This is a genomic window from Rhizobium sp. TH2 (assembly GCF_024707525.1).
GTDB lineage: Bacteria > Pseudomonadota > Alphaproteobacteria > Rhizobiales > Rhizobiaceae > Rhizobium_E.
The window spans coordinates 4007849-4065519 of the sequence record NZ_CP062231.1 but is presented as its reverse complement, the minus strand read 5'-3'; the positions used below and the strand labels follow the sequence as shown (position 1 = coordinate 4065519).

The window sequence follows — 57671 nt, the reverse complement described above, 5'->3', positions numbered from 1 at the left end:
TGCTGCCCGTCACACGCGCGGTGCCATCGGCATCGAGCGCAACCTTGATCGGCTCGCCCATCAAGGCTGTCTCGCGACCCTCGCTATCGAGTTGGGCGAAAATCCCGACGGGATACCATTCGTCGCGCATTGCACCCTCGGTCATGACACGATCCCTTTCGCTTCGATCCGCTCCGCCATGCGCCGAAGGCTCTCGACGGCCCGCGAGGCGGCGATACGCTCCGGGGCTGTGCAGCCCTCAGGCACGAGCACATGAATCAACGTCTCGCCGTCTTCCTGAGGAACGGGCAGCAGCCGTATTGGCGTCGTACCGGGCATCTCCCAGGAGACGCCGTCTTCGGCAGCCTTCGCGCCGGCGGCGGCAAGTGCTGCACGTCCGGCATGGACCAGCAGGGAACGAAGGGGGACGAAACCTTCAAACAGCGGTGGCCCCGCAGGAGGCTCTCCGTTGGCAACCCAGACAATCCCGCCTGCCTCGTCGGTCGCGTGCGTCACGGCGCGAATCGTATCCGGCGGCACGAGACCGGGATGGGCGGGGATGCGTACGCAGTTGCCGGCCTGCGAATAGCTCCAGCCGTGATAGATGCATGAAAGCTGCTCGCCGCGCACGAAACCGTGGGAAAGGCGCATGCCGCGATGAGGACAGCGATCCGCCGATGCCGCGACGCGCCCTGATTGGCTTCGCCAAAGGGCAATGGAACCGGCGGGAATCCGTGCCGGCATGGCAGTTCCCGGCGGCAAATCCTGGGCAAGGGCGACTGGCACCCAGGTGTCCGTCTTGTCGGACAGCATGACCTTACTTTCCGTACTTTACTCAATATTCGCCGAGCTTTGAGGCGTCAGCGGAAGAAGATGGCGGAATGCTCGACCCAGCGACGTTTGCATAATAATTTCGCATTTGCAACATTGATTAAATCGAGTGCAATCAATGGCGAGCGCACGCAAAACTAGCTGGATTCCCGATCGGCCGGCGCGCGGTCGATGGTCTCGACCCAGACCTCGATAGGTCCGAGCGAGCACCCCATTTCCATCATATCGATCAGTTCCACCGAACCGGAAAGCTCGAGTTCTATGCGGTCCGAACTCGTGTGCGCGATCTTCTGCACAAGGCCGAGCTTGGCGGCATGGCGGTTGATCCACGGCACGAAGGACGCAGGCGCGAGGTCGCCGCGAATGGTCATCCGCTCGTCGAAATGGTTTTGACGTCGCTCCGTCATCAAGGCCTCGCGCTTGCTGTTATCCCCAGCATAGCGACTGAATTCCTTGACGGAAGGGGCAATTGACGGGTGATTGCGGTTTTCTGGCAATTGCCGGGATGGGCCGTGTTCTTCTAACCCAACTCCGAAACAACCCACTATCCGTTCAGACGCCGGCCATCCGAACCGAACAACCTGACATTCTCAACCTCCGGGCTGATCCATATGACCTCGTCGGGCTCCAGCGTGGTGCGCGCCCTGGTGACGACGACGATCGTATGGTCGCCGGCGGATAAAACAATCTGGGTTTCCGAACCGAGCGGCTCGATAACGACCACCTTAGCAGGAAAGCCCGTTCCGGGTTCGGTGATGGTGACATATTCGGGCCGGATGCCGAATATCACTTCGGAATCTTTGGATGCGGCGAACGCCCGAGGCAACGGCAGCACTACATCCGGGCTCAACCGGAACACGGCGGATCCGGCAGCATTTTCGATCCTGCCCTTGAGAAGGTTCATCGAGGGCGAGCCGATGAACTCGGCGACGAACACGCTTTGCGGATTGTCGTAGAGATCGAGCGGCCGGCCGATCTGCTCGATATTGCCAGCATTCATGACGACGATGCGGTCGGCCATGGTCATCGCCTCGACCTGGTCATGGGTGACATAGACCGTGGTCGTGGCGAGCCGCCGGTGCAGGCTCTTGATCTCGGCACGCATCGCGACGCGGAGCTTGGCATCGAGATTGCTGAGCGGCTCGTCGAACAGGAACACCTTCGGATCGCGAACGATCGAGCGGCCCATGGCGACACGCTGGCGCTGGCCGCCCGAGAGCTGGCGCGGATAGCGGTCTAGCAAAGGCGTGAGGCCTAGGATCTGAGCGGCTTCGGCGACTCGGCGCTCTTTCTCGGCTTTCGGCGCGCCGGCGAGGGTCATCGAGAATGCCATGTTCTCGGCAACCGTCATGTGCGGATAGAGCGCGTAGCTCTGGAACACCATGGAGATGTCGCGCTCCTTGGGCGGAAGGTTGTTGACCACCCGTCCGCCGATGCTGATCGTACCATCGGTGATGTTTTCGAGCCCCGCGATCATCCGCAGCAGCGTCGATTTTCCACAGCCGGATGGACCGACGAGAACCACGAATTCGCCATCCGCGATATCGACCGAGACGCCGTGCAGCACCTCGATGGCGCCATAGGCCTTGCGGGCCTTGTCGATGGTAACGTTCGCCATCAGACCGCTCCGATCCGGATTTCGTTCGACGACAGCGCGCCTTCATGCACCAGCAGTCCCACGCCGCCATCGGCGAAGGCGTCGCGGCTGTCATCCTCAACTGAGAGCGATGTGCCATTGGCCTTGAAGGAAATGCGGTTACCCTTGGCGGAAACCTTCATCGAGATCGGCGTTTCGAACTCGGTGGCAAAGTCGGTTTCGGCCAACACCTGTGTGTCCTCGTCGCGGACGCGGACGATCTGCATCTTGCCGTCGCGGGTCACGCGGGCGCCGTAGAAGCGGCGCAGGCCCTGGGCACGGACGGCCATGCCGCCGTAATTGCCGAGATGCATCATCACGTCTCCCGATGCCTCGTAATCTGTCCATTGGCGGGTGCCGTGGATGATGATGCCTTCGCCACGGTTTTGCGCGATCCGGAACGCCTGCGGGAAGCGCTTGGAAAAGAAGCTCGCGCCATTGACCCAGGACATGCGCCAGAAATCGCAATCCCCGGTGGGGCGGCGAAGTGTCAGCTCAGGCCCGCCATCCCAGCGGAGATAGTCGATCAACAGCCGGCCATCGGCGCGCTTGCCGCTGCCGGTGATGGCGATGCCGATCTCGGCGATCGGCTGGCCGCCGGTGTCGGGCAGCCGCCATTCGAGGACCGTCTCATGGCCGGCGGCGATGCTGACGATCTCGCCGTCGATATCGGTGAGCTGGTCGCGCTCGTTATAGACCCGGATGCGCAGGCGGACGTCAACCGAGCCCTTGTTGCCGCCATCGGCCCTGACGCGGGCTTTGACCACCTGGCCGGGATAGACCAGCGGCGTCGCCATCAGGTCATAGGTGCGCATGTCGAGCATCTCGCGCGGCGAGAATGTCGGCGTGGTGGCGGATGCGACCTGTCCGGGGCCGAGCGCCTCGTAATCGATCACCAGCGCCCGGCTGCCTTCGAATTCGGCATTGCCGATGCGCACCGTCTTGCTGGCGTCGATCGCCGGCTGCGGCCGGAAACCCTGCTGGCTGCCCGGCAGGGAGAAATGGAACTGCGCGCCGCTCTTCGGGGCATCGAGTGCCTGGCCGCCCGAGAGTTCAAGCCCGAGATTGGTGAGGAAATAGGCCTGCTTCACGGCATCGTTGATCGAGTTGCCGCCATCGGCCGAGGAGATCAGCATGCGGTCGGCGATCGGGCCGCGCCAGTCGGGGCCTTCCTCTAGTCCTTCAAGGCCGTTCATGATGCCGAGCAGGCAGCCGACATTGCCGGCATTGCAGTCGGTGTCCCAGCCCGACGTATTGACGATCATCTGCGCCTTCTGGAAATCATGCGGCGCATAGAGGACCGACATGATCATCAGAGCGTGATTGGGCACGACATGGCAATTGCCGGGATATTTGTCATAGCCGTAATTGTCCTGGATCTTCTGGCGCGTATCGCGCCAATCGGGATGGGCCTTGTGCCAGGCGCGGACGTCGGCGATCAGCCTGGCGATCAGGCTGTCCCGCGGAATCTGGGCAAGGCCGGTCTCGAGCAGGTGCTCGATATCGGCTGATCCGAACGCTTCGGCTTCCATCGCGGCCCACAACATGGCGGCATAAACGGATTCGCCGTCGTGGCTGACCTTGCCGGCCTGTTCGGCGAGCCTGGCCGCCAGTTCCGGCTGATTCGGCGCGACCATCGCCCAACCGTCGATGAAGATCTGCGCGCCGATCTGCTCCGCGACGGCCTGACCATTGGTGGCGATCGAACCTGATGCAGGCGCGGGGACGCCCTTCTTGAGATTGAGCCAGGCGGTGTGTTCGGTGGAATTGCCGTTGCCGCCCCACCAGAGAATGGCGCGATCCTCGACGATATAATTGAGCCAGGCCTTGCCGATTTCCTCCGCCGACAGATCCTTCTTGATGCCGTAGTCCTCGAGTGCCCGGACGAAGGTGAACGTGCCGGCGACGTCGTCGTCGGTGACGACGAGCGGCTGGTTCAGGCGCTCATGCACGTAATATTCGATCGGCCCAAGCTCCTCCATGATCTTCTGGTAGGTCCAGCCTTCGAACGGACGGCCGAGATAGACGCCGACAAGCTTGCCGAGAACGCCGGCATAGACGCGTTCGAGATAGTCGTTGGGAAGTTGCATCACATTCTCCATCAAAATATTCAAATCGTTCAGGTCTTGATTGCTATCGGGCTCAGCCCTTGACGGCGCCGCCGGCCATGCCCTCGATGAAACGTCGCTGCATGAAGACGAAAAGCGCGACTACGGGCAGCACGATGATCAGGGCTGCCGCCATGATCTCACCCCAGTCCGAGCTGTACTGACCGGACAACAGGAAGAAGGCGATGACGGCCGTGGTATTTTCCTGCTTCTGCAGGAAGGTCGTGGCGATCAGGAACTCGTTCCAGGAATTGAGCCCGATGATCAGCGCCACGGTGAGGATGCCGGGCGAGACGATCGGCAACATGACCCGCCAGAACACCTGCCACGAGGTCGCGCCATCGACGATCGCGGCCTCCTCGAGTTCCTTGGGAACGGCGATGAAATAGGTTCGCATCAGCATCACCGCGAAGGGGCTGAAGATCGCCGAATAGATCAGCGCCACGCCGAAGATGTTGTTGATCATGCCGAGCTTGGCAAAGCCGAAATAGAGCGGGAAGATATAGAGCTGGATCGGCGCCGTCGTGGTCGCCAACAGGTAGAAGGTGAGGATTTTCCAGGACTCGATCTTCTTGCGGGCAATGACATAGGCGGTCAGCGAAGACGTGCTGCAGACGATGACGATCGTCGTCCCGCTCACCAGCAGCGAGTTGATGAAGGTCCGTGAAAACTTCGCGTGTTTCCAGGCATTGGCGAAATTCTCCCAGCGGATCGTTTCGGGCAGGCCGAGCGGATTTTGCACGATTTGCGCCGCCGGCTTCAGGGAATTGAGCACAAGCAGTACGATCGGAAACAGCGCTATGAAGGCGAAGATCGAGAGCATCGCATAGGCGACGAAGAGCGTGGCACGGCTTTCGACGAGTCTCATTGTTCGCCCTCCTTCGTCTGGATGCGGACATAGAAGAAAGTGCCGACAAGGCCGAACAGGCTGATCACCAGCGCTGCCGCGGCCGCGCGCCCGACATTGAGATCATAGAAGGCGTTGCGATAGGCGAGCGTCGAAAGCAATTCGCTGGAAAGGGCGGGTCCGCCCTGTGTCAGGATGTAGACGAAATCGAAGGCGAGGAACGACCAGATCACGGTCATGATCATGAGAAGCATGATCGTCGGGCGAATGGCCGGCAGCATGACATAGCGCATCATCTGGACATAGGTGGCGCCCTCGATGCGGGCCGCCTCGATCTGCTCCTGCGGCACCTGTCTGAGTGCTGCGAAGAAGATGACGCAGAGGAAACCCCACCAATGCCAGAGGTCGACCGTGGCAACGCCGAACAGCGCCATTGATGGCTGGCTCAGCGGGTTGGTAATCGGAATCCCATACTGTTTCAGAAGACCGAAAACGCCGGTTACGGGACTATAGATCATGCCCTGCCAGACGCGTGCCGTGATGACTGTCGCGATCACCACCGGCAGGAAATAGACGATCTGGAAGAAATTGCTGCCGCGCCGCGCGATCAACAGCATCGATGCGGCAAGCAGGCCCATCGCCATGGGGACAACAAGGAAGATCGCCGTCCAGATAATGTTGTTTCCGAGTGCCACCCAGAATACGCGATCAGCGGCGAGCGATTGAAAGTTCGCCAGTCCTGCATATGTCGGCATGCCGAGGCCGTCGAAATTGCAGAAGGCAAGCACCACGGTCAGCAATGCCGGGATCAGCACGATGACGAAATTGATGATCATCGTCGGAACGACGTAGAGCCAGTGCATGGGAATTTTCCTCCAGGTGGAGGCGATGGGCTCACCATCGCCTCCGGTCCTTATGTCGTGGTATCAGGCGCGGGGCGGTATAGCGGGAGCCTTGCCGGCTTCCTTCTCGCCTTTGAACGTCTCGTCGAGCTTCTTGAGGAAATCCGTCGTGGATGTCTTCTTGAGCCAGACTTCCTCCATGCCGCTCACCAGATAGGTATCCGTCGCGGGCGGCAGGAAGGTCCAGGTCGTGTAACCGTAATTGCCGGCGCCGACGGCGGCGGACAGTTCCTTCATCACCTCGGTGTAGAGCGGCAGAACCTTGTCGGACAGCTTGACCTTGGAGAGATCGACCAGCGGCAGGTTCCACTCGCCCTGCCAGACCGAATTCATTGCGCTGTAGAACTCGTCCGAGAACATGTAGTCGAGCACGCCGGCGGCGCCATCCGGATTTTCCGACTTCGCATTGACGGAGAGCGTCGAACCGACGCCGAGGGCGAAGACCGGATCACCCTTCATGCTGGGGAAGCCAACGAAGCCGGGCTCGACATTGTTTGGCGGGAAGTAGGCCGGTATGTTGGTGAAGCTCCACGTGCCGGTCGGCGCCATGCCGGCCTGGCCGGTGGCGATCTGGGCAAAGGATTGTTCGAGCGTCAGCGAGAAATAGTTTTCGCCGTAATAGCCCTTGTCCCACCACTCGGCGAGCTTGTCGATCGCAGTAGCGAAAGCCGCATCCGTCCAGGGGATCGCGCCGGTAAGCGCCTTGTAGACGTTATCCGGGCCAGCGATCGAGTTGAAGGCGATCGAAACGTGCCATTCGTTGGCCCCGCGCCAGTCGGCATTGCCGGCACCGAAAGCCACAAGACCCTTGGCCTTCATCTCGTCGGCCAGCGCTTCGAGTTCGGCTATCGTGGTCGGCGCTTTCCAGTTGTTCGCGGCGAACAAAGTCTTGTTGTAGAAAAGTCCAAGTGTCTCGTAAGTCTTGGCCAGCGCGTAGAGCTTGCCTTCATATTTCCCCATGTCGAGGAACATCGGCAGCAAGCGTTCATTCCAGCCGAACTTCTTTGCATAGTCATCCAGGGGAAGCAGCTGGCCGGCCTGCGCCATCGCCGCGACATAGCTGGGACCTGCGGTATAGACGACATCCGGGCCGGTGCCCGACAACATCGCCACACGCAGCTGCTTGTCGAGATCCGAGCCACGGAAATCGATGCTCAAAGCGTTCTCGGGATGCTTGGTATTGAAGGCGTCCACGAGAAACTTCTGCAGGTTCTCCTGGTTTTCGGGTGAGGCAGACTCATACCAGAATCCGACCGGTTTGGCGTCCTGGCCAAAGGCCAGACGTGACATGAATGGCAGGGTTGCAAGACCGAGCCCGGCCTTGAGTAGTGTGCGGCGTTCCATGAGTTCCTCCTCCAGGTTACCTCAAGTGGTTCGGGTCGAACCCCTTTGGATCAGTTCGAATGGCATTTCGAGTGCAGTGCCTGCGCCGGTTTTCCGGCCTTGCAGGCGTTCCATCAGCGTCAGGGCGGCAGTCTTGCCCATGTCCGACTGGAATTGAGCAACCGTGGTCAGTGATGGCGTGACCAGCTTGGCGGCCGAGATATCGTCGAAGCCCGCCACGGCGATCTGTTCGGGGATTTTGATGTCCCTCTCGCGAAGCGCCTGCATGACGCCGATCGCCATCAGGTCGTTGGCGGCAAAGATTGCGGTCGGCTGAAAGCCGCTTGCGAGGATGGCTTCAGTGGCGCGGATGCCGCCGACCTCGTTGAATTCTTCATCGATGACGACATGATCGGCATAGCCCTTCTCGGCCAGTGCCGCGCGATAGCCCATGATGCGCGTGCCCTGTGGGCCACCGCGACCTGCGACCATGGCGATGCGGGCATGGCCTTGTCCGATCAGATATTCCGTCACACCGAAGGCTGCCGCGTGGCTATCGACAAAGATATCGTCGATCGCGAGTTCGCCGCCGCGCTTCTTCGAGGATTCGATGCGGACGACCGGGACACCGGCCTCGACCAGCGGGCCGAAATCGCTGGCACGCAGGGTGAAGAACACGCCGATCACGCCATCGACACGACCCTGCCTGGCCCAATCCAGGAAATGCCTCTCCCTCTCGGGCGAACCATCCGTGTTGACGGCGATCACATCGTAGTTGAGGCCGTCGGTCACGGTCTGGATGCCGCGGATCAGCGATGGATAAAACGGGTTGGAGATATCCGGCACGATGCAGGCGATGGTCATCGAGCGGCTGGTCTTCAGCGCCTGCGCGAACCGGTTCGGCACATAGCCGAGGTCCTTGGCGGCCTTGGTGATGCGCTGCCAGGTTTCGGCGGGAATGGAGGGTGCGCCGCCGCCGCTGAGCACCATAGACACCGTGGCCTGGGAGACCCCGGCCGCCTTTGCGACGTCTTTCTGTGTTGCGCGTCCGACCACGTTTTGCTCTGCTTATACGTATTAGTGATACGTATCATTAAAGCGACGCCTGGTTGGTTGTCAATCGATTTTCTGCGGTGAAATGGATCACGGATGATCCGGTGGTCGTGCACTGGTTGGAAAGACGCCGTTGCGCGGCAGTTTGAAATCGGTGCAAATCTTTACCTTGGACAGGCAATCGACCCCGGTGTAAGGGAAGAGGCAGCATGGAGAACGCACTTCCCCTTCTCGGCCTGCTTGCCTGGTTGCAGGTCAAGCACTTCGTCGCCGACTATCTGCTGCAGCCGGCCTGGATTCTCCGGGGCAAGGGCGATTTTCGCCATCCCGGCGGATATGCCCATGCCGCGATCCATGTCGCGGGCACCATCCCCGGTCTCGTGGTGTTCGGGGTGGACGTAACAACAATCGCAGTCGCGGCGTTGGTCGAATTCGTGATCCACTACCTGATCGACCATTTCAAGGCAGTTTACTCGCGCACCCATCCGGCCGATGTGACGACCCGCGCCTTCTGGGCCTCACATGGCTTAGACCAGCTCCTGCATCACCTGACCTATACCGGGATCTTGATCGCAGCGTTGTGAGGCTTCGCCGCTCCAATGAGGTGTGCGGACTCCGGGTGGTGATCTCCCCGGACGTTGCCGTTGTCATGCCGAGATCTTGGCCGCGTAGCGCGCCTCGCCTTCGGCAATGAGATCCTCGGCAAGCGAGAAGCCGAGGCCGGGGTCCTGGAAGGCGTCGATCCAGCCATTGACCGGTGCCAGGTTCGGTGACGACACGATGTCCTTCTGCACCAACTGCCACATGATCTGATTGCCGTCGTCGAGATTGGGGATGGCGAGCGCGATATGATGCTCGGCGCAGGTGGTGATGCCCGTCGTGAAGGAGGAATGGATGCAGATTTTCAGGCCCGCCGATTCCGCGACGGCCGCCACCTTCATCATCGGCTGTATGCCGCCGATCTCGCGTGGGCCGATGCAAATCATGTCGGCGGCCTGCTGGCGGCAGATCTCGTAGACGTCGTAGAGCGTGAATGCCGACTGGTCGGCGACGATGGGTATGCCGACTGCTTGCCGTACCTGCGCCATGGCCGCAATGCTGAAACTGTTGGTCGGCTGCTCGATGAATTCGATGTCGTATTTCTCGAGCTTGCGGCACATATTGATTGCATCGACCACGCTCCAGCCTTCGTTGGCATCGAGCCGCAGCCGGGCGTTGCCGATTTCCCGCCGCACGGCGCCGGTGATTTCGAGATCGATTTTCTCGCCGCGACCGACCTTGAGGTAGAAGACGCGTTCGCCGTTGGCGTAACCGGCGGCGGCATCGCGTGCGAGTTCCTCAGCGGTTTCGCCCTGGAGGAAATAGAAGTAGCCGACCGCCTTGCGGTGTGCGCCGCCGAGCAGGCGGTGCACTGGCAGTCCGGCAAGCTTGCCCTGGAGGTCCCACATCGCCATGTCGATGCCGGAGAAGATCTGGTTTGCGGCGCGCATGACATTGGCGCCGTGACCGAGATACTCCTGGCGAAAAATGCGGTCGATCAGCGGCGCGACATCATAGGGCGAATGGCCGACGAGATGGCCCGCGAGCCGCTTGAGGATGGCGGCAGTCCCTGTCTGATCCGGTGCCACGGTGCATTCGCCGATCCCCACCGTGCCGTCGTCGGTCTCGATCTCGATCAGGTTGACCGCGAAGGATTCGCGGATGCCGTAGGACCAGTGGTAGGGCTGCTTCAAAGGCAGGACCAGTGGGCGAACCCGCACTTTGGTAATCTTGACCATTCTTATTTCCTCGTAGGGCTGCGATTGTGTTTCAAGTGCCCCTCATCTGCCTGCCGGCATCTTCTCCCCGTAATGACGGGGAGAAGGGACTCGTGGGACTTCAGGTGTCCCCTCGCCCCGTCCTTGCGGGGAGAGGGCTAGGGTGAGGGGCAAAGGCCGTTTGACTACATTCCGATCGACTTCAGATAGCCGGCAGCGACGGTCTCGATGGTCTTCTTGTCCACATCGACTTCGCTGTTCAGCCGCTGCATGGTGGCGTCGTCGAGCTTGGTCGAAACGCCCTCGAGGATTTCCTTGAGATCGGGATGCGCATCGAGCACTTCCTTGCGGATGACAGGTGTCAGCGCGTAGTTCGGGAAGAAGCCCTTGTCGTCCTTCAGCAGGCGCAGCTTGAGGGCCGCGATCTGGCCGTCGGTTGCCTGTGCCGCGATCGTGTCGAGGTCGCCATTGGCCAGCGCGTTATAGGCGAGGCCGAGGTCCATCGGGCGGACATTCGCACGCCCTGCTTCGAAGCCATAGGTTTCCTGAAGGCCAAGCAGGCCGTCCGGACGCTTGGGGAACTCCGCGGTCGTGCCCATGACGATCGCCGTGCCGGCATTATAGGCGGCGGCGAGGTCGGAGAGCGTCTGCAGCTTATCGGTCTTCGGGTTGTCGCCGCGCACGACATAGGCATAGGTGTTGTTGGCCTTGGACGGTGCGAGCCAGACGAGGCCCTTCTCGCCATCAAGTTCCTTGACCTTGTTGTAGGTGTCTTCGGGCGACAGGCGGTCCTTGATCTTGTTGAAGGTGATCAGCGAGGTGCCGGTATATTCCCAATAGACATCGACTTCGCCGTTTTCGAGTGCGGCGCGGACGATCTTGGTGCCCATGCCGTCCTTCTTGTCGACGGTGTAGCCCTTGCTTTCCAGAAGCTGCTTGGTGATCTCGGCGATGACGAGCTGCTCGGTAAAGTTCTTGCCGCCGACGGTGATTGTGTCGGCCGCCCAGGCTGTGCCGCCTGCGATGATGAGTGCCGCAGCCGTTGCCAATGCCTTTGCAAATTTCGAAATGATAGACATATTCCCCTTCTCCTCTCTTGTTGAACTAGCGTAGTGGATTGATGCCTCGTGGAACGAGGTGGTATTGAAGCTGGCCGATCAGGAAATCGACCACGACAGCCAGCAGTGCGGTGGGTATCGCGCCGGCCAGCATCATCGGCAGCTCATCGAGCGAGATGCCCGTGAAGATGAGTTCGCCGAGACCGCCCGCACCGATCAGGAACACCAGCGGCGCCGAGCCGACGCAGATCGCGAGCGCCGTGCGGATGCCGCCGAAGATCACGAACAGCGCGTTGGGAAGCTCGACGCGCCAGAGCAGTTGCAGCGGCGTCATGCCCATGCCGTGGGCCGCCTCGATCAGATGTGGCGAGACGGCGCGGATGCCGGCATAGGTGTTGCGCACGATCGGCAGCAGGGTCGCGGCCCAGAGCCCGAAGACGGCCGGCACGGTGCCGATGCCGAGAAAGCTCATCGACAGCGCGAGGATGGCAAGCGTCGGCACCGTGCTGCCGATGTTGAACACCTGCATGAACGCTTCGGAAAAAGACTGCATGAAAGGCCGCGACAGGATAATGCCGACGGGCACGGCGACGATGATCGCCAGGCCACCGGCCCACGCCACGAGTTCGATATGCTGGATACTGAGATAGACGATATCATCCCAATAGATCAGGATTTCATCGGCCATGCCGCTGGCCCAGAGCCAGTAGATCGCCAGCAGCAGAACGGCGAGCGCGATATAGGGGGCGATGCCGCCCGGACGCGCCACGACTGTACCGCTTGTGGAGACCGGCAGGCTCATGACGCGTCCCCGTTGCCGAGATTGTCGACGATGGAGCGGAAGGTCATGACGCCGCGAACCTTCCCGGCTTCATCCACGCATGGCAGGACCGGCATGTCGTGTGCGAACATCAGCGAGACGGCCTGGCGCAGGTCGGCGGTCATGGGAACAGAAGCATGAACCGGCTTGGCATGATCGGCGACGGTGCCGCTCACGGTCCGGATAATCTCGGCATCGACGATAGCCTCGGCCATGCCGTCACCGTTGACCACCAGCGCTGCCGGCACTGCGGATCCGCGCAAGCGCTGACAGAGTTCAGCAATCGGCATGTCGCGCGGGGCCTGCACGAAGTCTGGCACCATCGCCTTGCTGACAGGCACCAGCCGTAGCCGCTTCAATGCGCGATCCGTGCCGAGAAAGTTCTCGATGAAGCCGTTCGCCGGCCTGGCAAGAAGCTCATCCGGGCTCGCGAATTGTTCGAGCTTGCCCGAGCGGAAGATTGCGATCTTGTCGGCCATCTTCACGGCTTCGTCGAGATCGTGCGAGACGAAGATGATCGTCTTGCGAATCGCCTTCTGCATCTTCAGGAACTCTTCCTGGATGACCTCGCGATTGATCGGGTCGATCGCGCCGAAGGGCTCGTCCATCAGCATGACGGGCGGGTCGGCGGCAAGCGCGCGCAGCACGCCGACGCGCTGCTGCTGTCCGCCCGAGAGTTCCTTAGGAAAGCGCTTCAGGAAGAGATCCGGCTGCAGGCCGACGAGTTCGAGCAATTCCTTGGCGCGTGAACGCGACTTGGTCCTGTCCCAGCCAAGCAGATCGGGAACGATGCAGATGTTTTCCTCGATCGTCTTGTTCGGGAAGAGACCGATCTGCTGGATCACATAGCCGATCGAACGGCGCAGCTCGATCGGGTCCACCGAACTCGTGTCCTTGCCGTCGATATAGACTTTGCCGCTGGTTGGCTGGATGAGACGATTGATCATCTTCATCGTCGTCGTCTTGCCGCATCCCGAAGGGCCGAGCAGGACGCAGATCTCGCCGGTCGGCAGATCGAGGTTGACGTTGTCCACCGCCACGATTGCGTTCGAGGGCGGGCCGAAGGTCTTGGTGAGATTTTCGAGCCTGATCATCGTGCCACCTCGACCTTGATGCCGCGCGACGTCAGCAGCGATTGAATGAGCCCGAGGAACAGGTCGGCCGTGATCGCCAGCAAGGAGACCGCCAACGCGCCGGTTATCAGCTGCCGTGGATCGGACTGGCTGATGCCGCGCGAGATGAAGGTCCCGAGCCCGCCCGCGCCGATATAGGTGGCGATGGCGGTGACGCCGATGTTCATGACGACGGCGGTGCGGACGCCCGCCATGATCACCGGCACCGCAAGCGGCAGTTCGACCTGGCGTAGCCGCTGCCATGTGCTCATGCCCATGCCCTGTGCCGCTTCGCGCAACGCCGGATCGACATTGACGATGGCCGTGTAGGTGTTGCGGATGATGGGAAGCTGCGAATAGAGGATGACCGCGATGACCGCCGGCATATAACCGATGCCGTGGCCGATCGGTGAAAGGAGCGGGATCATCAACCCGAACAGCGCGATCGAAGGAACCGTTATCATCATCGAGGCCAGATAGAGAACCGTGTCGGCAGCACTCTTCGACTGCGTGATGGCAATGCCGATCGGCACAGCCGTGGCGATCGCGATGCCGACGGCCGCGAAAACGATCGAGATGTGCTCGATAGCCCGCGTGCCGATCACGTCGATATTGTCAGCGATGAACGCGACTGTCTCCATTCGTTCCCAACCTGCCTTTGTGGCCTTGTTATTACCGGCTGTCGCCGCTGCCTTCGTGCCTCACCATGGGCCAGGCCATCGAGCCGTCATTGCTCGGAATCCTGAATTTATGTGCAGGCTTTCGTATCCGCTGGGCAATCCCTCTGGCTCTCCCGTGCCGGTCAGGGTTCGCCCGCTCCGATTTCCTCCTTGCGATGCGCGATATAGGCGTCGAGTTCTTCGCGGATCGCCGGGTCCATTGCCGGCTGCTCATACTCGCGCAGCGCCTGTTGCCAGATGTCGGTCGCCCGTTCGAGTGCGTCGCGGGAGCCCGCTTCCTGCCATGCGCCGTGGTTCTGCCAATTGGAGAGCATCGGCTGGTAGAACGCGGTCTCGTAGCGCAACATCGTGTGCTCGGAGCCGAAGAAATGCCCACCTGCCGGGACGGCTTTGATCGCCTCGAAACCGAGATCATCCTCTGTGAAGGGCAGGGGCTGCAGGAAGCCCATCATGTTTTGCAGAATTTCGACATCGAGCACGAGCTTCTCGTAGGAGGCCGTGAGGCCGCCCTCGAGCCATCCGGCTGCGTGATAGATGAGGTTGGCGCCGCCCAGCACCGCGCCCCAGGTCGCCATCCCGGTCTCATAGGCCGCCTGTAGATCGACGGCGTTGGAGGCATTGGCGTTCGACGAGCGGTAGGGAAGGCCATAGCGGCGCGCGAGCTGGCCGGCGATGACATTGGCCTTTGTATTCTCGGGCGTGCCGAATGCGGGCGCGCCCGAGCGCATGTCGACATTCGAGGTGAATGCGCCATACATGACCGGCGTGCCGGGATTGACGAGCTGGGTGAGCGTCACCCCGAACAGCGCCTCGGCATTCTGCTGGCAGAGGGCCGCGGCGAGCGTCACAGGCGTCATCGCGCCCATCAAGGTGAAGGGAGTGATCGTCACCGGCTGGCCGTGTTCGGCCATGGCGATCAAGCCATCCGTCATCGCATCGTCGAGCATGCGCGGCGAGTTGACCGAGATGATCGTGATCACGCCGGGCGATGCCCGCATGTCCTCCAGGCTGGCGCCTCGGGCAATCGCCATCATCTTGATGCCGTCGATGGCGCGGCCTGCGCCGATGGCCGTGCAGTGGTAGCAGAGGTCGCTGAATGTCAAGTTGGCGTTGTAAGTGTCTAGATGCCGGGAATTGGCCGGAAGCTCGACGGGCGCGCAGACCTGGTTGCCGAGAATATGGATGGCATTGAAATGGTGCGCGAGCCGGGTTAAATTCTCGTAGTCCTTGAGATTGCCTGCGCGGCGGCCGTTGATCCGGTCATGGACATTCGGCGGCCCGGCCACGAGGCCAAAGGCCATGGCGTTGCCGCCGATGGTCAGGCGCTTTTCGGGATTGCGGCTGGTCAGCGTGAAACTCGACGGCACGGTTGCCAGCGCGGCGTTGACCAGCGATTCGTCGATCTTGATGATCAGATTCTCGCGATCGACGATCGCACCCGCCTTCTCGAAAATGTCCATCGCCTTTTCGCTCAGCACACGGATGCCGAGTTCGGACAGGATGCGCGTCGAGGTCCGATGCAGCGTCTCCATCCGCTCCTCGTCCATGATCTGCATGGGCGCATAGGGGTTGAGCACCTCCTGCCAGGGCATTTGCGGTATGCCGCTGCCGCCCCGCGCGATCCGTGATCGCCGTCCGCCGCCGCGCCGGTCCTGACTCATTGTCGAATGCCCTTCCTGACGAATGCTGATTGCATCGCTTCCTCCACGGTCGAACTATGACCAATGTGCGGGCGCTCTTCACACGATAAGAACGTCGGCAATGACCAAGAAAAACGAGGTCATGGCGCAAATGGCTATTGCAGCGGTGGAGTGGGTGGATTTAGGCTGTCTCGTAAAGAGGGATACCATGAAGCCACCTCCGCCACTCAACTACATCCGCTCGTTCGAATGCTCAGCCCGGCATTTGAGTTTCACCGAGGCTGCCAACGAACTCGGCTATACGCAGGCCGCGATCAGCAACCATGTGCGTGCGCTCGAGCAGTATCTCGGACGCCAGCTGTTCATCCGCTATCCAAGAAGTCTCGAGCTCACCGAAATGGGAGAGGCGTTTCTCCCCACCCTGCGGCAGGGGCTCAACCAGATCGATTTCGCGACCGAGTCGGTGCTGGCGGCGGTGCGCAACAGGACTGTGGTGATTTCCTGCCCGACCAGCTTGGCCGAGAACTGGCTCTCTCGCTGCATCGCCAATTTCAGCAAGCAGAATCCCGAGGTCGAAATCCTGCTGCATGGGACGATCTGGGAGGAAAGGACCGAGCAGATCGCCGATTTCGTGATCTCCATCCGGCGCTATGACAACAAGCCCGAGGGTGCCCTCCAGCTGTGGGAGGACCGTTTGGCCCTGCTCTGCGCGCCGCAATTCGTCTCCGGTCCCGATGCTTTCAAGGCCCCCCAGGACATTCTCAAGGCCAACTGGATCGCGGTGCATGGCCGCCAGGAACTGTGGCAGGACATGGCGACGGCGCTCGGTATCGATGCCGCGGTCAACGACAAACGGCTGTCGACCAACTCGACCAACATTGCGCTGGAACTGGCCGCCAACGGTGCGGGATGCCTGGTGACCACGCTCTCGCTCGCGCGCATCTACATGGAGCGGGGGCTTCTGGTGGAGCCGTTCCCTAACCATGTCGCCAGCCCTTGGAACTACTATCTCTCGGAAAGCCAGGTCTCCAAAGGCGCGGTGGTCAAGAAGGTCCGGGAATGGATACTGGCGGAGGCCGAACGCTTCATGCCGCCGTCCTCGCAAGCAGACCGGGCGAATTCGACCGTTGATTTTTGAAGGCTCAATGGCATCGTTTTATTTGGCCATCAGAGGCGAGAACCATGTGTGCCGGTGCTTTCCCAAGATTTGACCTGTCTCTAAGATGACATCCGTCGGCGGCCTGGATTGCCGATTTGAAACTTGGTCATCATTCCTGGGGCTGCAACGCAATGCGCACTCATGCTCAAGCCGTCATCATCGGCGGCGGACTCATCGGCTGTTCGATTCTCTATCATCTGGCCAAGCTCGGCTGGTCGGATGTCGTGTTGCTGGAGCGCGATGAGTTGACATCCGGTTCGACGTGGCATGCGGCGGCGAACATCCATGGCCTGCACGACTCCACCAATATCAGCCTGCTGCAGCACTATACGATGTCGCTCTACAAGGAGCTGGAAGTGGAGACGGGGCAGGGCTGCGGCATATTCCAGCCGGGTTCGCTCTATCTGGCGCAGACCGAAGCGCGCGAGCATCAGCTGCGGCTGCAGGAAGCCAAAGCCCGCCGCTACAAGATGAATTTCTACGAGATCCAGCGCGACGAGGCGGAGCGCCTGCATCCGCTCGTCGATTTCGATGGCATCCGCTGCATCATGTACGAACCGGAGGGCGGCAATGTCGATCCGTCGGGCGTCACCATGGCCTATGCCGCCGGTGCGCGCCAACGAGGTGCTGAAATCCATCGGTTCACGCCTGTGATCGGCACCGAGGCGCAGCCGGATGGCAGTTGGATCGTGCGGACGCCCAAGGGCGAAATCCGTACGCAGTGGGTCGTAAATGCCGCCGGGCTGTGGGGTCGTGAAGTGGCCGCCATGGCGGGGCTGGAACTGCCGCTGATACCGACCGAACACCAGTATTTCGTCACCGAGACTATTCCCGAGATCGCGGCGCTTGGTCGCCGATTGCCGTCGGTAGCGGATCGTGACGGCGAATATTATCTCCGCCAGGAAGGCCTTGGCCTCCTCATCGGAGCCTATGAGCGAAACATGAAATTCTGGGCCGAGAACGGCACGCCGCAGAATTTCGGGCACGAACTCTTCCCCGACGATCTCGAACGTATCGAGGAGAACATGATGCGCGCGATCGGGCGCGTGCCTGCTGTCGGCACCGCCGGCATCAAGCGCGTCATCAACGGCCCGATGATCTGGTCGCCGGACAGCGCTGTCCTGTTCGGGCCAGTGCCGGAGCTTAACAATTACTTCTGCTGCAACGGCATCATTCCCGGCTTCTCGCAATCGGGCGGCATGGGCAAGCTCGCCGCCGAATGGATGATCGAGGGTGAGCCGTCGCTCGACATGTTCGGCTGGGACGTGGCCCGCTTCGGCCATTGGGCCAGCAAGGCCTTCACCAAGGCGCGGGTGCAGGACCAATACAGCCACCGTTTCAAGATCCATTTTCCCAGCGAGGAACGTTCGGCCGGCCGGCCGGCGCGCGTGCGCCCGGCTTACGAAAAGCAGAAGGCGATGGGTGCGCTCTTCGGCCTCAACTTCGGCTGGGAGCATCCGCTTTGGTTCGCGCAAGGCGGCGAGCCGCGCGAGGAATCGATCGGCTTCACCAGGCAGAACTGGTGGGGTCCGGTGGGCCGCGAGGCCCGCATGCTGCGTGAGCATGCCGGTATCATCGATATCTCGAATTTCGCCAAATACTCGGTGAAGGGCGAGGGCGCCGAGGCCTGGCTGAACGCCATCTTCGCCAATCGCATGCCGACGGAGATCGGCCGCTCCTGCCTCACCCCGCTGATTGGCAAGCGCGGTGGCGTCGCTGGCGACTTCACCGTGACGAAGCTCGGCGAAGGCGATTTCATGATCTTCGGATCGGGCATGGCCGAGCGTTTCCATCAGCGTTTCTTCATGGCCGTGCCGCTGCCTGAGAATACGGATTTCAAGTCACTCACGGAGAGCATGTGTGCCTTCAATGTCGCCGGGCCGAAATCGAGGGAACTGCTGTCGCGGCTCACCAACGAGGACCTGTCGAACGTGGCGTTCCCGTTCATGCGCTCGCGGCGGATGGTGGTTGCGGGCATCGACGTCGTGGCGCTTCGCGTCTCGTTCACCGGCGATCTCGGTTGGGAACTCTATTGCGATGCCACCAAACAGGAGGAGCTTTATGATGCCCTGCTCAATGCCGGCAGTGAACTCGGCGCCGGTCCGGTTGGCTCGCGCGCGCTGATGTCGCTGCGTATCGAGAAGGGCTACGGCAGCTGGAGCCGCGAATATTCGCCGGAATACTGGCCGCAGGAAAGCGGACTGGATCGCTTGATCAAGCTCGAGAAGGGCGATTTCCTCAACAAGGACGCTTATCTGAAAGTCGCATCGGAAGCGCCGCGCCAGAAGCTTGCCATCGTATCGATCGAAGCCGTGGATGCCGATGCGACCGGCGGTGAACCGATCTTCCTTCCCGATGGCACGCCAATCGGACAGGTATCGTCGGGCGCCTATGGCTATTCCGTCGATATGTCGCTGGCGCTTTGCTACATCAAGGCTGGCACCGCCAAGCCTGGCGACAAGGTCAGCGTCGCCATCCTCGGCCGGCCGCATGAAGCAACCATATTGGAAAGGCCGCCATTCGATGCGGATGGCGTGCGGCTCAGGGCATGAGATCTGGCTGAGCCGGCCTTGAAGCGGTCGCATCATGAACATAGTGTCGAGACATGAACATACTCGGCTTCGACCACATTGTTCTCTGCGTCAAGAACGTCGCGGAAACGCTTGAATTCTACGAGCGCGTTCTCGGAATGCGGCGCCGTGAGGAGCGGCCGGGTAAATGGTCCCTGCATTTTGGATCAAACAAGATCAGCCTTCAGGATGTGCAGTCGTCTCCGGATCTTGCGAAACGCACCGTGCCGGGAAGTGGGAATTTCTGCGTGTTGACGAACACGCCGATCGCCGAGGTAGTCGAGCAGCTTCGATCAAACGATGTCGAGATTGTCGAAGGTCCGGCCGAGAAGGCAGGGGCGGTCGGCAGGATACTTTCAGTCTACTTTCGAGATCCGGACTTGAACCTCGTCGAGGTGAGCAATCGCCTCTGACTTCGAGTTGCCGATCGAACGTTCGCTCGGGCTCAATCTCCGGGTAGCGTGAAGACTGCGCAGGGAGCGGCGATGCCGCGCAGTGTGTGTTCGCCCAAGGACACCAAAGTCGTTGTCGTCTCCGCCGCGACCGCGCCGGATATGAGCACGCTGCGGCCAAGCGGCCGGCACAGGCCTTCGAGCCGGCTGACCAAATTCACCGCCGGACCGATCGCGGTGAAATCCAGCCGGTCAGCCGAGCCGATATTGCCCCACAATATTTCGCCGAAATGCAATGCGGCACCAAAGGGCAGGGGCGGCAGGCCCTGTGCCTGGCGGGTCTTGTCCAGATGGGTCATGCCGGCGCGCGCGGCAACGATTGCGCGCAACCCCGCGTCACAGGCTTCCGCCGCCGATGGGCTGGTGACCGGAAAAATAGCCAGCACGCCATCGCCGATGAATTTCAGCACCTCACCGCCGAAGGCATGCACCGCGCCAGCGACGCGATCAAACCAGGCGTCGAGGGCAGCGATCATCGCTGCGGGTTCGGTCACCTCTGATAGAGCGGTGAAGTCGCGCAGATCGGTGCAAAGCAGTGCTGCCCGGATTGTCTCGCCGGTGCCGCGATGCATTCCCCCGGCCTGCACACGGGCGGCGGTGCGCCGACCGAGATAGGCTTCGAGGAGCGCAGTCTGGGCCGCGCGCGCTGCCAAAGCGGCAAGCGGTGCTGCTGCAAAGCGTGTCGCTTGACGCAGTCGCTCGGCCTCATCGGGACTGAACTCGCCGGCCCAGGCCCATCCGAGCAACGGGCTGTTAAGAGCACGACCCGTCATATCCGCCTGTACCTGGCCAAGCCCGGCCAGCCAGTCGTGCCCGGCTTTCGTGGGCGGACTGCCGGGGAAATCCAGTGCCTCGATGACGGCGCCGGTCTCAGCGCGCCACAGCCAGGTTCGGCTGGCGATGATCGGATGCGGCACGGCGAGCGTAAGTGCCCCGCCGGCCAAGGGCAAGCCGTCGGCCAGCAGCCGGCTGCCAAGTTCGGCCAGGAACGATTCGGGGCTCGGTGATGCGCCGGCATGGTCCACCAGCCAGGCGAGGGGGGCGGAGAGGTTCATGCCGGGATCATGGCATGACCGTCACAGGCTGTCATCCGGTCGAGAGCGAATTCGCACTCACCTGACAGATGTCGCCGGCTGTCCGGAGAACCGACTCCTCAGCCGACCCTTCCGGCCATCGGGTCCGGGCCTGGGTCCTTGCCGGCAGCAGCCACGGCCAGCCGGCTGATGTAATGCGCCCAGCCTTCGTTATGACCTGCGCATTGCTCGGCATTGGGCAGGCCGGTATGGGTCAGGCGCAGCAGCGTTCCGTTCGGCGCCTCGTCGGCCAGATCGATCTCGACCAGGCTCGATCCAGGCGGCACGACCTCGCTGCCATCCCAACCGAAGCTGTAGGCCAGACGATGCACGGGCACCACTTCCCGAAACGAGCCCCGGGCGAAGCGCGCGCCGGTGACGTTGACCAGATAGAGTCCGCCGGGCTGCGGCTCGATCTGCGCCTCGGTTCCCATCCAGCGTAGAATCTTCTCAGGATCGGTCAGGAGGGCAAATACCGAGGCCGGCGGCGCTGGAATGTGTGCCTCGCGGCGGACAAAAAGTGCTCTTCCATCAGACTTTCCCACTTCTGCTTTTGGCGAGCCTCGCAGGAGGCGAAGGATAGTTGGACATGTCCAGTCTTGCCGGAGACGCGCGCCAACATGACATGCAAGCGTGCCTAATCTAACATGTTGTCGCGACGCCCGACTATCAAGACCCCTCTTCCGCAAAGCCCCGGAAGGTCGTCCATTTGCCGCCGACCAGCGAGATGATCGGGAAAGGTCGGTTCTGAACTGGTTCCATCGCTGGCGCGCTGTGATCGCGGCTGATCAGGCCGGGCTCGGCGATCCGGCTCAACCCTGGTAGTGCTCCAGTTCGGCAGGCCAGTTTGCCAGTTTGTCCACCCGCCTCAGAAAGCCCACGAGACGCGCAGTTTTCCTTCCCAGACATCAAGGTTTGCTTGGCCGAGGCTCAGGTATCCGACTGTTGCCTCGATCTGGAGGTTGTCCTTGAGCAGGGTCCGGAATCCCGAGCGGGCTGAAAACGTCCAGGGAGAAGTCGTTACCTCGGATAGATCGGCAGTCAGGATCTTGCCGCCACCTGGGCGTTCGAATTCGTAATGAGCGCCAAGCTCCCCAAACACGACAATCGGCTTGCCGCCCGGCAAGCGGACGTACCGGCTGACCTCGGTGGCCAGATCAAGGACACCATAGTTAAAGCTATCTCCCGGAAGTGACAGGCTGACGGGCAGATTGAGCAGGCGGCCCGAGAGGTCGTAGCTGTCGCTCTCGACGTGGGAGAAGTTGACGGTTGTCCTGGGGCGGAAGAAATATTCGCCATACTGGTATTGCCCTTGGAGCGTGACTGATCCGGAAAACTTCTCCGAATCGTAATTGCCGTCGAGTACGCTCAGGTTCACGTCATTGCTGTACCTCCCGTAGGTCAGGGATGCGTCGACGGCCCAGTGCTTCGAAAGGCGGTAGGCCGCATACGGCCCGACGCTGAATCCCTCGGTATCGATATTCAGCGTTTCGTTGAACGAGCCTGTCGAACTGTCTTCCAATGCAAGGGACATGCCGAGGACGAAATTGTCGGTTATCCGGCGATCGAGGCCAATGGTCAGCGAGCGGGCAAGCGTGTCGCTGTCGCGTCCGTGACGGTCGTCGGATATGTCGGTGAATTGTGTATCCCACCAGAAATTCCACGGTGACGGCGCAGGCAGATCACGGCCAGGCGTCAGCGGCACTTGCGAGAGCCGGCTTGCGGCTTCCTCGGGAACAAGTTCCCGGCATATCGGCTGTTCGCGCTTTTGATTTGCATCGACCGAGCGCGGGTCGACACAATCCCGCGTCGTGCGAACTGGCCTCACGCGCGCCCCTTTGATTGCCGAGCGATCGGGCTGGTAGGTATCATCCGTGTCCGGAGTTCCGTCGGGCCAACCCGGCGGGATGATCGGCAGGTCGTTGTCCGGACGTCCCTCGGGCAGGTCGATGACGCGCGGCAGATCGTTGTCGGGACGACCTTCGGGCAATGCGAAGTCGGGAAATACGCGTGGCAGGTGGTTATCCGGACGCCCCTCGGGAAACGTGAAGTCCGGTGGAATAAGCGCACGTTTCTGGTTTTGCGTATCGAGCAGGCAAGGTTTTTTGCCCGAGAGATCGTAAAGCTTGTGTATTCCTCCATTTCCGTTCGAAACGAATGGGGAAAGCGAAAGGTGTAGGCCACGCGTATCCTTGGTCCAGTTGTCGACGGTTTGGCCGCCCTGGGCCGATTCGAGGCCAAAGACCCCGGCAGTGGTTCCGGATAGCCACACAGAGCGCGTTCCGCCCTTTACGTTCCCAAGATAGGCGAGGCCACCCCGCGAATCGCAGTTCCCGGCGAATGCTTCCCCGGCGCCCGGCAAACAATATAGCGCGGTTATCGCCGCGCCGACGAATATGGCTCTTGATGACCGCAGGTGTTGGAGCGCGCCACAGGTGGCATACTTGGATGCTTGCTGAACGAAGTGAAAGTGCCTTGGCGCCGAAACGGGGGCCGGTCGTTGATTGATTGTCGCAAGACGCAGCAAAAACGACCGGAATGCACGTGTAGCCTGCATTGCGTGCCCCATGTTGCATATGGACTTGCGTCAGTGAACATCGGCCGAGAATCAATAGTGAATGCCCATTTCAGCATCGTGTATCCTCATGTGACGCAGGATGAATGATCGGGCAGGGCGCGCAAGGTTCCGGACAGCGGCTTCGCCGGCGTTACGCGCCCCTCGCGAACGTTAGGCCGTGATCCCCCACCAGCATGGCCTTGAGCGATGAAACCTCCTGACCCCGGCGGGTATCGTCCCATCCCAGCGCTCCGGCGGCGACATCGGCGATGGCATCGATATCAGCGGCTGTCAGCCTGCCATTGATCGCCAGCGTCGTCCGCCGCATGGCGATATCGGCGAGATGGACGACCAGTTCATTACGCGTGATCCAGTCGATCTCGACGAGACTGTAGCTCGTCGTATCTGGGAGCCGGTCGCCGTCGTGCCAGTCCGAGTTGTGCGCCATCACAGCTTCCGCCGTCGTGCCGTAGCGGGAGAGAAGTTCTTCCGCGCGCTGCCGTGGCACGTCATGCTTGGCCGCTTTATCCGCGATCCAGCGGGCGCGGGCGGCGGAATCTCCCGGGAAGGCCTTGCCGCCGCCGATCGCAAGTGCCTGGGTCGATGTTAGCCTGCGGCGGCCGAGTCGCGAAAGCACGGTATCGGCGACCTCTTCGGCAAAGCCGCGAAAAGTCGTCCACTTGCCGCCGACCAGCGAGATGATCGGGAAGGGGCGGCTTTGAACTGGTTCGATCGCAGGCGCACTGTGATCCCGGCTGATCAATCCGGGCTCGGCGGCATTCGATGCTGGCAGCGGTCGGATGCCGCTATAGGTGTAGACGATCTGGTCGCGGCTGAACCGAAGCCCCGGCAGCAGCGAGCGCAGGCTGTCGAGGAAATAGTCGATCTCCCAATCCTCGCAGCGGATATTCTCCGGATCGTCGGCTGGAATGTCGGTGGAACCGACCAGCGCGCGACCGAGATAGTCGAAGACCAGGCAGATGCGTCCGTCATCGGCCTCGAAATAGATCATCCTGCCGTTCAGGCTGCGGATCAGTTCGTCGTGATCGAGAAGGATGTGCGATCCCTTGGTGCCGCCGATCAGCCGGGTTTCGACGCCCAGCGTTGCATTGACACGATCGATCCAGGGTCCGGCGGCGTTGATGACGATCTTCGGCCAGACCGAAAAGTGTTTTCCGTCCGACTGCTGGAACGTCACCGCGCCCTCGACGGCGGAGGTAAGCGTGGCGAAATTGGCGGCGGACGATCGCGGGTTGGCATCGAGGCCATCACGCACCAGTTCGTAGACCAGCCGCTCCGGACGGCTGATCTTGGCATCGTAGTAGGTGCCGGCCGCGACGATCTTCTTGGTCAGCACCGGCAGGTCGCGCAATGCACGGGTCTTGCCGACGAGGCTGTGGCGCGGCATGACCCGGCTGCGGGAGCCGTAGAAATCATAGAGTGCCAGGCCGATCTTGATCAGCACTGCGCCCCGGCTGCGGGGTGCTCGGGTCGATCCCATCAGGGTGCGCAGTGCAGCCCATATGCCGCGCGTCCAAGAGAAGATCGGGATCAGCGTCGGCAGCGGCTCGACGCAGTGCGGCGCGTTTCGAAGCAGTAGGTTCCGCTCCAGCGTCGATTGCGCCACCAGACCGAATTCCCCCGTCTCGAGATATTTCAGCCCGCCATGGATCAGCCGTGACGGGGCGGCACTGGTGCCGGAGCCGAAATCATACTTGTCCACGATGAGGCAATTGACGCCCTGTTCGCAGAGATCGCGGAACAGTCCGGCGCCATTGACGCCGGCACCGAGGATCAAGACGTCAACGCCCTCCTGCGAGATGCGGGCGATGCGATTGTTCATGTCGTCTGCCAGTCTACCGGTCATTTCCTTGCCGTCCTGATGACGTGCAGCCGCACGCCGGCATCCCTCAGGCGCTGGGTGTCGGCCGGGGGCAAGCGGTCATCGACGAGAACTGCGTCGAAAGCGGTCAGATCGTCGAACACATGGAGCGCGACCTTGCCAAACTTAGTGTGATCGACGAGCAGGATGCGCTTGCTCGCCGAGGCCATCATCGCCTGCTTCACGCTCACCACCTGCTGGTCCTGGATGAAGGCCGTCGTGCCGCTGACCGCCGAGGCCGAGCAGATAAAGACATCGGCCCGTAGCCGCGCGATCGTGTTGAGGCAGTTGTGGCCGATATAGGCATTGTAGGTGCGGTGATACTGGCCGCCGGTGCAGATCAGGTCGATGCCATCGACATCCCGCAGCATCGCCAGCGCGGGTACCGAATTGGTGACAACCGTCAGCGGTGCGGCTTCCGGCAGAAGTGGTGCCAGCGCGTTGACTGTCGAGGAGTCGTCGAGCACGATCACCTCGCCGCCGGAGATATAGTCGAGTGCGGCCTGTGCCAACGCTGCCTTCTCTGCTGTTGCGACAGTCTCACGGTAGCGGAACAGGCTTTCATAGATGCCCGAGGGCTGGGCGCTGACCGCGCCGTGCAGCTTGCGGATCACGCCCTGCTGCGCGAGGCGGTCGATATGGCGGTGGATCGTCATGCGGGAGACGTTGAAATACGTGACGAGTTCATCGATGCGCACCTCACCCTTCTCGATCACGTAATTGGCGATTTCATCGAGGCGGTTGTCGATCTTCATGGGGCGTCTCCCTCGATCGTCAATCCGTCGATCCTCGGCCAGAGCGGCTGGAGGGCGTTAGCGATATCGCGAAAGAGTTCGTAGCGGGTTTGATAGGCGGTGCTGCGGTCGGTGTCGGGCCGATATGTCTGCTGCATCCCGTCCAGATTGCGCGGATCGTCGTTCGGGCTGGCGAAAATGCTGATGCCGGCGCCGGCACAGAGCGCTGCGCCCCAGGCCGCTGCCTCCTCGGTCGCCGTGACCGTTACCGGCATTGCCAATATGTCGGCGAACATCTGCGCGAAGGCGGGGTTGCGCGAGGCGCCGCCGGTCAGTCGTGCCTCCCTCACATCGAAGCCGTCACGCAGCGCATCGATGTGGACGCGGTGATTGAAGGCGATGCCTTCCAGCACGGCGCGCAGCATATCGCCCCTGTCCTGCCATCCGCGTAGGCCGAGAAAGCTCGCGCTAGCGGCGGAACCGTACGGCGAACCGAACAGATAGGGATGGAATATCGCCGTCGATGGCCGGGTAAGGGCGGCGTCGATTTCGGGGCCAAGCAAGGCATGAACGGACTGGCCCGACGCCTCCGCTTTCTGGTGTTCTGCCTGGCAGAGCGTGTCGAGGAACCAGTCGTAATTTGCCGCCGATGCCGGCGAGATTGCCATGTTGTTCCACTGGCCGGGCTCGATGGCGTTGCGGCAGAACCATCTGGGATCGACCTTGGGCCGGTCGGAAACAACCTCATTGATCGAATAGGTGCCGGCCACGATCGCGACCACGCCGGGCTTGTGGCCGCCGATGCCGAGCGCCGAAGCCGTGACATCATGGAGGCCCGCGGCGACGGGCGTGCCCTCGGTGAGGCCGGTCAGTTTGGCTGCGGCGGCGCTGACAAGCCCCACGATTTCCGCCGAGCCGGCGACGGCGGGGAGTGCGCTGTAAAGTTTCTCCAGTCCGAACAGCCGCATCGCGTCGATGGAGAAGGTCTGGTCGGCGACCGATGTGAAAGACGTGCTGGCTTCGGTGCGGTCGGTCCCGATCGCGCCCGTGAGGCAATAGCGGAGCCAGTCCTTGCAGCTCAGGATATGGGCGATGCGGGCATAGCGTTCGGGTTCATGGATTTTGATCCATGCGAGCAGGGCCGAGGGTGCCGAGGTGTGCGGCATCTGGCCGGTCAGCGCGAGCGCCTGTTGGGCAACGAGCCCGGCAGCCCAATCGTCGGCGATGGTGCCCGCGCGGCTGTCGAGCGAGAGGATGCCGGGCCCAAGCGGTCGTTCGTCAGCGTCGAGTAGATAGATCCCGTCGCCGTGTGCGGTGGCGGCGATTGCGACGACATCATTGGCGGGCCTGCGACTACCGGCGATCGCTTCAGCTATCGCCTCGGCCGTTGCCAGCCAAAGCCCGTCCATATCGCGCTCGACATGGCGCGGCTGGGGCATCAATTGCGGCACCCGTCGCCTGGCGACGGAGAGCGGCGTGCCGTCGATGTCGAACACCACCGCCTTGGTGACAGTCAACCCGTTGTCGATGCCGAGAAGGCTTGGCATGGGGGAGATCCAGATATGAGCGATCGATATAAAATGCACATATCAAAATGTGATATTAACGGCAATGCATGTTACAAAAGAAACTGTCGCGGATAAGGCCTGACGGTCAACCCACGCCGGTCAGTCGCTCGGTGCGGGCGACTACGACCTTGATGCCCTTGGAACGCATGCGCTCGAGATGGATGATTGGCGTGCCATCATCGACGATCACGATGTCGAACTCGGTGAGTGCCGCGAAGCTATGAAGCGCCCGGCGTTCGAACTTGGTGTGGTCGGCAAGCAGAATGCGCCTGGCGGCGCAATCGAACATCGCGCGTTTGGTCTCCACCATCTCCGGCGACTGGTGAAACACCGTGTCATCGATGATGGCGGACATCGACATGAACACCGTGTCGGCGCGCAGCCGCATGATCTCGTTCGTCGTCATGCGGCCCATGAAGGCATTGCACCAATTGTAGAAATGCCCACCGAGTCCGAGGATCGTCAGGTCGCGGATTTCGCGCAGCGCATTCATGAGATTGAGCGAATTGGTGATCGCCGTCAGCGGAACCTTGGCGGGCAGCAACGCCGCCATCTGCAGCACGGTCGTTGAGTCATCGAAGAAGATCGCCTGTCCGGGCTCGATGAACTGCATCGCAGCTTCGGCGATAGCCTTCTTCTCGGCGGATTGGCGCGTGGAGCGATAGACGTCGCTCGATTCGATCAGGCTGGTGGGAGCGGCGGTGACGATGCCGCGCGTCTTGCGGAACAGCCCTCGGCTGACCAACTCATCGACATCCCTGTGCGCCGTCATCAGGCTGATGCCGAAGCGGGCGGTCAGGTCTTCGATCCGCATCGAGCCCTCGGACATCACGGCTTCGGCGATCAACTGCCGGCGCACCAGCTGGCGGGCATGCCTGCTGTCGCTGGGAAGCTGCTCCGACATGAGCTGACCGACTGCTGCCTTGTTCGTCACGTCTCTGCCATCCATTGTTTGATCGACTAGGGTCAGGCCCTAAGCCTCTGTAGCAAAAGGCCGATACAGGACAAGAGCGTTTCCGGAAATGAGACTGTAGAAAGTGGTGAAGGCGCCGTTTCCGGCGCCTTCACGTCTGGCTTACTCCGAAAGAACGAAGGGAGCCGTGTACTTGTCGATATTGTCCTTGGTGATCAGCAGGCAATCGAAAAGCTGCTTCTCAGTGTCGGCGCCTGTCTTGCCCGTCTTGATGAAGTTGTCGGCCTGGCGGACGGCTTCGGCCGAGAACACGGCCACCGGCTGCAGAACGGTGTACTGCATCTCGCCAGCCTTGATGGCCTCCACGGCATCGGGGGAACCATCGAAGCCGCCGACCTTGATGCCTTCGAGCTTGCCGGCTTCCTTGAGTGCGGCGATCGCGCCGAGCGCCATTTCGTCATTGCCCGAGATCACGCCGATGATGTCAGGGTTGGCCTGCAGCATGGACTGCATCTTGTCGTGGCCCTTGGTGCGATCCCAATCGGCGACTTCCTTGGCGGCTTTCACGAGGTCCGGATACTGCGTGAGCACCGTCTCGTAGCCGTTCGAACGCGTTGCGGCATTGTTGTCGGCCGGGTTGCCGAACAGCTCCGCATACTTGCCCTTGTCGCCAACGCTTTCGACCCACTGAGTGGCGCCGAGGGCTGCACCCTGGGCGTTGTTGGAAACGAGCTGCGCCTTGGCGAGTCCTTCCTGGTTGATCTCGGCATTGACGAGGAAAACCGGGATGTTGGCGGCGACGGCCTTCTTCACCGCGCCGATGGAGCCATCCGCATTGGCCGGATCGAGGATGATCGCCACCGACTTGTTGGTGATCGCGGTATCGATCATGTTGCTTTCGGTGTTGGTGTCGCCCTTGTGGGCGCCGACGGTCGCGGTATAGCCGAGCTTCTCGGCGGTTGCCTTGGCCACTTCGCCTTCGGTGAACCAATAGGGGTTCGCCGGATCGGTGACGATGATGGTGATCAGGCCATCGGCCCAGGCAGCGCTGGCGAACAGTGTCGTGGCAGCCGCGGCGGCCATCAGAACACGCAAACCTCTCTTAAACATTTCTCTGCTCTCCCTTGATGAGTTTAGTGGTGCCGGACGCCCGGCGGTGCTTTCCGCGTTGGCGGAGAAGTTCGAATGCCGGCCTCATGTCTTTTTCGGGCGGCCGTACTGAATGGAGTTGAGGAGGACGGCGAGCACGATGACCGCGCCGGTGAAAACGGTTTGCCAGTAGGAAGACACGCCAATGATGACGAGGCCGTCGGACAGGAAGCCGATGACGAAGGCCCCAAGCATCGTGCCGCCGATCGTGCCGCGTCCGCCCGTCAGCGCGGCACCACCGATGACCACGGCCGCGATGGCCGTCAGTTCATAGGTGGTGCCGGCCGTAGGACCGGCCGACGTCAACTGGGAGGACAGGACGAGGCCAGCGATTGCGGCTGAGATGCCGGAGAGGACATAGACGGTGATCTTGACGCGCTTGACCGGCACGCCCGAAAGCTCCGCCGCACGCTCGTTGCCGCCCGAGGCATAGAGCCAGCGCCCGAATGCCGACCGGCTGAGCATCAGGCCGCAGGCAATGGCGAGCACGCCGAGGACCAGCACCCCGATCGGCACGCCGAACAAGCGGTTGAAGCCGAGCCAGTCGAAGCCGGTATTGCCGAGTTCGGGCCTACCTTCGAGATTGTTGTAGGTCAGGCCGTTGGTCATCAGCAGTGCCACGCCGCGCGCCACATAGAGTACGCCGAGCGTCGCCACGAAGGCCGGAACCCTCAAGTAAGCGATCAGCACGCCGTTGACCGCGCCGACCAGGGCGCCGAGCGCGCAGGTGATCACCACGACAGCCCAGACCGGCGGATAAAGCACGACGCCGAAATAATCGAGCGTGACGCCTTTCATCAGGAAACCGGCGATCACACCGCAAAGACCGAGCGTAGAGCCGACCGAGAGGTCGATGCCGCCATTGAGGATGACGAGCAGCATGCCGATGGCGAGCAGGCCGTAGATCGCCACATGCGAGGCCATGATCAGGAAGTTATCGACGCTGAGATAATAGGGCGACAGAAAGGAGAACACGACAATGATCGCAATCAACGCGAAGAAGGCACGGCCCTCCAGCAAGAGATGCACGATATTGAGGTTGCGCTTTGCCCCCGCTGCCGCTGCTTTCGCCGACGTGTTCGAGACGGACATAATCAGTGCTCCATAGAACCTTTAGTGCGCGACCACGGCTTCGCCCGAGGCAGCCATGATCTTTTCCTTGGTGACATCCGAACCGAACTCGGCGGAAATCTTGCCGCGCCGCATGACGATGATCCGATGCGCGATGCTCAGGCACTCGCCGACCTCGGAGGTCGAGTAGATCACTGCGAGACCCTGCTTCGCCCGTTCGGCGAGCAGCCTGAAGACCTCGGCCTTGGCGCCGACATCGATGCCGCGGCTCGGTTCGTCGAGCAGGATGACCTTCGGGTCGGTTGCCAGCATCTTGCCGATCACGACCTTCTGCTGGTTGCCGCCGGAAAGGGAGCCGATCGCGGCAGCTCCGCCATCGGTCTTGATGTGAACTCTGCGGATGGAATCGGTGACGATCGATTGCTCGGCGCTCCTGGAGGTGAACAGCCCCTTGGTGAAGGCGCCAATGCTGGCGAGCGAAAGGTTGTTGCCGACGGTCATGGTCTGCACCAGGCCGTCGCGCTGGCGATCTTCGGGAACGAGCACCAGGCCCAAGGCAATGCGATCGGCGATGCTGAGGTTCGAGACGTCGTCTCCGTACAGCAGAACCCTTCCGCCCGACGAGGCCAACCGGCCGGCCACGCATTCGAGCAGTTCGGTCCGGCCGGCGCCCATCAGCCCGTAGATGCAGATGATCTCACCGGCCTTGAGATTGATCGACATGCGGTCGACCAAGGAATATCCGGCACCGGCGGGATCGGCGACGCTGAGATTTTCGATCGTGAGCACGGTCTCACCGATCTTGTGGTCCGTCGGCGGCGAGCCGAGGTCGAAATTATCGCCCACCATGTTGCGGACGATCCATTCGAGATCGATATCCCCACGCTCGGCGTAGGCCGTCATCGCACCGTCGCGCAGCACCACGGCGTGATTGGTGATCTGCAGCGCTTCTTCCAGGTGATGCGAGATATAGACGATCGAGACGCCACGCCCGGTGAGGTCGCGGATGACCTTGAAGAGTACCTCGACTTCCGACGCGCTCAGCGCCGATGTCGGCTCATCCATGATCAGGATGCGGGAATTGACCGACAGCGCGCGGGCGATTTCGACGATCTGCTGCTGGCCGAGGCGAAGCTCCTCGACCGGCGTGAGCGGGTCGATATCCTCTTCGAGTTCCTGCATCAGCGCCCGGGTCTGACGCTCCTCCTCGGCGAAGTTGACGCCGGTCGCGGTCATGATCTCGCGGCCCATAAAGATGTTGTCGCGGACACTGAGATTGGGCGCGAGGCTGAGTTCCTGGTGGATGATCGAGATGCCACGATCTCGTGCATGGGAGGAGGAAGAGAAACTCACCGGCTCGCCATCGAGGATGATCTCGCCCGATGTCGGCTGCACGACGCCCGACAGGATCTTCATCAGTGTCGATTTGCCGGCGCCGTTCTCGCCGAACAGAGTCGTCACCTGTCCGCGATGGATATCGAAATTCACGCCCTTGAGGGCATGGATGCTGCCGTATAATTTGGCGATGTTGCGCGCGGCCAGCACGACTTCCCCACTGGATGGCGCCGCCGTCATCATTGGACTTCCAGCCTTACCGGCGTCACCAGCCAGCTCTTGGGATTGATGAGCTTGAACACGCCGACGACGGTCACGGTTTTGCCGGTCAGTGTCGCCATGTCGATGGGCGCGAGGACCTGCTTCTTCACCTCGTTGTTGAGCGCGGAGCCGGCATCCTGATACTCGATCTGGTTCTTGAACTGACCGAACTCGATGGTGCCGGTCGCATCGCGGAGATCGGTGCCGTTGATCGCAGGCCCCGTTTGAACCCTGACCTGCAGTCCCTCGGGCAGGCCTTCGACTGTGATCGTGTGGGTATTGGCCTTTTTCTCGCCGACGACGCCCTTGAAAGTGACCGGGATGACCGGCCCCGTGCTGGTCGCGATGCCGTATTTCTTGCCCGCCTCAGCCTTGCTGGCGGTGATCGCGGTGGCAAGCTCGGCGGCGGGCACGGCCCGTTCCTCGATGCTGGCTTTCGCCTTCGGATATTCCGCGACGCCATATGTCTCGGGCGAAAACGCGGCCTTGCGGACATCATGCTCGGAGCCGATCTGAACAACCTTCGTGTCGAGCGCGATGGCGGCGACCACCACCACGGCAAGGGCGCCGATGATCATCGTCCGCCGGGTCAACATGGCGGGCGCTTGCGGTTTTGGTTCGGTCACTGTGCTCATGTTGGGCGGCCTTGGACGTGATCGTTGCAGCGAGGCATTTGGTTTCGAAAACAAGCGTCAGGAGACACCGGCCCGCTCCATCAGGAGCGGACCAGTGCAATGTCACCGCTTGGGAGGCTGGCGATCTGAGAATTCGCGAGGGAATGAGAAGTGTGTTGCCATGAACGCGATGGCGCCGGCAGCCGCGATTGCGCACGAGCAATTGCCATAAAAAGCATGATCATGGTCTCCTCCATCTTCCGCGTTCGCTTGAACCGGCCGTTTCCTCCCGCCAGCTCTGCGCACTTGCTATCTCACAAAGAGGTATCTGCTTTGTGATAGCGCTATGTTATCAATTTCCTGAAGCATGATATAAAAGTTCTGGCCTGTCAATCGGTCGGTTTTCGTTGGAGCGATCCGCCATGAGCCAAAATCCGGCCCGTTTAGAAGCCGTAGATGGTCGATTTGACATGCCATTCTGGTGCAAGATGGTCGTTGGTTCGAGGAGCTTGATGGGTTTTCGTCGATTGGCGTGAAGATCCCACATGTTTTCAGATTGTATTGAAATTGTTAGCATTTATTCGAACTCTGCTTGGCGATGAGCGGTTTTTCGAGGTGATGACGCCATCAGATCACCCGGGCGGGGGACCGCTGTGGGCTTTCGAGTGAGCCGTCGATTGGCGCAACCATCAAAGGTGCTCCACATGTTCTCTCACCCATTCAGAGTATCAATCTTTGGTGAAAAAAAATTCTTTTGCAGAAAAATTTTTCGACAGAGGTGATATCTTTGTGAGATAAACTAGGTTAGGATATCCCATGGTGATATCTTGAGCGCCGTTCCATCTGGCGCGGCTCGCGCGCTACGGATTGCGGTTGAATTGGCGCTCGGCGGCAAGCGCCTTGCTTGCTCCCCAGATATGCCTAGGGATCGCAGCGCGAAGGGGTTGGGAGGAGAGGATGAGATTGGAAACAGGCATCGCTGTTTGCCCAGCATCGGGACCGTGCAGTCATGGTTGACCGCAGCGATATTATCATTGGTATCGATGCCGGCACGTCGGTGATCAAGGCCGTAGCCTTTGATCTGTCCGGCCGGCAAATCGCCTGTGCGTCTGCTCGCAACAATTACGTGACGGGCGACGACGGGTCGGCCTCGCAATCGCTTGACCAGACCTGGTTGGATTGCGTTTTCGCTCTGCAGAAGCTGGGTTCGCGAGTCGAAGGGCTGGCCGCACGTACCGCCGCTATCGCGGTCACCGGACAGGGTGATGGCACATGGTTGGTCGGCCAGGGCAACAAGCCGGTAGGCGACGCCTGGCTGTGGCTCGACGCGCGCGCGGCGCCCACTGTGCGGCGGCTCAGCGCGCAAACAAGCGATCGCCCACGGTTCGAGGCGACCGGTACCGGCCTCAATACCTGCCAGCAGGGCGCGCAGATGGCGCATATGGATGGTACGAGCCCGGAATTGCTGGAGCGTGCCGAAGTCGCGCTTCACTGCAAGGACTGGCTCTATCTCAACCTCACTGATGTGCGGGCGACCGATCCCTCGGAGGCTAGCTTCACCTTCGGCAATTTCAGGACGCGCCAATATGACGATGCGGTAATCGAGGCACTGGGCCTGCGTCACCGGCGCCATCTGCTTCCCACGATCGTCGAAGGCACCGAGGTCACACACCCGCTGTCGCCAGCCGCTGCCGACTCGACTGGACTTCTGGCGGGCACGCCGGTCTGTCTCGGCTATGTCGACATGGTGATGACGGCGCTCGGTGCGGGCGTGTGGACAGGTTCGGGCAATGCGGCCTGTTCGACCGTCGGCTCGACCGGCGTGCATATGGTGGCCAAACGTGCCGGTGACGTGCATCTCAACAGCGAGCGCACGGGCTATGTAATCGCGCTGCCGGTGCCCGACATGGTGACCCAGGTCCAGACGAATATGAGCGCGACGCTCAATATCGACTGGATATTGAAGATCGCAGCCGACCTGATGTCCGAGCTTGGACATGATGTCGGCCATGCCGATCTCGTCGCGCGCATCGATGGCTGGTTGACCAAGAGCCGGCCCGGCGCGCTGCTTTACCATCCTTATATCTCGGAAGCGGGCGAGCGCGGTCCCTTCGTCAATGCCGATGCGCGCGCTGGCTTCATCGGCCTTTCGAGCCGGCACGGCTTTGCCGATATGGTGCGTGCGGTGGTCGAAGGGCTCGGCATGGCGACGCGTGATTGCTACGCTGCCATGGGTCCGCTGCCGGCCGAACTGCGACTGACGGGCGGGGCTGCTCGATCGAAATCGCTGCGCGCGGTGCTGGGAGCGTCGGTCAATGCGCCGATCCGCGTTTCCAGCCGCGAAGAGGCGGGTGCCGGTGGTGCCGCGATGATGGCCGCGGTGGCGATCGGCGCCTACAAGTCGATGGACGATTGCATCAAGGACTGGGTGACGCCGCTGCTCGGCGAGGCCGAGGCGCCGGATGCGGAACTGGCGCGCCGCTATGACGCGATGTTCCCGGCCTATGTGAAGGCCCGCAAGGCGCTTGCGCCGGTGTGGGATGATCTCGCCCGGCAGCACCTTGCTACGAATACAACACAGCCGGGCGGCGGCACGACACGAGACGCGGTGCCGGCGCCCGGGGGAGTATGAGATGAGTGAATCCGAGATGATCGATCTCTTCGTGATCGGCGGCGGTATCAACGGCGCGGGCATCGCGCGCGATGCTGCAGGCCGGGGACTTTCGGTGATCCTCTGCGAGAAAGGTGATCTCGCCGAGGGCACGTCGTCGCGCTCCGGCAAGCTCGTTCATGGCGGCCTGCGCTATCTCGAATATTACGAATTCCGGTTGGTGCGCGAGGCGCTGATCGAGCGCGAAGTGCTACTCAACTCGGCAAGCCACATCATCTGGCCGATGCGGTTCGTGCTGCCGCACAGCCCCGAGGATCGCCCGGCCTGGCTGGTGCGGCTCGGCCTGTTTCTCTACGACCATCTCGGCGGCCGCAAGCGGCTGCCCGGCACCCGCACGCTCGACCTGCGCCGCGACCCCGAAGGCGCGCCTATCATGGACAAATATGCCAAGGGTTTCGAATATTCCGATTGCTGGGTCGATGACGCGCGGCTTGTGCTGCTCAATGCGCTCGACGCTAGGGAAAAGGGCGCCACCGTGCTGACGCGAACCGCCTGCACCAGCGCCCGGCGGGAGAATGGTGCCTGGACGGTGCAGATGCGCGACGAGCGGACCGGCGAAGTCCGCTCGGTGCGGGCCAAGGTCGTCGTCAATGCGGGTGGCCCATGGGTCAATGATATCGTCGGCCGGGTGGCGGGCTCCAACAGCCGCCGCAACGTGCGGCTCGTCAAGGGCAGCCATATCATCGTGCCGAAATTCTGGGAGGGCCAGCAGGCCTATCTGGTGCAGAATCACGACAAGCGGGTGATCTTCATCAACCCCTATGAGGGCGACAAGGCGCTGATCGGCACCACCGACATTCCCTATGAAGGCCGGCCCGAAGAGGTGAAGGCCGACGAGAGCGAGATCGAATATCTGATCGCGGCGGTGAACCGCTACTTCAAGGAAAAGCTGCGCCGCAGCGATGTGCTCGAAAGTTTTTCCGGCGTGCGGCCGCTGTTCGACGATGGCAAGGGCAATCCCTCGGCTGTGACGCGCGACTATGTCTTCGATCTCGACGAGACCGGCGGCGCGCCGCTGCTCAATGTTTTCGGCGGCAAGATCACCACTTTCCGCAAGCTCTCGGAACATGCGATCCAGCGGATCGCGAAATTCTTCCCCGGCATGGGCGGAGACTGGACGAGGAGTGCCACGCTGCCGGGCGGCGAGATCGAGAATGCTGATTATGTGCTGTTCACCGAAAAGCTCAGACGCGATTATCCCTGGATGCCGCGAGCGTTGATCCACCACTACGGCCGGCTTTATGGCGCGCGGACCGCGCGGCTGGTTGCCGGTGCCGCCTCGCTTGCCGGGCTAGGCCGCCATTTCGGCGCCGAGCTTTATGAAGCCGAGGTGCGCTATCTCGTGGCGAACGAATGGGCGCAGACATCAGAGGATGTCCTGCGCCGCAGGACGAAGCAGGGGCTGCATCTGAGTGCGGAACAGAAGACGGCGTTCGAAGCGTGGTTCAACAACGAACTGGCCCAGGCGGCCTGAGGAAACGAGCCCATGCCGCTGACCTTGTCGCTCAACACCAATCCGCTGGTGAACCGCTTTGCCGAACCGGCCGACCTGATCGAGACCGTTGCGCGGGATATCAAGATCCGCGACCTGCAACTGACCCACGAATTCATCAATCCCAGCTGGCCGGCCAATGTCATCCGACGGCTGACGCGGGACATGGCGGCGGCGCTCGGACGGACCGGCGTGCGGGTGACATCCGGCATGACCGGCCCCTATGGACGCCTCAACCATTTCGGGCATCCGGATGCGGAGGTGCGGCGCTACTATGTCGACTGGCTCAAGACCTTCGCCGACATCACGGCCGATCTCGGCGGCACCTCGGTTGGTACCCAGTTTGCGATCTTCACCTACAAGGATTATGACGACGTCAAGCGGCGCGAGGCGCTGATCCAGATCGCCATCGAATGCTGGGCGGAGGTTGCGGAACATGCGAAGGCGGCGGGCCTCTTATACGTCTTCTGGGAACCGATGAGCGTCGGCCGCGAATTCGGCGAGACGATTTCCGAGTGCATGCGGCTTCAAGATCGCCTGACCGCCGCTCACATGGCAATCCCGATGTGGATGATGGCCGACATCGACCACGGCGACGTAACCTCCGCCAATCCCGATGATTTCGATCCCTATGCCTGGGCGCGCGCGGTGCCCGATGTTTCGCCCATTATCCACATCAAGCAGAGCCTGATGGACAAGGGCGGGCATCGCCCGTTCACCGCCGAATTTAACGCCCGGGGCCGCATCCAGCCCGAACCGCTGCTAAAGGCTTTTGCCGAGGGTGGCGCTGATAACAACGAGATATGCCTCGAACTTTCTTTCAAAGAGCGCGAGCCCAACGATCGCCAGGTCATTGCCCAAATCGCCGAAAGCGTCGCCTTCTGGGCGCCGCATATCGATACTGGCGGGCGAGACTTGAATATTTGACGTGGGCGATTGCAACGCCGTGACGATAACGACATAAGCGACTTGATCAAGCTGGTACACTGATGTGATGAGTGTCTGAATGCAGAACGAAGACGAATCTCTCGCCATCAGGGCGGCTTGGCTCCATTATGTCGGCGGCCTGACTCAGTCGGCTGTCGCCAAGCGGCTCGGCTTGCCCTCGGTCAAGGCGCATCGGCTGATCGCGCGCGCCGTCGCTGATGGTGTGGTCAAGGTGACGATCGAGGGTGACATCGTCGAATGCGTCAAGCTCGAAGCCGAGCTCGCCAGCCGCTTCGGGCTGGAACATTGCGAGGTGGCGCCCGATCTCGGCGAAGAGGGTCTGCCGCTGCGGGCGCTCGGTTATGCCGGTGCACGTTATCTCCGGCGCGAGATCGAGCGTGGGGAGCATTCGGTGATCGGCCTTGGCCACGGGCGGACGTTGGCTGCTGCCGTGCAGCAATTGCCGCGCATTACGTCGAATGGCCTTCGGTTCGTCTCGCTGCTGGGCGGGTTGACCCGAAATTATACCGCCAACCCGCATGACGTCATGCATCGCATCGCCGAGAAGACCGGCGCGCAGGCGCATGTGATGCCCGTGCCTTTCTTCGCCAACACTGCGGAAGATAGACAGGTGTTGCTCGCGCAGCGCGGCGTGAAAGAGGTGTTCGACTTGGCCAACAATGCCGATCTCAAGGTTGTCGGCATCGGCACTGTGGAGGCCGATGCGCAGCTCGTCTCATCCGGTATGATCGAGCCGAAGGAGATCAAGGCGATCTCCGCCGGTGGTGGCGTCGGCGAACTTCTCGGCCACTTCTTCGATGGTCATGGCCGGCTTCTGGAGACGACGCTCACCGCCCGGACATTGGCGGTGTCTTTCCATGGCAGGGAAAAGGACAACATCGTCGCCGTGGCCGGCGGTCCCGATAAGGTTGCGGCGATCAAGGCTGTGCTGGCGAGCCGGCATCTGACCGGCCTGATCACCGACGACCGGACGGCGCATTCAATCCTGCGCGAGGGCTGACAGATGCGAATAGCAGATATGAATGGTTTGGAGACGAGATGACAGAGGTACCCGGGTTCTGGATTGGAACCAGCTGGAAGATGAACAAGACGCTCGCCGAGGCGAGGATTTTCGCCGAGGGTCTGGTCGCGGCCGACAAGGTGCGTGATCCGCGCACCCAGCGTTTCGTCATTCCGTCTTTCACGGCGGTACGCGAGGTCAAGGCGATGCTGGCCGATACTTCGGTGAAGGTCGGTGCGCAGAACATGCATTGGGCCGATGACGGCGCCTGGACGGGGGAAATCTCACCCGTCATGCTGAAGGACTGCAATCTCGATATCGTCGAACTCGGCCATTCCGAGCGCCGCGAGCATTTCGGCGAGACCGATGAGACCGTTGGATTGAAGACCGAAGCTGCGGTGCGCCATGGCCTGATCCCGTTGATCTGCATCGGCGAGACGTTGGCGGAGCGCGAAGGTGGCCGTGCGCAGGAGGTGTTGGAGCGTCAGGTGCGCGGGGCGTTGGGCAAGCTGTCGGGCGCACAGAAATCGGCGGAAATCCTTCTTGCTTATGAGCCGGTCTGGGCGATCGGCGTGAACGGCATTCCCGCAACGTCGGACTATGCCGATGCACGTCAGGCCGAAATCATCGCGGTTGCTGAAGATGTGCTCGGCCGCCGGGTTCCCTGCCTCTATGGCGGCTCGGTCAATCCCGGCAATTGCGAAGAATTGATATCCTGCCCGCATGTCGACGGGCTGTTCATCGGCCGCTCGGCCTGGAATGTCGAGGGTTATCTCGACATCCTGGCAAAATGCGCGGCGAAAATCCAAGGAGAATGATCATGAAACTTGCTATCGCCGGAGACAGCGCGGGCGAAGGCCTCGCCAAGATCCTCGCCGACCATCTGAAGGATCGCTTCGAAGTGTCCGAAGTCTCGCGCACCGATGCCGGTCCCGATGCCTTCTACGCCAATCTCTCCGACCGCGTCGCCTCGGGTGTGCTCGATGGCACCTATGACAAGGCGATCCTTGTCTGCGGCACCGGCATCGGCGTCTCGATCGCCGCCAATAAGGTGCCCGGCATCCGCGCCGCGCTGACCCACGACACCTATTCGGCGGAGCGCGCGGCGCTCTCGAACAACGCCCAGATCATCACCATGGGTTCGCGGGTGATCGGCCCGGAACTGGCAAAGGCCGTGGCCGATGCCTTCCTTGCGCAGACCTTCGACGAGAACGGCCGCTCGGCCGGCAATGTCAACGCGATCAACGACGTCGACGCGAAGTACAACGCGCGCTGATGGGATGACTAGAGTCCGTTCCCTTGGAATGTCCGCAATTCAGGTGACATGCCGAGGGAATTATTGCTAGTTTCCCGGCCAAATCGATATGTCGTGGGAGGGCGTTCGTGACGACCAAGAAGATCATCAATGACGGAGCCAATGCCGTCGATGAGATGCTGGAGGGTATTCTCGCTGCACATCCCGGACATCTCAGGGCCGTCGATGGTTCGCCCCGTTCCATCGTCGCGTTGAATGGTCCGCGACCGGGAAAAGTCGGACTGGTGATCGGCGGCGGGTCCGGCCATGAGCCGACGTTTCTCGGTTATGTCGGCAAGGGGCTCGCGGATGCGGCAGCCGTCGGCAATGTCTTTGCCTCGCCGCCGCCCGACCCGATCGTGGAATGCGCCAAGGCCGCCAGTGGCGGTTCCGGCGTGCTGTTCATGTATGGCAACTATGCCGGCGACGCGATGAATTTCGACATGGCGGTCGAGTCGCTTGCCACGGATGACATCGAAGCCCGCACAGTGCTGACGACTGATGATGTGGCATCGGCACCGCGCGATCAGCGGGAGAAACGCCGGGGTGTCGCTGGCAATGTCTTCATCTTCAAAGCGGCGGGTGCGGCCTGCGACCGCATGATGAGCCTCGATGACTGCGTGCGCGTCGCGCGGCACGCCAATGATCGCACCTATACGATGGGGGTGGCACTTTCGCCCTGTTCGCTGCCGCAGACCCGCAAGCCGAATTTCGACATTGGTGAGAACGAGATGGAGATCGGCATGGGCATCCATGGCGAGCCGGGCGTCGCGCGTGGGGAATTGCAGACGGCCGATGCGATCACCGACCAATTGATGGGTCGTATTCTGGAAGAGATGCAGGGCAAGGCCGGCGACCGTGTGGCGGTGCTGGTCAACGGGCTGGGGTCGACGCCCTTGATGGAGCTCTACATCATGATGCGGCAGGTCAAGAAGCGGCTGGATCAAACGGGGCTGGTCATCCACACCTCGCTCGTCGGCAATTATTGCACGTCGCTCGAAATGGCGGGTGCGTCGGTGACGCTGATGCATCTCGACGATGAACTCCAGTCGCTGATCGATCATCCCTGCGACTGTGCCATGTTCCGGTCCGGCTGAGGCAGCGAGAATGGAAATCACCTCGACGACACTTTCGAACATGTTCGCGCAGATCGCCGATGCGATGGCCCGCGAGAACGACCGGCTCTGCGAGCTTGATGGTGTGATCGGGGATGCCGATCATGGGATAGCGATGGAGCTGGGTTTCAGCGCGGCCGCAAAGGCGGTGCAGGCGCTCGATCTTGCCAGCGCCGAGCCGACGCTGGTGTTCAACACGGCGGCGAAATCGTTCCTCAACGCCGTTGGTGCCTCATCCGGGCCGCTCTATGCCACCGCCTTCATGCGCGCCGGGGCAACCGTCAAGGGCAAACCGGTGCTTGATGAGGGCGATTTCGCGCAGGCGTTCATTGCCATGGCGCGGGGAATCCAGGAACGCGGCAAGGCCGAGATCGGCGAGAAGACGATGATCGACGCCTGGCTGCCCGCGGCGGATGCCTGCGAAGCAGCGCTCTCGACCGGCCGGACCCTGTCTGAGTGCCTCAGCGCCGCTTACACTGCCGCCGAGCTTGGGGCAGAGGCGACCAAAGCCATGCTGGCGTCGAAGGGCCGGGCGTCGCGCCTCGGTGACCGCGTACTGGGTCACATGGATCCGGGCGCTGCCTCGGCAGTCGTCGTGATTGCGGCGATGCGAGAGGCGCTGGCCTAATTCCACGCCTCGCGTATCGAACGGCGACTTCAGCGATCAGCGCGCTGCCCAATTCGCACCACGACGGAAGATGGTCCGCATCTCGGGATTGTCGAATTCCTTGGCCTGATGGCCGAGCGAGGAATAGAAGACGCGGCCCTTGCCGTATTTGCGCTTCCACACAACAGGCATGACGACGCCGTCGATCCAGTAGGCGTGGTCGCCGGTAAATGTCGTGGTCGCCAGCACCTCGTTCGAGGGATCGACATGCATGTAATACTGCTCCGACGTGTAGGGGAAATCCTTTATCCCCTGCATGATGGGATCATCCGGCTTGGTGATGTTGACGCGGTAATCGATGATATTGCCGGGATGGGCGACCCACTGGCCGCCGATGATGAACTGGTATTCGACGCAGTCGCGGAAACTGTCGCCCGCGCCGCCGTGATAGCCGGCTAAGCCGACGCCGCCTTCGATCGCCGACGCCAGGTTCTTGGCCTCTTCCTTCTCGATCTTTGACATCGTCACGATCGGCACGACCAGCGAAAGATCGTGGATCGAGGGATCAGCAAAGGCTTCGGTCGAGTTCTCGACGCGGACCGTGAAGCCGTCTTCCTCGAGTATGTCCTTGATGACGGCCGCGCATTGTTCCGGCTCATGGCCACTCCAGCCACCCCAGACGATCAGTGCTTCACGCATATGCATTCCTCCTGCGATTCCACCTGCCAGCGTCGTGGCGCGGACATCTCCATCCCGACCGTTACCATGCAATTCGTGATTATGGCTACGCCGATGCATGTAATTTTGTGCGCTGCGGAACTTGACAAAAAGATGCTTTCGATTTACGACTGACGAAATTCAAAATTCGTCAGTCGTAAATCGAAAGCACTAATCGATGATCGAAGTCCTCGAAACACCAGCGGAAACGCAGCGCCAGGAAAGCGTTACGCGCATCCTTGATAGCGCCGAGCGCCTGTTTCGGCACTACGGCTATGCCAAGACGAATGTCGCCGACATCGCCAAGGATCTCGGCATGTCGCCGGCGAATATCTACCGTTTCTTCGCATCGAAAGTGGAAATCCATCAGGCGATCTGCGCGCGCCTGCTATCGACCGTGAGGCAGCTCGCGGAGCTGATCCTCAGCCAGGACGACGTGAGCGCCGAAGATCGCCTGCGGCAGTGGGTCCATGCCCTGCACAAGATCACCGTCGAGACGATGATGGACCAGGAGAGAGTCCATGAAATGGTGATCGTCGCCATGGAGCGCGACTGGCATGTCGTCGATGCCCATATCGATCGCCTCAATATCATCGTCGCCGACGTGATCCGCGAGGGTATCGCCCTTGGCGAGTTCCCGAAGCAGGACCCGGATTCGGCGGCGCGCTGCTTCGGCGCAGCGACCGCGCTTCTGTGCCATCCGCAGATGGTGGCGCAATGCCTTGCCAAGCCCAATCGCGCAACACCCGGGGAGCTGGTCGAATTCGCGATCCGCGCCCTCAAGAACTAGACCGGAGACAGACATGCTCTCGCTCAATCGCACAGTCAGAAATCTATCGGTCGGCGGGGTGATCCTCGCGGCAGCGCTCGCCCTCTCTTCCTGCAACGAGGAGAAGGCCGAGACCGCGCCGGTCATCCGGCCGGTGAAGGTGGTGGAGATCGCCAAGGCCGCCAAGACGCGCACGCTGGAATTCTCCGGCTCGGTCAAGTCGCGCACCGAGATGAACCTCGGCTTCCGCGTCGCCGGCAAGGTGACGGAGCGGCTCGTCGATATCGGCGACCGGGTGAAGCCGGGCGATGTGCTCTCCCGCATCGACCCGACCGACTACAGGCTCGCGGTGGCCTCCGCCGAGGCCAATCTCGCGGCCGCCGACAAGGCGGTCGAGACGGCCAAGCTGGTCAACGACCGCGCCAAGATCCTCTACAAGAAGAATGCCATGCCGAAAGCGCAGGTCGAGCAGGCACAGCTTTCCTATGACCAGGCGGTTTCGACACGCATCGCCGTTGCCTCATCGCTCGACCAGGAGAAGAACCAGTTGAGCTATGCGGAGCTGAAATCCGACCGCAACGGCATCGTCACCGCTATCGCCGCCGATCGCGGCCAGGTGGTCAGCCCCGGAACGCCGGTTCTCACCGTCGTCGCCGATGACGAGAAGGAAGTGCAAATCGCCGTTCCGGAGAACGATATTTCCGAGTTCAAGCCGGGCAAGGCGGTCAAGGCGCGCTTCTGGTCCGACGACAAGCTGGTGCTGTCAGGCAAGGTCCGTGAAGTCTCCGGCAGCGCCGATCCGCAGTCGCGCACCTTCTCGGTCCGCGTCAGCCTGCCTGATGATCCTCGTGTCCTTCTGGGCATGACGGCAACCGTCGAGGCTGATGCGGCCCGGGATGGCGGCGATATCACCGTGCCGCTCAGCGCGCTGGCGGAAAGGGACGGCAGCAAGATCGTCTGGACCGTCGATCGCAAGGAAGCGACTGTCCATTCTCGAGCGGTCCAAGTGTCCGATTTCACAGGCGAGGGGGTTGATGTGACCCAAGGCCTCAAGCCCGGCGACCTCGTCGTCTCGGCCGGCACGCAGTTCATGACCGAAAACCTCAAGGTCAAGCTGCCTGACATCATCGGGCAAGTGACAGCCGACCTCTTGAAGTAGGCGTCGCCGCCCCCGAGCGGCGCGCTCCACAGTGCATGACAGCAGATCGAGAGCGTTGGAGCGGGCTTCAACGCGTCGGTAACGCATTTCCAAATTCCAAAAGTGGAAGAAGCCGATGTCTACATCGAACACAGGCAAGCAATCCTTCAACCTGTCGCGCTGGGCGATCGGGCATCCCTCCATCGCGCGCTTCCTCTTCGGCCTGATCATCCTGACCGGCGTGTTCGGCCTGATGAATATGGGCCAGAAGGAAGACCCGGATTTCACCTTCCGCGTCATGGTCGTGCAGGCCGTCTGGCCCGGCGCCTCGATCCAGGAAATGGAAGACCAGGTCGTCAACAAGATCGAGCGCAAGCTGCAGGAAGTGCCGCATCTCGATTTCGTGCGCTCCTATACGCGCGCCGGCAGCGCCATTATCACGCTGCAGGTCAAGGGCGATACCGATGGTCGGGACGTCGCCGATGCCTTCTACCAGGCGCGCAAGAAGGTCGGCGACATCTCCGGCGACCTGCCATCAGGCTTGCTGGGCCCCTATTTCAATGACGAGTTCGGCGACACCTATATCACCCTGAACTCGCTGTCGGGTGAGGGCTATTCCTATCCGGAATTGAAGAAATACGCGATCCGGGCCCGCGACATGCTGCTGACGACCCCGGGTGTCGAGAAGGCCGTCATCCTCGGCGACCAGCCGGAGAAGATCTATATCGACGTATCCTCCAAGGCGCTTGCCGAACGCGGGTTGACGCTCACCGATCTGCAGAACGCAATTCGCGGCCAGAACAATGTCGATCCGGCCGGCACGGTCGATACCGGCACACGTTCGGTGCGCATCTCCGTCGAGGGTGCCGTCGATCGGGTCGAGGATATCCGCAACCTCCGCCTCACCGCAGGCGGCCAGGTGACAAGGCTCGGCGATATCGCCCATGTCAGCACCGGCCTTGAAGACCCCTACCAGCGCAAGTTCCGTTTCAATGGCGCCGACAGCGTCCAGATCGGTGTCGTCATGGCCAAGGGCTTCAACGTCATCGATGTCGGCAAGTCGGTGGAAGACACCTACAAGCGGTTCGAGACGGCACTGCCCTATGGCATGGAGGTCAGCCAGATCGCGAACCAACCCGAGGTCGTGACCGACGCCGTCGGTGAATTCATGACGGCGCTGGGCGAAGCCCTGATCATCGTGCTGGTCGTCTCTTTCCTGTCGATCGGCTGGCGCTCCGGCCTCGTTATTGCCATCACCATTCCGCTGGTGCTCGCCGCCACATTCGCCATCATGTATTATCTTGGCATCGACCTGCAGCGCATCTCGCTCGGCGCCCTGATCATCGCGCTCGGCCTGCTCGTCGATGACGCCATGATCGTCGTCGAAATGATGGAGCGCAAGCTCGAGGAGGGCCTGCACAAGGTGGATGCGGCGAGCTTCGCCTATTCCTCGACTGCCTTCCCGATGCTGACCGGTACGCTGATCACCACGGCCGGCTTCATTCCCGTCGGCTTCGCAGCCTCGACGGCGGGCGAATATGTCCGCTCGCTGTTCTATGTCGTCGGCATCGCACTGGTCGTCTCGTGGTTCGTGGCGGTTTATTTCACGCCCTGGCTCGGCAATATGATCCTCAAGCAGCGGGCGCATGCCGGCGATCATCACGATGCGTTCGACACCCGCTTTTACCGCAGCCTGCGCGGCACGGTCGGCTGGGCGGTGCGTCATCGCATCATCGTGCTTGCCCTGACGCTGATGACCTTTGTCACCAGCCTGTGGGCCTTCCAGTTCATTCCGCAGAATTTCTTCCCGCAATCGTCGCGTCCTGAAATCCTCGTCGATCTATGGCTGCCTGAGGGCACCAGCATCAAGGAAGTCGAGACGCAGGCCAAGGCGCTGGAAGCCAAGATGATGGACGACAAGGACAAGAAGTTCATCGCCACCTATATCGGCGAGGGCGCCCCGCGCTTCTTCCTGCCGCTAGACCAGCAGCTTCGCAATCCCAATTACGCCCAGCTCCTGATCATGGCGAATGACGAGCCAGCGCGCGAGCGGCTGATTACCAAGCTACGGACCATTCTCGCCCAGGATTTCCCCGACGTGCGCGGCAAGGTCGATCGCCTGTTCCTCGGCCCGCCCACGGGCTGGCCGGTGCAGATGCGTGTCATGGGTCCCGATCGGACAGAAGTTCGCCGGATTGCCGATGAGGTGAAGGCAAAGTTCCAGGCCAATCCGCAGCTCGGCGCGATTCATGACGACTGGCTGGAGCCGGTGACGTCGATGAAGCTGGTCGTCGATCAGGATCGTGCCCGCGCGCTTGGCGTCACCTCGCAGCGCATCCGCCAGATGCTGCAGGCAACGATGTCCGGTGCGCCGCTCGATGACTTCCGTGATGGCGAGGAGACGGTCTCCATCGTCGCCCGGGAACCGGAAGAGAGCCGCAAGCTGTTGTCGGCGGTGGACTCGGTCTATATCCCGACCGATCTCGGCGGCTTCGTTCCGCTCTCGCAAGTCGCCAAGGTCGTTCCGGTGCTGGAACAGGGCATCGAATGGCGCCGTGACCGCCTGCCGACGATCACCGTCCGGGCAACGCTGCCGGATGGTGTGCAGCCGAACGACGTCGCGATGAAGATGTATGGCGACATGGCGGGTCTGCGCGCGGTACTGGCGGCCGGTTACAAGGTCGAGATCCAGGGCGGCGCGGAAGATGCGGCTGAAAGCCAGATGTCGATCGCCGCCAAGGCGCCTGTCATGCTGGCCGTCATCGTCGTGCTGCTGATGATCCAGCTGCAGCATTTCGGCAAGGCGATGCTGGTGCTTGCCACCGGTCCGCTCGGCATCATCGGTGCAGCCGCAGCGCTGCTGATATCGGGCGCGCCGTTCGGCTTCGTCGCCATCCTCGGCGTCATCGCGCTGCTCGGCATCATCATGCGCAATTCCATCATCCTCGTTGACCAGATCGATCAGGATATCGCCGCGGGTATGGAGAGATCCGAGGCGATTATCGGTGCCGCGGTCCGTCGTTTCCGGCCTATCATGCTGACAGCGATGACCGCGGTACTAGCTCTTATCCCGATCTCGCGCGGCGTGTTCTGGGGTCCGCTTGCCTATTCCATGATGGGCGGCATCCTGGTTGCCACGGTGCTGACCATCCTCGTCCTGCCGGCCGGCTATGCACTGTTCTTTGGTCGCGAACCGAAGCGGAAGAGTGAGCAGCCCGAACCAGCGGATGAGCCGATGATCGAAATGCCCGATAATGTCAGGCATCTGCCGCAGGCCGCCGAGTAGGGTAGGCGGTAGCGCGCTGGAGAACGCCGACCGGGCCTGCGCCGGTCGGCGTTTGTACGTTTGCGCTTAGCTGCGTAGGCGGCCACGGCTCGAATTTCGCTAATATTCCTCGTCGAAATGTCAAAAAAATACCATCAACAGGCATGAATCGTGGTGGCGTGGCTTTCCCGCGAGGCGTACCTTTGGATCAAGGTCAGAGCCGGATAACCGGCCGGTCGGGAGAGGAAGACGGCAGATGGCGCGCAATCGCCATGCGCCTGGGAGGAATAGACATGAAGCCGGATCTGGAAGTCGTACAGATACGCGAAGGCGAATCCTTCAAGGCCTGGTCGCATGGCTATCCGTTCCATACGGTCCGCTGGCACTTTCACCCCGAATATGAGCTTCACATCATCGTGGCCACCAATGGCCGATACTTCGTCGGCGATTTCATCGGCGAGTTCGAGCCGGGCAATCTGATCCTCACCGGCCCGAACCTGCCGCATAACTGGGTGAGTGACATTCCCAAGGATACCAGTGTTCCGCTCCGCTGCCGCATCATCCAGTTCAGCGAGGAATTCATCGGCGGCGTCATGGGCGTCTTCCCGGAACTCGCCGCACTCGGGCCGCTGCTCGAATCCTCGCGCCGTGGTCTGCGCTTCACGGAAGAGACGAGCCGGCTCGTGGCGCCCGTGATGGAAGAGATGATGACCGCGCAGGGTGTGCGTCGTATCGAGCTTTTCATGATCATCGCAGGCATGCTCAGCCGGGCGCAGGGCGCGGAGATGCTGGCCAGCGCCAATTACTTGCCTGACCCGTCGGGCTACATGTCGGCCGGCATGAACAAGGCGCTCGCCTATATCCGCGAACACCTGACGACACCATTCAGCGAGGCCGATCTCGCCGAGATCGCAGGACAGTCTACAAGTGCATTTTCGCGCGCCTTCCGCCGCCATACCGGCATGTCGCTGGTGCAGTATGTGAAGCGGCTGCGGATCAACCTCGCCTGCCAGATCCTGATGAGCGACGAGCAGGCGGCGATCACCGAGATCTGCTTCGAGGTCGGGTTCAACAATCTTTCGAATTTCAACAGGCAGTTCTTGGCTGAGAAGGGCATGCCGCCTTCGCAGTTCCGCAGGCTGCTGGTCGAGAATATCAGCGCGGCGAAAGCCGCATAGACGAGAGGAGACCGGGAGGAAACCAAATCGATGAAATTCACGAACGCGGGCGCGCGACAGGCGGCCTGTGACGGGAAGCGCTTGTCCTGAATTCCGGAAAGGGCCGATGCAGCGGAGGAGCTGTGGGCCATGACGGCGGGGCCTCGGCGCTTCTTAGCAACGCAACCACTGACTGACAATCGCATTGTCAAAGGGAGAAGACGAAATGACGAATTTTCTGATCAAAACCGCCGGTATCGCAACGCTGGCTCTGACCTTACTTGGAAGCGCGTCGACACTGGCGCAGGCCGCCAATGTCGAGAACGCCACCGTGGCATTCCTGATGCCCGACCAGGGCTCGACCCGCTACGAAGAACATGACTATCCAGGCTTCAAGGCCGAGATGGCCAAGCTTTGCCCGACCTGCACCGTGCTCTATCAGAACGCCGACGCCGACATGTCGCGCCAGCAACAGCAGTTCAACTCGGTGATCTCGCAGGGCGCCAAGGTGATCGTGCTCGACCCGGTCGATTCCACCGCTGCCGCCTCGCTCGTCAAGCAGGCTCAGGCACAGGGCATCAAGGTCATCGCCTATGACCGGCCGATCCCCGATGCGGTCGCCGATTACTACGTGTCCTTCGACAACCAGGGCATCGGCAAGGCGATCGCCGATTCGCTCGTGGCGCATCTCAAGGCCTCGGGCGTCACCGCTGGCGAAGGTCAGGGCATCCTGCAGATCAACGGTTCGCCGACCGATGCTGCCGCCGGCCTGATCAAGAAGGGCATTCATGAAGGCGTCGATAACTCGGGCTATCCGTTGCTCGCCGAATTCGACACGCCGGATTGGGCGCCGCCGAAGGCTCAGCAGTGGGCGAGCGGCCAGGTTACCCGTTTCGGCAAGAATATCCTCGGCGTCGTGGCCGCCAATGACGGCACCGGCGGCGGTGCGATTGCCGCCTTCAAGGCAGCCGGCCTCGACCCGGTTCCGCCGGTCACCGGCAACGATGCGACGATCGCGGCACTCCAGCTGATCATCTCTGGCGACCAGTACAACACGATCTCCAAGCCATCCGAGATCGTCGCGGCCGCCGCCGCCAACGTCGCCATCAAGTTCCTGTCGGGCGAGACACCTGAAGCCAAGACGACGCTCTACAACACGCCGTCGGAACTCTTCGTGCCGGCCGTCGTCACCGCTGAGAATCTGAAGGCCGAAATCATCGACAAGAAGATCAACACGGCCGAACAGCTTTGCGTCGATCGTTATGTCGAGGGTTGCAAGAAGCTCGGCATTATCCAGTAATCCCCCCAGGAATGCTGTCCGGCCGCTATCTCAATGCGGCCGGGCAGCCCGTAACTCCTGCCACGAGAAGGGCCAGCCTCATGACGGACATACAACAAGGACGGTCCTCGTCGCGTGATGTCGTGCTCAGCCTGCGCGGTGTTTCGAAGAATTTCGGCGCCGTGTCGGCATTGACCAATATCGACCTCGACGTCCATGCGGGTGAGGTCGTGGCACTTGTCGGCGACAATGGCGCCGGCAAATCGACGCTGGTCAAGATCCTCGCCGGCGTGCATCAGCCCTCGTCGGGGACGATCAAATTCCGTGGCGACACGGTCACGCTCGCCGATCCCAGCGCCGCACTCGGCCTCGGCATCGCCACCGTGTTCCAGGATCTGGCGCTATGCGAAAACCTCGATGTCGTCGCCAATATTTTTCTCGGCAAGGAGATGAACCCATGGCGGCTCGATGAGGTCTCGATGGAGATCAAGGCCTGGAAGCTGCTCAATGAGCTCTCCGCGCGCATCCCCAGCGTCCGCGAACCGATCGCGTCGCTCTCCGGCGGCCAGCGCCAGACGGTCGCTATCGCGCGCTCCCTGCTGCTCGATCCCAAGCTCATCATGCTCGACGAACCGACGGCCGCACTCGGTGTCGCACAGACGGCCGAAGTGCTCGACCTGATCGAGCGCGTCCGCGACCGCGGGCTCGGCGTGATCATGATCAGCCACAATATGGAAGACGTCCGCGCCGTCGCCGATCGCATCGTGGTGCTCAGGCTCGGCAAGAACAACGGCATCTTCGATCCCGATGCATCGAACCAGGAACTGGTCAGCGCGATCACCGGCGCCGACAACAATTCCGTTTCCCGGCGTGCCAGCCGGCGCGGCGCCCGCGAACAATCCCAGGAGACACTGATATGACCAACGCCACGGACAATGGCGCTGCACCCGCGCCGCTGCTCGATCGCAGTGACGAGCGCGTGAAGCATCGGCAGGGCATCAGTGGATCGATCGAGGCTTTCTGGGACCGCGTGCGGTCAGGCGATCTCGGCTCGCTGCCTGTTATCGTCGGGCTTGTGATCATCTGGACGGTGTTCCAGACGCTCAATCCGGTGTTTCTCGCGCCCAACAATCTCGTCAACCTGCTCTTCGATTGTTCGACCGTCGGCATCATCTCGCTCGGCATCGTCTGCATCCTGATGGTCGGCGAGATCGATCTTTCGGTCGGCTCGGTCAGTGGCTTTGCCTCGGCGATCGTCGGTGTGCTTTGGGTCAACCAGGGCTGGCCGGTCGGCTTTGCGATCATCACGGCCATGTTCTTCGGTGCGGTCATCGGCATGCTCTATGCCACTCTGTTCAACAAGTTCGGCATGCCGAGCTTCGTCTCGACACTGGCCGGCCTGCTCGCGGTTCTCGGGTTGCAACTCTACCTGCTAGGCTCGACCGGCTCGATCAACCTTCCCTATGGCTCGATGCTGGTCGATTTCGGCCAGACCATGGTCATGCCGGACATCGTCGCCTATGCGCTCGCCGCCATTGCCGGCCTGTCGATCTTCGTCACGGGTTACCGCACCGCTGCGCGCCGGAGGGAGGCGGGGCTATCCTCGCCATCGCTCGGCGGGCTCGCCTTCAAGGCGATAGCAATCACCGTGGTGCTGGAGGCCATTGTCTTTTACATCAATCGCGGTGACCGGGGCATTCCGTGGATGTTCGGCCTGTTCGTCGGCCTGGCGATGGCGATGAACTATGCGCTGACCCGCACCCAATGGGGCCGCATGATGCACGCTGTCGGCGGCAATCGCGAGGCTGCTCGCCGCGCCGGCATCAATGTCCGTTTCATCTATACCTCGGCCTTTGTGCTGTGTTCGGTCTTTGCGGCGACCGGCGGCGTGCTGGCCGCATCGCGGCTCGCATCGGCCAGCCAGCAAGCCGGCACCGGCGACGTCAACCTCAACGCCATCGCAGCAGCCGTGATCGGCGGCACCAGCCTGTTCGGTGGTCGTGGCAGCGCCTATTCCGCGCTGCTCGGCATCATCGTCATCCAGTCGATCGCCAGCGGTCTCACGTTGCTCGATCTGTCATCGTCGCTCCGGTACATGATCACCGGCGCCGTGCTCGCAATTGCCGTCATCGTCGACTCGCTGGCCCGCCGCTCGCGCATGTCGCATGGCCGCGCCTGAAACCATAGAGAAGCAGAGACAAGAGATGAGCCAGCAATTCCAGGGAAAAGTCGCGGCGATTACCGGAGCCGCCTCCGGCATCGGCCTCGAATGCGCAAGAAGTCTTCTGGCGGAGGGCGCTACGGTGGCGCTCGTGGACCGGGCGGAAGAGACCTTGAAGACGCTTTGCGCCGAGCTCGGGCCGAAGGCCATCCCCGTCGTCGTCAACCTGACGGATCCGCAGAGCGTGGCCAACATGATGCCCCAGATCCTGGAAAAGGCCGGGCATCTCGATATCTTCCACGCCAACGCCGGCACCTATGTCGGCGGCGAGATCGTCGATGGTGACCCCGATATCTGGGATCGCATGCTCAACCTCAATATCAATGCGGTCTTCCGTTCGGTGCATGCCGTGCTGCCGCATATGGTGGCGCGCAAGACGGGCGATATCATTCTCACCAGTTCGATCGCCGGTCTGGTGCCTGTTGTCTGGGAGCCGATCTACACGGCTTCCAAGTTTGCGGTGCAGGCATTTACGCATACGGTGCGGCGGCAGGTTGCCAAGCACGGCATCCGCGTCGGCGCGGTGGCGCCGGGGCCGGTGGTGACAGCGCTGATCAGCGATTGGCCGAAGGACAAGCTCGAACAGGAACTGGCGGCGGGTGGCCTCATGGAGCCCAAGGAAGTGGCGGATGCCGTGCTCTTCATGCTAACGCGTCCGAGGAATGTGACGATCCGCGATATCGTCATCCTGCCCCAAAGTAACGATCTCTAGGCAACGATCTCTAGGAATACGGAACGGATCATGAGTGAGCATTTCCTCGGTATCGATGTCGGCACCGGCAGCGCGCGTGCGGGGGTCTTCGACGCGACCGGCCGGATGCTTGCGTCGGCCAAGCACGACATTGCCGTCTGGCGCGAAGCGGGCGATGTGGTCGAGCAGTCGAGCGAGGATATCTGGCGGGCGGTCTGCGATTGCGTGAAACGCGCCGTTGCGGAAGCTGGCGTGGAACCCGCTTCAATCGGCGGGATCGGCTTCGATGCCACATGCTCGCTCGTCGTGCTGGGCGAGGGAGGCAAGCCGCTTTCAGTTTCGCCTTCGGGCGACGCGGATCGCAACATCATCGTCTGGATGGACCATCGCGCGATGGACCAGACCCGCCGGATCAATCAATCCGGCGAAAAGGTGCTGGATTACGTCGGCGGCACGATCTCACCAGAGATGGAAACGCCGAAGCTGCTCTGGTTGGCGGAGAACATGCCCGAGACGTTCGGCAAGGCCTGGCAGTTTCTCGACCTGACTGATTACTTGACTTGGCGCTGCACGGGCAGCCTTGCGCGTTCGGTCTGTACCGTCACCTGCAAATGGACCTATCTCGCTCATGAAGCGCGGTGGGACGAAGGCTATTTCCGGAAGGTTGGCCTTGGCGCGCTGGCCGACGAAAAGTTCGAGCGCATCGGCACGGAAATCGTGCCGGGCGGTACGGCTCTGGCATCCGGTCTCAGCGAACAGGCCGCTGCCGACCTCGGGCTCGTGCCCGGAACAGCAGTCGCAGCCGGCCTGATCGACGCCCATGCGGGCGGCATAGGCACGGTCGGCGCGCGCGGCGATGTCGGCAACGTGCTGACCCGCATGGCCTATGTGTTCGGCACATCGGCTTGCACCATGTCGACGACATCGGAACCGGCTTTTGTGCCCGGTGTATGGGGGCCGTATTATCAGGCGATGGTGCCGGGGCTCTGGCTCAATGAAGGTGGACAATCGGCGGCTGGTGCTGCAATCGACTATCTGGTGCGTATGCATCCAGCGGCCGCAGGCGCCAGCACGATCGCGGATCAGGACAATCTCAGTCTCAGCGCATGGCTTTCGCAGGAAGCCGAGAAGCGCGGCGGCGCCGCGTCCGCGCCGAAGCTTGTGGGCGAGTTGCACGTTGTGCCGGAATTTCTCGGCAATCGCGCGCCTTTCGCCGATCCGGACGCACGCGCGCTCGTCGCCGGCATCGGCATGGAAACCGGGATCGAGAACCTGATCGGGCTTTATGTGGCAGGTGTTTGCGGCCTCGGCTACGGTGCGAAGCAGATCGTTCGTGCGCAACAAAGCAAGGGCATTCCGACCGACACGATCGTCGTCAGCGGCGGGGCAGGGCAGAGCCCGCTTGTCCGCCAGCTGCTGGCCGATACGACAGGCTTGACGGTCGCCGCCTCGACCTCGCCGGAACCGGTGCTGCTGGGTTCCGCCATCCTCGGTGCCGTTGCCGCCGGGCGCTGTAAGGATACGGCTGAAGCCATGTCCTCAATGTCCGAACTCGGTGAAATCTACCGACCGCAGGCGGCGCTTGCCGATTGGCATGAGAGGCGTTTCAGGGCCTTCGAACTGCTTCAGAGCGCCGGCAGGGCCATCCGGGAAACCGGCAGTCAATCCCAATAAATTGTGATGGCGCCGGCGGCGCGGTTTTGCTTTATTGCGCCCCAGAAGGGGCTATCATGTCTAAAGTTCTCCTGGTGGAAGACGACCCGCTCGTCCGGGCGACGATGACCGATGCGTTGGAAGACGCGTCGTATGAAGTCATCGCCGTCGAAGATGCCAGCCAGGCGATGCAGCATCTAGCCTATTTCCCGATCGACGTGCTGCTGGCGGATATCAGGATGCCCGGAACGTTGTCGGGGATCGACCTGTCCCATATCGTCTCGTCGCGTTGGCCGGACGTCATCATCTTCCTGATTTCGGGCCGCAGCGAAACGGAGATGGGCGAGCTTCCGCCGGGCGCCGAATTTTTCCAGAAGCCGTTTTCGCTCGATCATCTGACCGGCCGGCTGCAAGCCAGGCTCGCTGAAAAGGCTCAGTGAGCCGCCGCTTGTGAATGTTCGCGTCCGGCATGGATCGCCGACATGATGGCGCGGCTGGCATTCTCGTAACGCCGGTCGTTTTGATATTCCGAGACGATCGCGAATTCATGCATCACGAGGATGCGGTCGGCCAGCGTCACCATCTCGGGCATGTCGCTCGAGATCAGCAGGATCGACATGCCCTTGTCGGCGAGATCGTTGATCAGTTCATGGAAATAGGCCTTGGCCTTGATGTCGATGCCGACGGTCGGCTCGTCGATGATGAGGATATCGGCATTCGCCGCCAGCCATTTCGAGAGCGAGACCTTCTGCTGGTTGCCGCCCGAGAGATTGCCGACAAGCTGCTCGAGGCTCGGCGTGCGGATTTCGAGTTGCTGCGATAGCGGCGTTGCGGTGGCAGTCTCATCGCGTGCGGTGAGGAAGCCGAACGCTTTAGCGATGCGGCTCCAGACGGTGATGGCGATATTGGAGCGGATCGGGTGTTCGAGGATCACGCCTTCATGCTTGCGATCCTCGCTGACATAACCGATGCGGTGTCGCTTAACGGCATCCTCGACCGACCGGATGCGGGCCGGCTTGCCATCGATGATGACCTCGCCGCCGGTGATCCTATCCTTGCCGAGCAAGGCGCGCGCTAGCTCGGTACGGCCGGCGCCGACCAGGCCGTAGAGGCCAAGGATCTCGCCCCGGCCGAGCCTGAACGATATGTCGCGGTGACCGGCGGCGGTCGATAGTCCACGCACCTCGAGCTTGGCCTCACCGTGGCTGACCCGCGGATCGCGATGGGCGACAATCCTCTCGGCGCGACCGATCATCGCCTCGATCAGCGTCTGGCGCGTCATGCCGGCCATCGGGGCGCCTTCGAGCGTCGTCTCGCCGTCGCGGAGCACGGTCACCCGGTCGCAGAGTGAAAGAACCTCCTCCAGCTTGTGGCTGACGAAGACGATCGCCGTCCCCTCCATCTTGAGTTGCCGGACGAGCTTGAAGAGGGTCTCGGTTTCCGCCGATGTCAGCGATGCCGTGGGCTCGTCGAGCAGCAGCACCTTGGCCTTGTGGCTCAGCGCCTTGGCGATCTCGACCATCTGCATCTGCGCCACCGAGAGGTGCCGGACCTCGATGGCGGGATCGACGTCGAGGCCGATCTTGGCGAGATGTTCGCGCGCCTCTCTATTGGCACGGCCGAAATCGACGAGGCCATTTCTGGTCGGCAGTTGTTCGAGCAGGATGTTCTCGGCGATCGAAAAGCGCGGGATGAGGTTGCGCTCCTGGTGGACGGCGGTGATGCCGAGCCGGATCGCCTCGCGGGGCGACGCGAGCGAAATTTCCTGGCCATCGAGCGTCATCGAGCCGGAATCCTGCTTGTGGATGCCGGTGATGATCTTGATCAGCGTCGATTTGCCGGCGCCGTTTTCGCCCATCAGGGCGTGGATTTCGCCCGCCGCAAGGCTGATCGAGGCGTTGTTCAGCGCGCGGACGCCGGGGAATGACTTGGTGATCTTGTCGAGAAGCATGACCATCAGTCTTCTCCCATCCGGTAGGCGCGGTAGCGGTTGATCCAGACGGCGGTAAGGATCAGCGCGCCGAGCAGGAAGGTCACCCAGTAGGGATCGACCGCGAGCAGAACCATGGCGTTCTGGATCAGGCCGATCAGCATCACGGCAATGACGGTGCCAAGGATCGAGATCGATCCGCCCGCGAGGCTCGCGCCGCCGATGATTGGCGCGGCAAACGAGATGACCAGCCATTCCGCGCCGATGCTGGGTTGGGCCGAGCCAAGCTGGGCGACGGCGAGCACGCCGGCGGCTGCCGCAGTCAGCCCGGAAATAACATGCGCCGTGATGATCGCGCGTGGCACCGAAATGCCGGAGAGCTGCGCCGCATGCGCATTGCCGCCGACCGCCAGCATGTAGCGGCCGGTTTTGACGCGAGAGAAGAACACGGCGAGCAGGACCGTCACGATCAGCGGAACGATGAGCAGATAGGGAAACGGTCCGAGCCGGCCATTGCCGAATGCCACGAATTCCGGCGGCAGATTGTAGAAGGGGATGGCGCGGGTGAGGCCGGTATTGATGCCGGCGAAGGCGGAGGCCGTCGCCAACGTCACGATGAAGCCATTGATGCCGGTACGCA

The 57671-nt window shown here is 61.8% G+C and carries 52 protein-coding genes (2 of these 52 running past the window's edge); 22 read left to right on the top strand and 30 right to left on the bottom strand.

Going from position 1 to position 57671, the window contains the following annotated elements; all coding sequences use genetic code 11:
• From IHQ71_RS20130 to IHQ71_RS20090, 9 genes are all read right to left on the bottom strand, one after another.
• Positions 1-145, bottom strand: the 5' portion of a protein-coding gene (locus IHQ71_RS20130) for an aromatic ring-hydroxylating dioxygenase subunit alpha (protein ID WP_258158218.1). Its footprint begins 701 nt before the window's first position; only the first 145 of its 846 coding nucleotides appear in the window; the start codon lies at positions 143-145; its stop codon lies beyond the left edge, outside the window.
• A complete protein-coding gene (locus IHQ71_RS20125) occupies positions 142-792 on the bottom strand; it encodes a Rieske 2Fe-2S domain-containing protein (RefSeq protein WP_258158217.1) in 651 nt (216 codons plus the stop codon). The genes IHQ71_RS20130 and IHQ71_RS20125 overlap by 4 nt, the downstream gene beginning before the upstream one ends.
• Before the next feature lie 155 nt (positions 793-947).
• Complete coding sequence (locus IHQ71_RS20120) at positions 948-1217, bottom strand: acylphosphatase (protein ID WP_258158216.1); 270 nt, start codon at positions 1215-1217, stop codon at positions 948-950.
• Between the two features lie 137 nt (positions 1218-1354).
• Positions 1355-2428 (bottom strand): ABC transporter ATP-binding protein, encoded by a 1074-nt coding sequence (locus IHQ71_RS20115; RefSeq protein WP_258158215.1) that lies wholly within the window; start codon positions 2426-2428, stop codon positions 1355-1357.
• Positions 2428-4536 carry an ADP-ribosylglycohydrolase family protein gene (locus IHQ71_RS20110; RefSeq protein WP_258158214.1) on the bottom strand — a complete coding sequence of 703 codons (2109 nt, stop codon included), beginning with the start codon at positions 4534-4536 and terminating at the stop codon, positions 2428-2430. Before IHQ71_RS20110 ends, IHQ71_RS20115 begins: the two co-directional genes overlap by 1 nt.
• A gap of 52 nt (positions 4537-4588) precedes the next feature.
• Positions 4589-5422, bottom strand: a complete 834-nt coding sequence (locus IHQ71_RS20105) for a carbohydrate ABC transporter permease (RefSeq protein ID WP_258158213.1) — start codon at positions 5420-5422, stop codon at positions 4589-4591.
• The gene (locus IHQ71_RS20100) at positions 5419-6264 is read right to left on the bottom strand and encodes a carbohydrate ABC transporter permease (protein WP_258158212.1); all 846 of its coding nucleotides are present in this window, start codon (positions 6262-6264) and stop codon (positions 5419-5421) included. The genes IHQ71_RS20105 and IHQ71_RS20100 overlap by 4 nt, the downstream gene beginning before the upstream one ends.
• A gap of 63 nt (positions 6265-6327) precedes the next feature.
• Positions 6328-7647 carry an ABC transporter substrate-binding protein gene (locus IHQ71_RS20095; protein WP_258158211.1) on the bottom strand — a complete coding sequence of 440 codons (1320 nt, stop codon included), beginning with the start codon at positions 7645-7647 and terminating at the stop codon, positions 6328-6330.
• Between the two features lie 21 nt (positions 7648-7668).
• Entirely contained in the window at positions 7669-8682 is a 1014-nt protein-coding gene (locus IHQ71_RS20090; RefSeq protein ID WP_258158210.1) for a LacI family DNA-binding transcriptional regulator, read from the bottom strand.
• Positions 8683-8888: 206 nt separating this feature from the next.
• Here IHQ71_RS20090 and IHQ71_RS20085 point away from each other — a divergent pair, with 206 nt between their 5' ends.
• Complete coding sequence (locus IHQ71_RS20085) at positions 8889-9263, top strand: DUF3307 domain-containing protein (protein ID WP_258158209.1); 375 nt, start codon at positions 8889-8891, stop codon at positions 9261-9263.
• A gap of 63 nt (positions 9264-9326) precedes the next feature.
• Here the strand turns inward: IHQ71_RS20085 and IHQ71_RS20080 are convergent, their stop codons facing one another.
• The 6 genes from IHQ71_RS20080 to IHQ71_RS20055 all read right to left on the bottom strand — a co-directional run bounded on the left by IHQ71_RS20080 (position 9327) and on the right by IHQ71_RS20055 (position 15767).
• The gene (locus IHQ71_RS20080; protein WP_258158208.1) at positions 9327-10457 is read right to left on the bottom strand and encodes a mandelate racemase/muconate lactonizing enzyme family protein; all 1131 of its coding nucleotides are present in this window, start codon (positions 10455-10457) and stop codon (positions 9327-9329) included.
• 164 nt (positions 10458-10621) lie between these two features.
• On the bottom strand, positions 10622-11515 hold the full coding sequence (locus IHQ71_RS20075; protein ID WP_258158207.1) for a glycine betaine ABC transporter substrate-binding protein: 894 nt from the start codon (positions 11513-11515) through the stop codon (positions 10622-10624).
• Positions 11516-11540: 25 nt separating this feature from the next.
• Positions 11541-12296, bottom strand: coding sequence for an ABC transporter permease (locus IHQ71_RS20070; protein ID WP_258158206.1), 756 nt, complete (start codon positions 12294-12296; stop codon positions 11541-11543).
• Positions 12293-13408 carry an ABC transporter ATP-binding protein gene (locus tag IHQ71_RS20065; protein ID WP_258158205.1) on the bottom strand — a complete coding sequence of 372 codons (1116 nt, stop codon included), beginning with the start codon at positions 13406-13408 and terminating at the stop codon, positions 12293-12295. The genes IHQ71_RS20070 and IHQ71_RS20065 overlap by 4 nt, the downstream gene beginning before the upstream one ends.
• Positions 13405-14067 carry an ABC transporter permease gene (locus IHQ71_RS20060; RefSeq protein WP_258158204.1) on the bottom strand — a complete coding sequence of 221 codons (663 nt, stop codon included), beginning with the start codon at positions 14065-14067 and terminating at the stop codon, positions 13405-13407. The genes IHQ71_RS20065 and IHQ71_RS20060 overlap by 4 nt, the downstream gene beginning before the upstream one ends.
• A gap of 161 nt (positions 14068-14228) precedes the next feature.
• Positions 14229-15767, bottom strand: a complete 1539-nt coding sequence (locus IHQ71_RS20055; RefSeq protein ID WP_258158203.1) for a trimethylamine methyltransferase family protein — start codon at positions 15765-15767, stop codon at positions 14229-14231.
• 187 nt (positions 15768-15954) lie between these two features.
• On the opposite strand from IHQ71_RS20055, the gene IHQ71_RS20050 reads away from it, so the two are divergent.
• From IHQ71_RS20050 to IHQ71_RS20040, 3 genes are all read left to right on the top strand, one after another.
• Positions 15955-16884: a LysR substrate-binding domain-containing protein gene (locus IHQ71_RS20050; protein WP_258158202.1), complete on the top strand. Its 930-nt coding sequence runs from the start codon at positions 15955-15957 to the stop codon at positions 16882-16884.
• A 152-nt stretch (positions 16885-17036) separates the two neighbouring features.
• Positions 17037-19457, top strand: a complete 2421-nt coding sequence (locus tag IHQ71_RS20045) for an FAD-dependent oxidoreductase (protein WP_258158201.1) — start codon at positions 17037-17039, stop codon at positions 19455-19457.
• 53 nt (positions 19458-19510) lie between these two features.
• Positions 19511-19888 (top strand): VOC family protein, encoded by a 378-nt coding sequence (locus IHQ71_RS20040; RefSeq protein ID WP_258158200.1) that lies wholly within the window; start codon positions 19511-19513, stop codon positions 19886-19888.
• Between the two features lie 32 nt (positions 19889-19920).
• Here the strand turns inward: IHQ71_RS20040 and IHQ71_RS20035 are convergent, their stop codons facing one another.
• From IHQ71_RS20035 to IHQ71_RS19980, 12 genes are all read right to left on the bottom strand, one after another.
• A complete protein-coding gene (locus IHQ71_RS20035) occupies positions 19921-20982 on the bottom strand; it encodes an adenylate/guanylate cyclase domain-containing protein (RefSeq protein ID WP_258158199.1) in 1062 nt (353 codons plus the stop codon).
• 98 nt (positions 20983-21080) lie between these two features.
• On the bottom strand, positions 21081-21545 hold the full coding sequence (locus tag IHQ71_RS20030; RefSeq protein WP_258158198.1) for an SRPBCC domain-containing protein: 465 nt from the start codon (positions 21543-21545) through the stop codon (positions 21081-21083).
• A 124-nt stretch (positions 21546-21669) separates the two neighbouring features.
• Entirely contained in the window at positions 21670-21816 is a 147-nt protein-coding gene (locus tag IHQ71_RS20025; RefSeq protein ID WP_258158197.1) for a hypothetical protein, read from the bottom strand.
• A gap of 52 nt (positions 21817-21868) precedes the next feature.
• A complete protein-coding gene (locus IHQ71_RS20020; protein ID WP_258158196.1) occupies positions 21869-23557 on the bottom strand; it encodes an autotransporter domain-containing protein in 1689 nt (562 codons plus the stop codon).
• 151 nt (positions 23558-23708) lie between these two features.
• Entirely contained in the window at positions 23709-25424 is a 1716-nt protein-coding gene (locus tag IHQ71_RS20015) for a glycerol-3-phosphate dehydrogenase/oxidase (RefSeq protein WP_258158195.1), read from the bottom strand.
• Complete coding sequence (locus IHQ71_RS20010) at positions 25421-26194, bottom strand: DeoR/GlpR family DNA-binding transcription regulator (RefSeq protein WP_258158194.1); 774 nt, start codon at positions 26192-26194, stop codon at positions 25421-25423. Before IHQ71_RS20010 ends, IHQ71_RS20015 begins: the two co-directional genes overlap by 4 nt.
• Complete coding sequence (locus IHQ71_RS20005; RefSeq protein WP_258158193.1) at positions 26191-27720, bottom strand: FGGY-family carbohydrate kinase; 1530 nt, start codon at positions 27718-27720, stop codon at positions 26191-26193. Before IHQ71_RS20005 ends, IHQ71_RS20010 begins: the two co-directional genes overlap by 4 nt.
• A gap of 106 nt (positions 27721-27826) precedes the next feature.
• On the bottom strand, positions 27827-28690 hold the full coding sequence (locus IHQ71_RS20000) for a DeoR/GlpR family DNA-binding transcription regulator (protein ID WP_374989889.1): 864 nt from the start codon (positions 28688-28690) through the stop codon (positions 27827-27829).
• 126 nt (positions 28691-28816) lie between these two features.
• Complete coding sequence (locus IHQ71_RS19995; RefSeq protein ID WP_258158192.1) at positions 28817-29764, bottom strand: D-ribose ABC transporter substrate-binding protein; 948 nt, start codon at positions 29762-29764, stop codon at positions 28817-28819.
• Positions 29765-29848: 84 nt separating this feature from the next.
• Entirely contained in the window at positions 29849-30895 is a 1047-nt protein-coding gene (locus IHQ71_RS19990) for an ABC transporter permease (RefSeq protein WP_258158191.1), read from the bottom strand.
• A gap of 21 nt (positions 30896-30916) precedes the next feature.
• Positions 30917-32452 carry a sugar ABC transporter ATP-binding protein gene (locus IHQ71_RS19985; protein ID WP_258158190.1) on the bottom strand — a complete coding sequence of 512 codons (1536 nt, stop codon included), beginning with the start codon at positions 32450-32452 and terminating at the stop codon, positions 30917-30919.
• A complete protein-coding gene (locus tag IHQ71_RS19980) occupies positions 32449-33105 on the bottom strand; it encodes a DUF2291 domain-containing protein (RefSeq protein WP_374989888.1) in 657 nt (218 codons plus the stop codon). Before IHQ71_RS19980 ends, IHQ71_RS19985 begins: the two co-directional genes overlap by 4 nt.
• Positions 33106-34093: 988 nt before the next feature.
• Here IHQ71_RS19980 and IHQ71_RS19975 point away from each other — a divergent pair.
• The 8 genes from IHQ71_RS19975 (at position 34094) to dhaL (ending at position 42232) form a co-directional block, all read left to right on the top strand.
• Positions 34094-35716 carry an FGGY-family carbohydrate kinase gene (locus IHQ71_RS19975; RefSeq protein ID WP_258158189.1) on the top strand — a complete coding sequence of 541 codons (1623 nt, stop codon included), beginning with the start codon at positions 34094-34096 and terminating at the stop codon, positions 35714-35716.
• Between the two features lies 1 nt (position 35717).
• The gene (locus IHQ71_RS19970) at positions 35718-37229 is read left to right on the top strand and encodes a glycerol-3-phosphate dehydrogenase (protein ID WP_258158188.1); all 1512 of its coding nucleotides are present in this window, start codon (positions 35718-35720) and stop codon (positions 37227-37229) included.
• A 12-nt stretch (positions 37230-37241) separates the two neighbouring features.
• Positions 37242-38174 (top strand): sugar phosphate isomerase/epimerase, encoded by a 933-nt coding sequence (locus tag IHQ71_RS19965; RefSeq protein WP_258158187.1) that lies wholly within the window; start codon positions 37242-37244, stop codon positions 38172-38174.
• A 79-nt stretch (positions 38175-38253) separates the two neighbouring features.
• Positions 38254-39195 (top strand): sugar-binding transcriptional regulator, encoded by a 942-nt coding sequence (locus tag IHQ71_RS19960; RefSeq protein WP_258158186.1) that lies wholly within the window; start codon positions 38254-38256, stop codon positions 39193-39195.
• A 38-nt stretch (positions 39196-39233) separates the two neighbouring features.
• Positions 39234-40013, top strand: a complete 780-nt coding sequence (locus IHQ71_RS19955; protein WP_258158185.1) for a triose-phosphate isomerase — start codon at positions 39234-39236, stop codon at positions 40011-40013.
• A 2-nt stretch (positions 40014-40015) separates the two neighbouring features.
• A complete protein-coding gene (locus IHQ71_RS19950) occupies positions 40016-40471 on the top strand; it encodes an RpiB/LacA/LacB family sugar-phosphate isomerase (RefSeq protein ID WP_258158184.1) in 456 nt (151 codons plus the stop codon).
• 107 nt (positions 40472-40578) lie between these two features.
• A complete protein-coding gene (locus IHQ71_RS19945; protein WP_258158183.1) occupies positions 40579-41586 on the top strand; it encodes a dihydroxyacetone kinase subunit DhaK in 1008 nt (335 codons plus the stop codon).
• Positions 41587-41596: 10 nt separating this feature from the next.
• Positions 41597-42232, top strand: a complete 636-nt coding sequence (dhaL, locus tag IHQ71_RS19940) for a dihydroxyacetone kinase subunit DhaL (protein ID WP_258158182.1) — start codon at positions 41597-41599, stop codon at positions 42230-42232.
• Positions 42233-42268: 36 nt separating this feature from the next.
• Here the strand turns inward: dhaL and IHQ71_RS19935 are convergent, their stop codons facing one another.
• Positions 42269-42910 carry a ThuA domain-containing protein gene (locus tag IHQ71_RS19935; RefSeq protein WP_258158181.1) on the bottom strand — a complete coding sequence of 214 codons (642 nt, stop codon included), beginning with the start codon at positions 42908-42910 and terminating at the stop codon, positions 42269-42271.
• A 196-nt stretch (positions 42911-43106) separates the two neighbouring features.
• Between IHQ71_RS19935 and IHQ71_RS19930 the strand changes: the two genes are divergently transcribed.
• From IHQ71_RS19930 to IHQ71_RS19885, 10 genes are all read left to right on the top strand, one after another.
• Entirely contained in the window at positions 43107-43718 is a 612-nt protein-coding gene (locus IHQ71_RS19930; protein WP_258158180.1) for a TetR family transcriptional regulator, read from the top strand.
• 13 nt (positions 43719-43731) lie between these two features.
• A complete protein-coding gene (locus tag IHQ71_RS19925) occupies positions 43732-44856 on the top strand; it encodes an efflux RND transporter periplasmic adaptor subunit (RefSeq protein ID WP_258158179.1) in 1125 nt (374 codons plus the stop codon).
• Positions 44857-44971: 115 nt separating this feature from the next.
• On the top strand, positions 44972-48121 hold the full coding sequence (locus IHQ71_RS19920) for an efflux RND transporter permease subunit (protein ID WP_258158178.1): 3150 nt from the start codon (positions 44972-44974) through the stop codon (positions 48119-48121).
• Positions 48122-48393: 272 nt separating this feature from the next.
• Positions 48394-49278, top strand: coding sequence for an AraC family transcriptional regulator (locus IHQ71_RS19915; protein WP_258158177.1), 885 nt, complete (start codon positions 48394-48396; stop codon positions 49276-49278).
• 205 nt (positions 49279-49483) lie between these two features.
• Positions 49484-50557, top strand: coding sequence for a sugar ABC transporter substrate-binding protein (locus IHQ71_RS19910; protein WP_258158176.1), 1074 nt, complete (start codon positions 49484-49486; stop codon positions 50555-50557).
• An 80-nt stretch (positions 50558-50637) separates the two neighbouring features.
• The gene (locus tag IHQ71_RS19905; protein ID WP_258158175.1) at positions 50638-51456 is read left to right on the top strand and encodes an ATP-binding cassette domain-containing protein; all 819 of its coding nucleotides are present in this window, start codon (positions 50638-50640) and stop codon (positions 51454-51456) included.
• A complete protein-coding gene (locus tag IHQ71_RS19900; protein ID WP_258158174.1) occupies positions 51453-52715 on the top strand; it encodes a sugar ABC transporter permease in 1263 nt (420 codons plus the stop codon). Before IHQ71_RS19905 ends, IHQ71_RS19900 begins: the two co-directional genes overlap by 4 nt.
• 25 nt (positions 52716-52740) lie before the next feature.
• A complete protein-coding gene (locus IHQ71_RS19895) occupies positions 52741-53469 on the top strand; it encodes an SDR family oxidoreductase (RefSeq protein WP_258158173.1) in 729 nt (242 codons plus the stop codon).
• 30 nt (positions 53470-53499) lie between these two features.
• The gene (locus IHQ71_RS19890) at positions 53500-55122 is read left to right on the top strand and encodes an FGGY-family carbohydrate kinase (RefSeq protein ID WP_258158172.1); all 1623 of its coding nucleotides are present in this window, start codon (positions 53500-53502) and stop codon (positions 55120-55122) included.
• 56 nt (positions 55123-55178) lie between these two features.
• On the top strand, positions 55179-55541 hold the full coding sequence (locus IHQ71_RS19885) for a response regulator (RefSeq protein ID WP_258158171.1): 363 nt from the start codon (positions 55179-55181) through the stop codon (positions 55539-55541).
• Here IHQ71_RS19885 and IHQ71_RS19880 read toward each other — a convergent pair.
• Both IHQ71_RS19880 and IHQ71_RS19875 read right to left on the bottom strand, forming a co-directional pair.
• A complete protein-coding gene (locus tag IHQ71_RS19880; protein WP_258158170.1) occupies positions 55535-57058 on the bottom strand; it encodes a sugar ABC transporter ATP-binding protein in 1524 nt (507 codons plus the stop codon). The genes IHQ71_RS19885 and IHQ71_RS19880 overlap by 7 nt on opposite strands.
• A protein-coding gene (locus IHQ71_RS19875; RefSeq protein WP_258158169.1) for an ABC transporter permease crosses the window boundary here: on the bottom strand, positions 57058-57671 show its 3' portion. 343 nt of this gene lie beyond the right edge of the window; 614 of the gene's 957 nt are visible here — the last part of the coding sequence; its start codon lies beyond the right edge, outside the window; the stop codon is at positions 57058-57060. Before IHQ71_RS19875 ends, IHQ71_RS19880 begins: the two co-directional genes overlap by 1 nt.

Coding starts and splice junctions, on each gene's coding strand:
- IHQ71_RS20125 (WP_258158217.1), bottom strand. CDS start 792: ATGCTGTCCGACAAGACGGACACCTGGGTGCCAGTCGCCCTTGCCCAG.
- IHQ71_RS20120 (WP_258158216.1), bottom strand. CDS start 1,217: ATGACGGAGCGACGTCAAAACCATTTCGACGAGCGGATGACCATTCGC.
- IHQ71_RS20115 (WP_258158215.1), bottom strand. CDS start 2,428: ATGGCGAACGTTACCATCGACAAGGCCCGCAAGGCCTATGGCGCCATC.
- IHQ71_RS20110 (WP_258158214.1), bottom strand. CDS start 4,536: ATGCAACTTCCCAACGACTATCTCGAACGCGTCTATGCCGGCGTTCTC.
- IHQ71_RS20105 (WP_258158213.1), bottom strand. CDS start 5,422: ATGAGACTCGTCGAAAGCCGTGCCACGCTCTTCGTCGCCTATGCGATG.
- IHQ71_RS20100 (WP_258158212.1), bottom strand. CDS start 6,264: ATGCACTGGCTCTACGTCGTTCCGACGATGATCATCAATTTCGTCATC.
- IHQ71_RS20095 (WP_258158211.1), bottom strand. CDS start 7,647: ATGGAACGCCGCACACTACTCAAGGCCGGGCTCGGTCTTGCAACCCTG.
- IHQ71_RS20085 (WP_258158209.1), top strand. CDS start 8,889: ATGGAGAACGCACTTCCCCTTCTCGGCCTGCTTGCCTGGTTGCAGGTC.
- IHQ71_RS20080 (WP_258158208.1), bottom strand. CDS start 10,457: ATGGTCAAGATTACCAAAGTGCGGGTTCGCCCACTGGTCCTGCCTTTG.
- IHQ71_RS20075 (WP_258158207.1), bottom strand. CDS start 11,515: ATGTCTATCATTTCGAAATTTGCAAAGGCATTGGCAACGGCTGCGGCA.
- IHQ71_RS20070 (WP_258158206.1), bottom strand. CDS start 12,296: ATGAGCCTGCCGGTCTCCACAAGCGGTACAGTCGTGGCGCGTCCGGGC.
- IHQ71_RS20065 (WP_258158205.1), bottom strand. CDS start 13,408: ATGATCAGGCTCGAAAATCTCACCAAGACCTTCGGCCCGCCCTCGAAC.
- IHQ71_RS20060 (WP_258158204.1), bottom strand. CDS start 14,067: ATGGAGACAGTCGCGTTCATCGCTGACAATATCGACGTGATCGGCACG.
- IHQ71_RS20055 (WP_258158203.1), bottom strand. CDS start 15,767: ATGAGTCAGGACCGGCGCGGCGGCGGACGGCGATCACGGATCGCGCGG.
- IHQ71_RS20050 (WP_258158202.1), top strand. CDS start 15,955: ATGAAGCCACCTCCGCCACTCAACTACATCCGCTCGTTCGAATGCTCA.
- IHQ71_RS20045 (WP_258158201.1), top strand. CDS start 17,037: ATGCGCACTCATGCTCAAGCCGTCATCATCGGCGGCGGACTCATCGGC.
- IHQ71_RS20040 (WP_258158200.1), top strand. CDS start 19,511: ATGAACATACTCGGCTTCGACCACATTGTTCTCTGCGTCAAGAACGTC.
- IHQ71_RS20035 (WP_258158199.1), bottom strand. CDS start 20,982: ATGAACCTCTCCGCCCCCCTCGCCTGGCTGGTGGACCATGCCGGCGCA.
- IHQ71_RS20020 (WP_258158196.1), bottom strand. CDS start 23,557: ATGCAGGCTACACGTGCATTCCGGTCGTTTTTGCTGCGTCTTGCGACA.
- IHQ71_RS20015 (WP_258158195.1), bottom strand. CDS start 25,424: ATGACCGGTAGACTGGCAGACGACATGAACAATCGCATCGCCCGCATC.
- IHQ71_RS20010 (WP_258158194.1), bottom strand. CDS start 26,194: ATGAAGATCGACAACCGCCTCGATGAAATCGCCAATTACGTGATCGAG.
- IHQ71_RS20005 (WP_258158193.1), bottom strand. CDS start 27,720: ATGCCAAGCCTTCTCGGCATCGACAACGGGTTGACTGTCACCAAGGCG.
- IHQ71_RS20000 (WP_374989889.1), bottom strand. CDS start 28,690: ATGGATGGCAGAGACGTGACGAACAAGGCAGCAGTCGGTCAGCTCATG.
- IHQ71_RS19995 (WP_258158192.1), bottom strand. CDS start 29,764: ATGTTTAAGAGAGGTTTGCGTGTTCTGATGGCCGCCGCGGCTGCCACG.
- IHQ71_RS19990 (WP_258158191.1), bottom strand. CDS start 30,895: ATGTCCGTCTCGAACACGTCGGCGAAAGCAGCGGCAGCGGGGGCAAAG.
- IHQ71_RS19985 (WP_258158190.1), bottom strand. CDS start 32,452: ATGATGACGGCGGCGCCATCCAGTGGGGAAGTCGTGCTGGCCGCGCGC.
- IHQ71_RS19980 (WP_374989888.1), bottom strand. CDS start 33,105: ATGAGCACAGTGACCGAACCAAAACCGCAAGCGCCCGCCATGTTGACC.
- IHQ71_RS19975 (WP_258158189.1), top strand. CDS start 34,094: ATGGTTGACCGCAGCGATATTATCATTGGTATCGATGCCGGCACGTCG.
- IHQ71_RS19970 (WP_258158188.1), top strand. CDS start 35,718: ATGAGTGAATCCGAGATGATCGATCTCTTCGTGATCGGCGGCGGTATC.
- IHQ71_RS19965 (WP_258158187.1), top strand. CDS start 37,242: ATGCCGCTGACCTTGTCGCTCAACACCAATCCGCTGGTGAACCGCTTT.
- IHQ71_RS19960 (WP_258158186.1), top strand. CDS start 38,254: ATGCAGAACGAAGACGAATCTCTCGCCATCAGGGCGGCTTGGCTCCAT.
- IHQ71_RS19955 (WP_258158185.1), top strand. CDS start 39,234: ATGACAGAGGTACCCGGGTTCTGGATTGGAACCAGCTGGAAGATGAAC.
- IHQ71_RS19950 (WP_258158184.1), top strand. CDS start 40,016: ATGAAACTTGCTATCGCCGGAGACAGCGCGGGCGAAGGCCTCGCCAAG.
- dhaL (WP_258158182.1), top strand. CDS start 41,597: ATGGAAATCACCTCGACGACACTTTCGAACATGTTCGCGCAGATCGCC.
- IHQ71_RS19935 (WP_258158181.1), bottom strand. CDS start 42,910: ATGCGTGAAGCACTGATCGTCTGGGGTGGCTGGAGTGGCCATGAGCCG.
- IHQ71_RS19930 (WP_258158180.1), top strand. CDS start 43,107: ATGATCGAAGTCCTCGAAACACCAGCGGAAACGCAGCGCCAGGAAAGC.
- IHQ71_RS19925 (WP_258158179.1), top strand. CDS start 43,732: ATGCTCTCGCTCAATCGCACAGTCAGAAATCTATCGGTCGGCGGGGTG.
- IHQ71_RS19920 (WP_258158178.1), top strand. CDS start 44,972: ATGTCTACATCGAACACAGGCAAGCAATCCTTCAACCTGTCGCGCTGG.
- IHQ71_RS19915 (WP_258158177.1), top strand. CDS start 48,394: ATGAAGCCGGATCTGGAAGTCGTACAGATACGCGAAGGCGAATCCTTC.
- IHQ71_RS19910 (WP_258158176.1), top strand. CDS start 49,484: ATGACGAATTTTCTGATCAAAACCGCCGGTATCGCAACGCTGGCTCTG.
- IHQ71_RS19905 (WP_258158175.1), top strand. CDS start 50,638: ATGACGGACATACAACAAGGACGGTCCTCGTCGCGTGATGTCGTGCTC.
- IHQ71_RS19900 (WP_258158174.1), top strand. CDS start 51,453: ATGACCAACGCCACGGACAATGGCGCTGCACCCGCGCCGCTGCTCGAT.
- IHQ71_RS19895 (WP_258158173.1), top strand. CDS start 52,741: ATGAGCCAGCAATTCCAGGGAAAAGTCGCGGCGATTACCGGAGCCGCC.
- IHQ71_RS19890 (WP_258158172.1), top strand. CDS start 53,500: ATGAGTGAGCATTTCCTCGGTATCGATGTCGGCACCGGCAGCGCGCGT.
- IHQ71_RS19885 (WP_258158171.1), top strand. CDS start 55,179: ATGTCTAAAGTTCTCCTGGTGGAAGACGACCCGCTCGTCCGGGCGACG.
- IHQ71_RS19880 (WP_258158170.1), bottom strand. CDS start 57,058: ATGGTCATGCTTCTCGACAAGATCACCAAGTCATTCCCCGGCGTCCGC.